Here is a 55,279-nt window from a genome sequence, read left to right as displayed (position 1 = left end):
CAGGATCGGCCCGAACTGCTCTTCGCGCACGATCTCGTCGTCTGCCTGCGCGTCCAGCACCAGGGCGGGCAGCACGAAGTAGCCGTTCTCCCACGTCTCGGGGTTCACCTTGCTGCCCAGCACGCGGACGTCGCGGCCCTGGGCGATGGTGCTCTCCAGCAGGTCCCGGATCTTCGTCAGCTGTCCTTCGTTGTTCACCGGCCCCATGCTGGAGCGTTCGTCCAGAGCATCACCGACCGTGATGCCGTTCACCCGCTCGACCAGCAGGCGACGGAACTCCTCGGCGTGCGTCCGGGGCACGTAGATCCGCTTGACCGCGAAACACACCTGCCCGGCGCGACGGAACGCCGACTCGACGATTCGCTCGACACTGACCTGGAGGTCGGCGTCATCCAGCACGATCGCGGGGTCGTTCCCCCCGAGCTCGAAATGGACGCCTTTGAGCGAATCGGCGGCCTGGCGCATGATGTGGCGCGCGGTCTCGCCACCGCCCGTGAAGGACACCTTGCGGACGTCGCGGTGTCCGGTGAGAGTACTGCCCACCTCGCCTCCGCCGTTGACCACGTTGACCACCCCGGGCGGCAGGATCGACGCGGCGATTCTGCCGATCGTGGTGACCCCGAGCGGAGCGAACGGCGAGGGCTTCAGCACTATGGAGTTCCCCGCCGCCAGCGCCGGCGCGATCTTGTTGGCGGTCAGGATCAGCGGCGCATTCCACGGGACGATGCACGCCACGACGCCGTAGGGCACTTTCTGGATGCGCACGAACTGCCCTGGCGCGTCCGACGGGTGATCCTGCGGGGCAAGCTTGTCCGCCAGGCCTTCGCCCACCTCGCGGAAGGCATTGGCCGCACCGATCAGTTCGCGGCGGATGATCGCGCGGACACTGCCGTTCTCGCGCGCCACCAGGGTCGCCAGCTCCTCCGCGTGTGCGTCGATCTCGTCTCCGACCCGGGCAAGCAGCGCAATGCGCTCCGCCACCGCCGTGGCTGCCCACGCGGCGGACGCGCCCACCGCTGCCGCGACCGCGTCATCAACCTGATCGACCGTCCCGTCCACGACCGTGCCGACGATCTCGTCACGCCTCCCGGGATTGCGCACCTCGATCAGACGTTCGCCGGGCACGTCCCGGCCGTCGATGACCTGATCCAGATGAGTGACCCGGATCGCGTCGGACACTGTTGATCCCATTGTCGTGTTCCTGTTCTTCAGTCGATCGGAGCTGAGGCGTGCGTTCATGCACCGTGCGGCATGACCAGCGAGAGCAGGTGGCTGCGGAGTGCGAGGAACTGGTCGCTGGAGCGCGTCTCGACCTGCGAGCGGTGTTCCCCCAGAGGGACATCCACGACCTCTTTGACGACGCTCGGGTTCTTGGAGAGCACGACGATCCGGTCGCTGAGGTAGATCGCCTCGTCGATGTCGTGCGTGACGAGGACCAGCGTGATCCCCAGTTCGCGACGAACCTTGAGGATGAGATCCTCCAGGTCGAAGCGCGTCTGCGCGTCGACGGACGCGAATGGCTCGTCCATGAGCAGCAGCTCCGGGCGGTAGGACAGCGCGCGGGCGATCGCCACGCGCTGCTGCATTCCGCCGGACAGTTCCCATGGGTACTTCTTCTCGACATGGCCCAGGCCGACACTGGCCAATGCCTCGCTGACGCGGACCGCTCGCTCCGCTTTCGGCATCCCGCGGGCCGCGAGGGGGAGCGCAACGTTCCTTCCGTTCGTGTACCACGGGTACAGCGAGCGGCTGTAGTCCTGGAAGACGAGTCCGAGCTGGTCGGGCACGTTCGTCAGCCGCTGTCCCTCGAAGGTGACGGTGCCGGCGCTGGGGGCGGCGAGTCCGGAGATGCAGCGCAGAAGCGTGGTCTTGCCGGCCCCGCTCGGCCCGACGATGCAGACGAACTCGCCCTTGTTCACTTCGAAGGACACGTCGTCGATGGCCATGTTGGCCTGCTCGGTGCCTTCGTTGTAGATCTTGCGCAGATGGTCGACCGAGAGCACGGTCTCGGTCGTGGTGAGGGTGGTCATGAGGACTCCTTATGATCCGCCGAGCGCGCGCGACCGGTAATACCAGCGCAGCGAGAGCCGCTCGATGAGCACGAACAGGTAATTGAGCAGCGTGCCGATCAACGCGAGCACGATGATTCCGGTCCACATCTTCTTGATGGCGAACTCCGCCTGGGATTGCAGGATGAAGTAGCCGATGCCGGATCGCGCCGCGACCATTTCGCTGACCACCATCAGGATGATGCCGACGGTGAGGCTCGCCCGCAGTCCGGCGGCGATCTGCGGTGCCGCACCCGGCAGCACCAGCCAGCGATAGGTGCGCCATCCGCCGAGCCGCAGCGCCTTGGCCGTGTCGAACTTCACGATGTCGATGCCGCGCATGCCGTCGAGCGTGTTCAGCAGGGTCGGCCAGATGGACCCCAGGGCGATCAACGCGACCTGCCGCATATCGCCGATACCGAAGATCGCGATCATCGCGGGCAGCAGCGCGGGTGCCGGCAGCACGTACAGGAAGTAGATGATCGGGTTGACCGCGATGCGCAGGTACTTCAGGCGCCAGAGCAGCGATCCTCCCACGATGCCGATCAGGACGCCGATCACGTAGCCGAACAGAAGGTTCCGCAGGCTGGAGACCGCGTTGGTCCACGCACCGAAGACCACCCATTGGTTCCACGTCTCGACCAGGATGTCAGGGAGCGGCGGGAAGAACGGCGACCGGCTCGTCGCGGAGAAGATCCACCAGAGCGCGATCAGGAGCAGGGGCAGCCAGAGCGCCGTGACGATGCGGAAGAGGCGGCCGAGATGCCTGGACGCTTTCGCAGGTCGGCGACGCGTGGTGGGCACGACGCTCGTGGTGAGCCGAGTCATGCGCTCGCCACCTTGTTCGATGCCCGGATGTTGCGCTGAGACTCGTGCCAATGCATGACTTTGCGCTCCATGAGGAAGAAGGCGCCGGTCAGCGCGATGCCCAGCAGACCGGCGACGATGATGTAGGCGTACATCGTGGGGTACGCGCTGGTGCCGGTGTTCTGGGCCAGCAGGATGTTGCGTCCGATGCCCTCAGCGCCACCGACGATCTCGGCGACGACGGCCAGGATGAGCGCCTGGGCGGACGCGATGCGCATACCGGTCACGAGATATGGTGACGCGCTCGGGATGACGACGGTGAAGAACCGGCGCACACCGCCCAAGCCGAGCGCCTTGGAGGTGTCCAGCACGATCGGATCCATCGAACGGACTCCGTAGATGACCTGGATGACGAAGGGCCAGAACGCGGCGAAGCAGATCAGGAAGATCTTCATCTGCAGGCTGGAGCCGGCCACGAGGATGACGATCGGCAGGATGGCGATCGCCGGGATCGCCTTGAAGATCTCGATGACCGGCGCCGCGCTGCGTTGCGCGAACTCGTTGAAAGCGAGCGCCGTGCCGACGATGAGACCGAGCGTGATCGTGATGACCATCCCGATCACCCACCCGATCAGGGTCGCACCGACGGCGCTCCACAGCCGCGCCGATGTGAGCTCCGTCCACAGGGCGGCGAGTGAGTCCGTCATCGTGGGGAACTCGGTGGGGCTGACCACGCCGGTCACCGTCACCAGCTGCCAGAACAGGAGCACGATGAGGACGGTCAGCGAAGGCAGGACCCATGCGACCCAACTGCGTGCTGTCGTGCTCATCGTGCTCCTCATGTTCTGGTCAGCTCGGGGATGTCGGTGCCGGCTCAGCCCTTTTCGAGAGCGCCCGGCCACACCAGGGTGGACACGTCAAGCGTTTCGATGGCCGACTTCGCCGCGGCATCCTCGCTGTACTTGAGGAGGAACTCCCTGGCCGTCTCGAAAGCCTTCAGGTTGACCTGCGGAACGCCGCCGATGTTCCAGCGCGCCGCGGCGGCCTGCTCGGGAGTGAGGCCGAGACCGGGGATCAGAGCCTTGCGCGCCGCATCCGGGTCCGCGGTGGCCGCTTCGATGGATTCCACCATGGCGTCGGAGAAGGCCTTGACGGTATTCGGGTTCTGATCGATGAACGCCTGCGACGTGTTGAAGAATGTCGTGGCCGTGTCCTGGAACATCACCCGGTTGTTGTACTCGAGGGGCACCCCGCCGGCCTTCATCGCGTCCTCCGCGAACGGCCACTGCATCACGGCGGCGTCGACGTCGCCGTTCTCCAGCGCCGCGGCCATCTGCCCGAACGGGAGCTGTACCAGCTCGATCGACTTGGGGTCGATCCCCGCCTCGTCGGCGAGCGCCCACGCGGTCAGCGTGTTGTGCGACGACAAACCGACGGTCGCCAGCTTCTTGCCCTCCATCCCGGCGAAATCGGTGATCCCCGACGCCGCCGAGGCGATCGTCACGGTGCCCTCGTCGTCCGGCCGGACCTGGCCTTCGATCGTGGATATGGTGCGGATCGGAATGCCGTTCGCGTTCGCCGTGAGCACGTGCACCACGGTGGCGAAACCGAGATCGTAGGTGCCGCTCGCGATGCCGGACACGATAGCGGCGACGTCGGTCTGGGGGACGATCTCCAGTTCGAGCCCGTGGTCTTCGAAGATGCCCGACTCCATGCCGTAGTACATCGGCGCGAACTGGGACGACGGGTTGATCGCGATCGTCAGGCTGGCCTTCTCGGGTGCACCGTCGCCGCTGTCCTCGGACTGACCGCCCGGTGCCGGGGCCGGGGAGGATGAGCAGGCGGCGAGGAGGGTGGCAGCGAGCGCGACCGCGGTGAGACCGCCGAGCCGACGTGTGGTGAGGAACTTCATTGTGGCCTCGTTTCTGATGGGGTGTGAGTGGAACGGATGTTGCAGGTCCTGGAGCTGCGCATCACAGGCCCAGGAGCTTGGTGACGTTGCCGTGGTAGATCGCTTCGCGATCGGCATCCGAGAGAATGTCCATCTCCTGCAGATTCCCGATCGTCGCCCGGATGTAGCCGGGCCCCTTCTCGGGGTCGAAGGGCGAGTCGGAACCGAACAGGGTGTGATCGACGCCGAAGAACTTTATCGCCGTCCGCATCGCGTCGCCCGCCCCGAAGTAGGCGGTGTCGACGTAGAAGTTCTTGAAGTAGTCGATGGGCCGCTTGGTCAACGGGTACCCGGTGACGTCCTCGACCTGGTCGGCGGGCGTGCGTGCGCCGAGCTGGTCCCATCCCGGTCCGACCCGACCCGCGAAATGCGGGATCATGGCGCCGCCGTGGTGGATCAGGAACTTGATCTCCGGCAGACGCTCGAAGATGCCGGCGAAGACGAGCCGCGACATGAACGCCGACAGGTCGTACTCCCATCCCAGGGTCCACCAGATCTCGAACTTCGACCGCTCCTCGGTCTTGTAGTCCGACCAACTGGAGTCGCGGCACGGGTGCACCTGGATCATCTTGTTGCCGCGCTTGGCGACCGCCTCGTAGAAGGGGAAGAACCGCTCCTGGTCCATCGGACCACCGTGGTGATGCGTGTAGATCTGCACCCCGACGGCACCCAGATCGTCGAACGCGCGCTCCGCCTCGGCGATCGCCGCGTCGACGTCGTCCAACGACACGGCCGCGCAGAACCCCGCGAAGCGGTCCGGATGGTCGCGGACGATCTCCGCCATGCCGTCATTGGCGACTCGAGCGAGTTCGACTGTCCGCTCGACAGGTCCGAGGTCCTCGAGGGGCGGCGCAGCGGTGTTGATGATCTGCCGGTAGTCCGAGCCGAACTCGTCCATCACCCGGAATCGCACGTCCAGGTCCACGAGCGCGGGGATGTTGCTGACCCGTTTCTGGATGTTGCGGGCGACCGGGCTGTCATCGATCGCGAACAGACGCTTGGCATACTCGCGCGGCAGCAGGTGGCAGAAGGCATCGGTCTTCATCGGCAGAGTTCCCTTCGGAGACCGCCTCGGCGCGGCCTCGCTGTGTCCACGAGCAAACCGGCCACCGCCCCGGAGGGGAACAGGATATGCCGCGCTATTCTGCTCTGCAGAATCACCGGCACAGCTCGGGGGCCACCCGTCGTCGGGACCGCCTAGAGATCCGCCCGGATCCGCGCGGCGCACTCGCGCAACTCGATGACGACCTCGCGCACGCGCGCGACCGGAAGCCGGTCGCTGGGGGCCGACATCGCCACTGCAGCGATCGTGCGTCCCAGGCGGTCGCGCAGCGGGACGGCGACCGCGCTCAGCCCCGTCACACTCTCCCCCCGGTTCACGGCGTAGCCCCGCATCATCACGATCGGCAGCTCCTCGAGCAGTTGGGTGAAGGTCTTCGTGCGCGGCGTGAGCTTCTTCAACCTGCCCGGGTACAGTTCCCGCAGCGCTTCGCGGGACAGCTCGGCCAGCAGCACCTTGCCCCCGGAGACCGCATAGGCCGGCAGCAGGGTTCCGGTCAGGACATGGGTGCGCACCCGCTGGTCGCTTTCGAAGCCGGCCACGAAGCGGATCGACTGGCCCTCGAGGACCATCAGGTTCACCGTCTCCCCCAGTCGGCCGGCCAGAGCCTTGACGTGCTCCTCCCCCGCCGCTCGAAGATCCAGCGCACTCGTGCTGTGCACCCCCAGTTCGATCAGAGTCGAGCCGGCGCGGTATCCCTTCGTGACCCGGTCCTGGGTCAGAAAACCGCTCGCCGCCAGCGTGGTCATCAGTCGGTGCGCCGTGGACGGGGCGATCCCCAGCTCGCGCGCCGTGTCCGTCACGCGCAGCTCCGGGCGTCGCCGCAGAAGCAGCAGGATATTCAGCGCGTGATCGACCGATTCCACGCGGTACCGTGGCCGATCGCCATCACCGATCATCGCGGCGGGCCCCCTGCCCTGCTCGTTTAGCGCAGACCGAGCTCGCCGGCCAGCGATGTCAGGGCGGCCATCGGCTCGTCCTGGGCGGGCAGCATCTGAACACAGACGTGGTCGGCTCCGGCATCCAGGTGGGAATGCACGGCTGCCGCAAGAACCGCCGGGGCGCCGTGGGGCACGAGGGCGTCGACCGCTTCGTCGGTCGCCCCGTCATCCAGGTCCGCCGCAGTGAATCCGTGGCTCTCCAGGGTGCGGCGGTAGTTCGACAGCGAGAGATAGCGGGACAGGAACGTGCGCGCCGCCGCGCGGGCCGCCTCGACATCGGTGTTCGCGATGAGTCGCTGCTCGGGTGCGACCAGGGCGTCGGGTCCGACGATCCCGCGCGCGAACCGCGTGTGCGTCGCGGTCGTCATGTAGGGATGGGTGCCGGCGGAGCGGGCCGCCGCGAGCTCCAGCGTCCGGGGCCCCAGTGCCGAGATCACGCGCCGGTCGACGGGCACGCCTTCCGCGTCGAGGGTGTCCAGGTACGCCACCAGCGCCGCATAGGGCTTCTGGTACCGGTCCCCGAGTGCCTCGCGGTGACCGATACCGATCCCCAGCGTGAACCTGCCCGGGTGCGCTTTCTCGAGCCGGTGGAAGGATGCCGCGACCTCGACGGCGGGCGACTTCCAGATGTTGACGATGCCCGTGGCGATCCTGAGGTGGCCGGTCGCGTCGAGCAGCGTTTCCGCCAAGGCGAGGTCCGCATCCGGAGAGCCGCCGATCCACACCGTGCCGTAGCCGAGCCGCTCGATGGCGGCGGCCAGCTCCGGCGTGAGCAGCGGGCCGCTACGCCAGACTCCGACTCGACCGTACGTTCGTTCCGTGGGCGAAGACGTTGTCATGAGGACTCCAGGGTCAGAAGGCGGAGACCCGGGAGTGGGCCCCGCTCGACCGTACCAACCGGTCGGCCCCCGCTCTCATCACTCCGAGGGAGCCTGCTCGTCCTCTTCGGGTTCGAAGGTGGACGGTTCCCCCGTGACGCCGACGCCCACGCCGTCGGGTGAGTTGGGGATGGTTCCATCCTCACCGAGACCGTCCGGCTTGCGGGTGGCCTCGTTGTCTTCGGCGTTCGAGGCGTTCTCGAGATCGCGGTCCATGTCATCGTCTCCCTCTGTCGGGCAGAGAAGCCCTGGATCTCAACCGTACGCAGGAGGCGCGGGTTTCTGTGAGCGGTTGACAAGCGAAGTGACGGATGCTGGTCGGCAGGTCCCGCGCGGCACGCAGGTCGCTCGCTCCGGCGCGCCGCCCGCGCTGGGCACCTACACCGAGGGCGCGGGGTGCCCGTATGTGAAGAAGCTCGACGACTCGATCTCGAGGTGCTCCGCCGCCTCATCGCGATCGCGTGGTCACGCGCCGACGACCCGGAACCGGCCGCGTAACCGCACCCAGCCCAGCCCGCTCCGTCCCGCGCCGCCGGCCGCCCCTGCCCCGCCGCGCCGCACCCGACCGGGCCCGCCCACTGGCCCGCCCCGCCAGGCCCGGCCCGGCCCTGCGCGGGCGCGCCGCTCCTGCTCGCCCGTCACGAATCGCGGCGAGCCCCGGCGTGTCGTGACAGGCGAGCGGACGACGCGGACGACGCGAATGGAGCGGACGGAGCGGACGCCGCGGACGAAGGGGACGGTGCGGTCGGCGGGCTTCCGGTCATCGTCGGTCCAGGCTCGCGTGCAGCCGCCTGACGACGACGTCGTCGACGCCGATCTCGATCAGGTAGGCGCGCAGGCCGCCCCGTTCCTCCTCCACGATCCGCAGCGCGTCCCGCAGCGCGGAGGCCGGGGACCCGGCGAGCACCTCGAACAGCTGGTCGGTGAACGACACCCCGAACCGGCGGGCCTTGCGCACCATCTGGTCCGTCCAGGCACCGGCGAGATTGGATGCGCTCGATTCGAAATCCGCCGTCACGGTATCGGCGTCCACGCCGAGCGCGAGGAGGATCAGCGCGATGACGATCCCGGTGCGGTCCTTGCCGGCGGTGCAGTGGACGACCACCGGTCCGTCGGCGTCGGCGATCGCCCGGATGGCGGCACCGACCTGCGCGCCCTCCTGGAGGAGGATCGTCCGATACACCGCGGCGAGGGTGATCGTCGCCGGATCGATCCGGCCGCCGACTCCCCGGATCGGGATGGAGAGATACTCCGCCCCGACACCGCGGAGGCGGTCCCTGCCGGTCAGCCGCCGGTCGAGCCGTGATCTCAGGTCGATGACCCGGCTGATCCGCATGCCCGCAAGCTGACGGCGTCCGGCCGCGGTGAGCCGGTGCAGCGCATCCGAGCGGTAGAGCCGGCCCTCACGCAGCAGACCCGGCGACACTTGGCGGAAGTTGAACGTCCCGTCGACGCTCAGCCGCGTCGGCCTCGGCATCCGATCGGGGATCACACCTGCACCCTATCCGGCCGCCTGCGGGATGCGACCGCAGCCGGCCGCGGCGGCTAGCGGATCCTGCGCCGGTAGATCGCCATCGCGGCGAGGTACGCGACGATCAGGATGCCGAGGCACCACGCGATCGCCACCCAGATGCCTGCGCCGACCGGCTGTCCGGCGAAGATGTCCCGGATGGCGTCGACGATGGGCGTGACCGGCTGGTTCTCAGCGAACCATGCGACCGGAGCAGGCATCGTGTCGGTGGGGACGAAGGCCGAGCTGATGAACGGCAGGAAGATCAGCGGATACGAGAATGCGCTCGCGCCGTCCACGGTCTTGGCGGAGAGCCCCGCGATCACCGCGATCCAGGTGAGCGCCAGGGTGAACAGGATCAGGATTCCGGCGACCGCGAGCCAGCCCAGCACGCTCGTTCCGGTGCGGAACCCGAGCAGGAGAGCGACGCCGACGACGATCGCCAGCGAGACGAGGTTGGCCACCAGCGACGTCAGCACGTGAGCCCACAGCGAACTGGATCGTGCGACCGGCATGGACTGGAAGCGCTCGAAGATGCCGCCCTGCAGGTCCAGGAACAGACGATAGGCCGTGTATGCGATCCCCGAGGCGATCGTGATCAGCAGGATGCCGGGCAGCATGTAGTCGATGTACGAGGACGATCCGGTGTCTATCGCGCCGCCGAAGACGAAGACGAACAGCAGCATGAGGGCCACCGGGGTGACCGCGGTCGTGACGATCGTGTCGGGGCTGCGCAGGATGTGGCGCAGCGACCGCCCCGTCAGGACGGTGGTGTCGCCGATGAAGTGGCTGGTGGTCATGATGGCTCCTTCCCGATCGAGCCCGGACCACGGACTGCGTCGGCTCCGACGCCGGCTCCGTCCGGGGCTGTCAAGGTGAGGAATACCTCCTCGAGGCTCGGCTGCTTCTCGACGTACTCGACCTTCGCCGGCGGCAGCAGTCGCTTCAGCTCAGCGAGCGTGCCGTTCACCAGAATCCGTCCCTCGTGCAGGATCGCGATGCGATCGGCGAGCTGCTCGGCCTCGTCGAGGTACTGCGTGGTCAGCAGGACGGTGGTTCCCCTGCGGGCGAGCTGCCGCACCGTCTGCCAGACCTCGATGCGCGCCTGGGGGTCCAGTCCCGTGGTGGGCTCGTCGAGGAAGATGACCTTCGGGTCTCCGATGAGACTCATCGCGATATCGAGTCGGCGCCGCATGCCCCCCGAGTACGTCGCGGCTTTCCGGCTGCCGGCGTCGGCCAGCGAGAATCGCGTGAGCAGGTCATCGGCGATCCTGCCGGGTGTCTTCAGGTGTCGTAACCGCGCGACGAGGATGAGGTTCTCGCGTCCGGTCAGAACCTCATCGACGGCCGCGAACTGCCCGGTGAGGCTGATCGACTCCCGCACGCTCTGAGGTCGCGTCGCGACATCGAACCCGTTCACGTGTGCGGAGCCCGCGTCCGCAGCGAGCAGGGTGGACAGAATGCGCACGATCGTCGTCTTGCCTGCGCCGTTCGAGCCGAGGAGGGCGAAGATGGCACCGGGCTGCACGTCGAAGTCGACGCCGCGCAGCACGTGCACGTCCTTGAACGACTTCTGCAGACCCGTCACCCGGATCGCAGGTTCCTGGGTCATTTCCGTTGCGCTCCCTCCGCATCATCGATCGCCTTGGTCAGGCGGCCGCGTTCCTTGTCGAGCCATTGCTTGCCTGCGTACGCCTGCGCGAAGGCCTCGGCGAATTCGACCGGGTCGTCGCCCACGATGTCCCGCACCGGCGTGCCGTCGACGGCCGCGCGCTCCCACAGGTCCGCGAGATCGCCGAGCATCATCACGAGCGTGTCGCCGTCGGTGATGCCGCCGGCGACCAACAGGTAGCGGTGCATCGCCTTGGCCGCCGCGGCATACGGCTCAGCGAGGCCCTCGATCCGGGCTTTGTCCTGCCGGTATTTCTTCTTCTGCTCCAGTGAGCCGGTCAAGGTCTCGATCCACTTGGCGACCATGTCATTTCTCTCCTTCGTGGAGCTGTTCGATCCGTCCTGCGAGGAAGCTCCATGTCCTCCAGAACTCGTCCAGCTGGCGGCGCCCGTGCGCGTTGATCGAGTACACCTTGCGCGGGGGTCCCTTTTCGGAGGGGACCTTCTCGACGTCCACGAATCCGCGTTGCTCGATGCGAACGAGCAACGCGTAGATCGTTCCTTCGACCAGCTCCGTGAAGCCCTGCTCGCGAAGCCGCGCCGTGATCTCGTATCCGTACGCGGGGCGCACCGCCAGGATGGCGAGCACGATGCCTTCGAGGGTGCCTTTGAGCATCTCCGTCATCTGGCTGCCCATCGCGGACCGTCCCATCTACTCTGTGTCGCTGGGTACCAGTAGACAGTAACACTGACTACCGGTAGATAGCAACACTTATTACCGGCGGTGGTGAGCCGGATCGGATTGCGGCGTTGCCGATCCCCGCGACGGCGCACCGTATCGCGACCACTCTTCGAAGGGCTGCGACGGCCGCGCCCCGGTCGGGGCTGCGCGATGCTCGCACCCAGCTCCGCACCCCACCCACGCGCTCGCTCCGGCTAGCGTCCGGCACGCCGGCGCGCACCCCGTCCCGCGGCATCCGTGCGCCGGGCGGACGTGCGCCGACCTGCACCGCACCGCCCGACCGAGGATCCTCGCTGCGGCGGGCTAGGCGAAAGTGAGCACCGGCTTGACGACCGCGCCGGACTCGCTGTCGTGGAACGCCTGAGCGATCTGCCCGAACGGGTAGGACCGGATGAGCTTGTCGAACGGGAACTCCCCCGCCAGGTAGAGCTCGATCAGCTCGGGGATGAACAGCTGCGGGATCGCCCCGCCCTCCACGACCGCCGTGACCCGAATGGCGCGGGCCACCGCGAGCGCGAGGTTGACCGGAGCGTTCGCCTCCGGGTTGGCCGCCGCGAGCAGGATCGCGTGACCACGGTGCCCCAGCGACTGGAACATCGCATCCACGACACCCGCGTTGCCCGTCGTGTCGATGGCGTAGTCGACCCCGGACCCGCTGATCCTCGCCAGAGTGTCGACGGTGTCCTCGGAGCGAGGATTGACGGTGTGCGTGGCCCCCAGCTCGCGCGCCAGTTCGAGCCGCTCATCCACCATGTCGACCGCGACGATGGTTCGCACACGAGCGACCCGCGCCGCCATCAGCGCGGACATGCCGACCGCCCCGGCGCCGAACACGACGAGCGTGCTGTCCGTTCTGGGCTGGAGCACGTTCAGCACGGTGCCGGCCCCGGTCTGCACCCCACAGCCGAGGGGCGCGAGGATCTCCAGCGGTACGTCCGCGCGGACCTTCACGACGCCGCGCGCCGGCACGTTCGCGTGGGTGGCGAACGCGGACTGACCGAAGAAGTGCGAATTGACCGGTTCCCCTGCCTCATCCGTCAGAGACGTGGTCTGATCGGGGCGCCCTCCGGCGAAGTTCTGGTCGTACGAGTCCGCGCAGAAGGAGGGGCGGCCGCTCAGGCAGTCCACGCAGACGCCGCAGCTGGCGACCGTGAGTACGACGTGATCGCCCGGTGCGAGATGCGTGATGCCGTCGCCGACGCGCTCGATCACCCCCGCACCCTCATGACCCAGGACGATGGGGAACGTCGTGGGGATCCACCCGTCCCGGACAGCCATGTCGGTGTGGCAGACGCCCGTCGCGACCATGCGCACCTGCACCTCACCGGCTCGCGGATCATCCAGAGTCAGCTGCTCGAGCTCGAACTCGTCATGAAGCCCGCGCGTGACGGCTGCGGTGATCGATGAGGACAACGGGGTCCATCCTTTCGTTTGGGCAGCCCGACGCCGCGAGTGAGTTCCGGTGACACTCGTGCCAACACTGGACGAAGCCGCTCTCCATCCTGCCCCGGTCTTCGTCGGCGGGGCAAGAAGAAGGGAGTCAGTCCCTGATGAACCTCAGCAGATCCTCATCGAGCTCCTTCTGATACTCGCCCCAGATGCCGTGCGAGGCGCCCTCATACTCCTTGAGCGTTCCGTCTCGGACCAGCGTGATGGCTTTTCGGGCGGCGTCGTGGATCGGAACGATCTGGTCCTCTGTGCCGTGCGCGATGAAGATGGGCACGGCGAGCATCTTCAGGTCCTCGGTCAGATCGGTTTCCGAGAACGCCTTCACACACTCGTACGCCGCCGTGAGACCAGCCATCTGGCTCTGCCGCCAGAAGTCGTACACGAGTCCCTTGGATTCGGTCACACCGGGCCGGTTGAATCCGTAGAACGGCAGAGCCAGCTCGAACCAGAATTGGGATCGATCGGCGAGGATGCTGGCGCGGATCTGGTCGAACGCCTCGATGGGGGTGCCTTCGGGATTGGCTTCCGACTTGACCATGATCGGCGGAATCGCCCCTGCGGTGAACACCTTGCGCACTCGCCCGTCGGCGTACTTCGCGGCGAACCGGACCGCCTCACCGCCACCGGTGGAATGACCGACGGCGACGGCGTCCTGCAGGTCCAGCGCCGTCGCCAGCTCGCCGAGGTCGCGCGCGTAGGTCTCGATGTCGTTGCCGGTGGAGGTCTGCATGGACCGGCCGTGCCCCCGCCGATCGTGTGCGATCGCGCGGAACCCGGCGTCGGTGACGACCTTGAGCTCGAGCTGCCAGGCATCCGAGCTCAACGGCCAGCCGTGGCTGAAGATGACCGGGCGTCCGCTGCCCTGGTCGGTGTAGTAGATCTGCGTCCCGTCGGACGTGGTGAAGTACGGCATTGTCGTTTCCTTTCTGGGGTCTTTCGATGGATGAGCGGTGGTGGCGAATCGTCGGTCACCCCACCGCGACCGCGTCGGCTGCTTCGGCGATGAGGTCGCTCATGCCCACACTTTCGCGGTTCCCTCCCCGCCCGACAATGGCGGTGCCACCACACCTCGGCGCGGGCAAACCCCACAGTTTTCGCCGCCCGATCCCGACCAGAACGACCACCGATCGCCGCCGTCTCATATGATGCGCGGGTGGGGACCCCGATCAGCGTGGTTGTCGGCGAAGATCAGCCGCTGGTGCGCGAAGGCATCGTGCGCATCCTCGAGCACTCCGGGTTCGAGGTTGTGGGTACTGCCGTCGATGCGCCCGAACTGATCGGCCTGGCCCGGGCACTGCGGCCGGCGGTGGTCCTCACCGACATTCAGATGCCCCCCGATTTCAGCGACGACGGTCTTCGCGCGGCGCTCGAACTGCGGCGGTCCGATCCGGGCATCGGGGTGGTCCTGTTGACCCAATTCCTGGACGGGCAATATGCCGAAGACCTGCTCTCGGAGCGCGCGGACGGCGTCGGGTACCTGCTGAAGGAGAAGCTGGCGAGCCCTGATCTGCTGACGGATGCGTTGCGACGCGTGGCGGCCGGCGGCACCGCGCTGGATCCCGATGTCGTGGCCAGCCTGGTCAACCGGCGACGCGCGGGGCAACCGTTGGACAAGCTGACTCCGCGTGAACGAGACGTTCTCGCCCTCATGGCGCAGGGGCATTCCAACGCACGGATCGCCGAACTGCTGTTCGTGACCGTGGCCGGTGTCGAGCGCCACATCACGGGCATCTTCGCCAAGCTCGATCTTCCGCAGAATGCTCCCACGCAGCACCGGAGGGTGCTTGCCGTGCTCAGGTTCCTGCGGAGCTGAACACACCGGACAGGTCGACGGCGACCCGCCGGAACCCGGCATCGTCGTCGACGATCAGAACGCGGGGTGGCGGCGGCTCAGCACGCCCTCCGCGGGGGGACGGACGATGGGCGAACCCCACAGTCCTCACCCCGTGGGCAACCGGATGACAACCGCCGTTCCGGCTCCCCGCGGAGAGTCGATCCGAACCGAGCCGCCGATCGCCGCGACGCGATCGACCACGCCGACCAGGCCGGTGCCCTCCGAATCGAACGTCGCGCCACCGACACCGTCATCGCGGACCTGGAGTACGAGATCTTCGCCCTCCTCGGCCAGAGCGACCGTGATGCGTGATGCGTGAGCGTGCTTGACCGCATTGGTCAGCAGTTCCGACACGACGAAGTAGCCGCAGCTTTCCACGAGGGCATCGAAGCGCCGCACCAGCGCATCCTCGATGTGGACCGGGACCTCGCTCCTGGCCGCGACTGCAGACAGGGCCGCGCTCAGTCCCCGGCTCGTCAGGATCGCCGGATGGATGCCCGCCGCCAGCGATCTGAGCTCATCGATCGCGGCCTGAGCGTCGGCGGCCGCGCGCTCGATCAGCCCGCGCTGGCCGTCCAGGCCGGCGGGCAGGTTCTCGAGCGCAAGGCGCAGGCCGATCAGCAGGCTGACGAGCCGCTGCTGCGCGCCGTCGTGCAGATCCCGGACCAGCCGGCGCCGGACCGCGAATGTGGCGTCCAGGATACGGCGCTGCGCCTCCCGAGCGTGGACCTCGCGAATCACGGAGGCGTCGCGCTCGCGAGCTGCATGCTCGTTCTCCCGCCGTTCTGTCGTATCGCTGAACGCCAGCACGGCCCCGCGTCCTGACGGGAGGTCGATGGGCGCGGACCACCAGGCGATCGGGAACATCGTCCCGTCCCTGCGCGTGAACCATTCCTCGTCACCGTGGACGGTGGTGCCGCGTTCCCGGGGAACCAGCATCGGGCAGTCCGCCGCCCGGTAGGCGGAACCGTCCCGATGCTGGTAGTGGACCGTCTCGTGACTCTGTCGGCCGAGGAGTTCCTCGGCCTCCGCATAGCCCAGTACAGCGACGGCGGCCGGGTTGGCGAACAAGATGTATCCGTCGTGGTCCACGACCCACACCGGTTGGGGCACGTCTGCGAGCACCTTCGCGAGGAATTGCTGAGCTCCAGACTCCACGGGGGCACGCTAACAGCGAATGAGCCGGCCGGGAACGGATTCGCGGGTGCGGATCGCGACGCGGGAATCGTCAGGACGGCACGCTCGAGGTTGGATGCCGCGGGACGCGCCGTTCCCGCTCGATCGCTTCGCGGACGGCGGGTGCGACGTCCTGACCGAATCGCTGCAGAAGCACGGGGTCGTCGCCGCCGATGATGAACGCGCTGATTCCGTCGGCGAGCGCAAGTTCGGTCAGCTGGTCGGTCCACTCGCGCGCAGTGCCCTGCAACAGTCCTCGGCCGGCGGGCGACATCCCGACCCGCATGAAGTTCATCAGGCGCCGCACGTCCCGCGGGGATCTGCCGGCCCGAAGCGCGCTGTCGTCGATCCGCGCGTTGCCGGCCGCGATCCCGGCGCGCCCACCGTCGACGTACTCGATGGTCGGAAGCCAGCCGTCCGCGACCGCGCCGGTCAGCGTCAGCATGCGCAGCTTGTATGCCCCGACCCAGACGGGGATGGGGTGGGCCGGCCGGGGGCCGCGCTGGCCGTTCACGACGGGATAGTACGCACCGTCGCGGGTGAGCGGCTCGTCCATGTTCGCCCACGAGTCGCGGATGAGACCGATCGCCTCGCGCAGCGCGTCGACACCCTGCCCGGGTGTCAGCGTGCGCCCGCCCATCCGCGCAATCCCATCCCAGAACGCCCCCGCGCCGATCCCCAGTGCGAAGCGACCCTTGGAGAGCACGTCCAGGGTCGCGGCGGCGCGGGCCAATTCCAGCGGCGGCCGCAGCGGAAGGCTTGCCACGTTGGCGGCGAGGTGGATGCGGCGGGTCCGTGAAGCCACGAAGGCGAGCAGCGTCGAGGTGTCGAGGAACGACTGCTGGTAGGGGTGGTCCTGGAACGTCGCAAGGTCCAGACCCGCCTGCTCCGCGGCGATCGCCATGTCGACGGCGTGGTTCGCCGGCTGCGAGGTCGGCGTGATGAACGCACCGAAGCGGAGATCGTGCCCGTAGTCGGTCATGCTGCACTCCCTGACGCCGCGTCCGCGGCGACGGACGGGGCGTCCTCGGCGGCCGGCGCGATGTTGAAGTTGTCACGGAAGAGATTCGTCGGGTCGTACCTGCGCTTGAGGGAGCGAAGGCGATCCAGGACGGGAGGAGGGAACGCCTCGTCGAGCCGCTCCGGGCTGCGATCGGTCTCGAAGCTCAGATACAGGCCGTCGAAGTGGTGACCCAGCTCGCGCCATCGTGCCGACAGCCGGTCATCGCTGGAACTCATCGCCGCGACCTGAAAGGCCGGTGACCGGTGCGAGAAGGCGGTCTCGTGCGGGGAGACGTCGGCGATCGCCCCCCCATGGTGCGCAGCTCGAAGAAGTAGACCAGACCGCTGCGCAGCAACTCGGCCGCGTCGCGCGCGAACTCGCCGGTGAGCGAGGGAAGGAACGCCGACCGCGAGACGGGCTCGCCGAATCCATGCTGGCCCTCCGGCCCGACCTCGGCCGCATTGCCCATCACGCCGGCGTAGGGGGTCATGACCACGTGCTGCCGCACGAGCATCCCCAGCTCGGTGAACGGCATGAGCCGATCCACGACGACGTCCGGGTCGGGGTCGTCCACGACGCCGTACAGGGATATGACGAACTGATCCGCTTCACGCGGCCGGCCGGTGACCAGGAAGACCGTCGTATCGCGGGGCGCGTCGGCGGCGATCTGCCCGAAGCGCCGCAGGGACGCCTCCAGGTCGTCGGTGACCAGGCTGAGCTGGGCCCACCCGACCTCGCCGACCTCGGATGCTTCGAACTCGAATGCCGTGGCGATGCCGAAGTTCGCGCCGGCGCCGCGGACTGCCCAGAACAGATCGCTGTTCTCGGTCTCGGTGGCGCGGACCGGCGTGCCGTCGGCCAGCACGAGCTCCACTGCCCGGAGGCGGTCGATGGTGAGGCCGTGCTTGCGCGAGAGCAGCCCGATCCCGCCCGCTGTCGCGAGCCCGCCGACTCCCACGCCGCCGTAATCCCCGGACCCCAGCGCCCAGCCGTGCGGCGAGAGCGTCTGCGCCACGCGCTGCCACGTCGCGCCCGGTCCGAGGCGCACCCGCCGGGTCCGGCGATCGATGATCTGGATCGCGTCCAGTCCCCCGACGTCGATGATCAGGCCGCCACGGTTCGTCGAGCGGCCGCTGATGCCGTGACCGGCGCTGCGGATGCCGAGCGCGACGCCGGTGTGCTCGCGCGCGAACGCGACCGCGTCGACCACTTCGGCCACTGTCTGAGGACGCAGAACCAGGCCCGGAGCCCCACCGCGCAGGTAGGTCGATGAGACACTGGCGTAGGCGTCGTCGCCGGGCTCCACAGCCGTCGGAGCCAAAGACGCCGGGACGGCGTCGTAGTCGATTCCGGGCACGCGGGCCGCCAAGGACTCCGCGGACCGGGGGGCCGGTGGCGAAGGAACGTCGCGCAGCTGTTCGGCGAGAGCGACCGCTCTATCGAGATCGGCCGCGTTCTCGACGGGGAGGATCGGGATGCCGCGTACGGCCAGTGCCCTCAGTCCAGCCGCGTCCGGTCGCGGTGGCGCGACCACCCAGGCGGTGGCGCTGCTCAGCACGCGCCCCGGCGCCAGCGACTCCAGACTCTGTTCGGCCTTGGTGGTCACGGATCTGAGCTCCGTCACCGCGAACGCCGGTGTGCTCGCTCCGAATGCGGCACCGGGGGCGGCGGCGGGCACGATGCCCACGCGCAGTCGTTCGGTGCGCGCGGCGATCCACGCCGCGATCGTCCAGGGACTCCATGGCTCGCCCGCGTCTTCGTGGCGCGCTGATCGGCGCACCACGGCGACGCCGACCCCGCGTCGATCGGCCTCCAGCGCCAACTCCATCAGATCGTCGGGATGCCGCCGACCCGCCTCCAGCAGAATGCCCAGTTCCATGAGAACCCCTCACCGCAATGCATCGATTGCAGTACAAACCGTATGCTCTACATATTATTCCCATCGCGAGGAGTCGAGATGAGTGGGGCAGGCGCCGCCACGCCACGCCCGGTCGTGGGGATTCTGGGGTTCGGCAAGCTGGGCATGGTGTTGGCGCGATCGGCCGAGCACGCTGGGCACCGCGTCCTCGCCGCAGCATCCGGTGATCCCATCCGCCTCCGGATGATGCGGGACGCTCTGACACCCGGCGTCGAGATCGGCTGGGCGCAGGAGGTCGCCGAGCGTGCGGACATCGTGATCCTGGCGCTGCCGTTCTCCGCGTACCGCGAACTGCCGGCGACGGCGGTGGCGGGCAAGGTCGTCGTGGACGCGACCAACCACTGGCCCGAGGTCGACGGACCCAGGGAGCTCTACGCCACAGCCGCCGACTCGACGAGCGAAGTCCTGCAGCGGGAACTGCCCGCCTCGATCATCGTCAAAGCCTTCAACCACATCGGCTACCACGACCTGGAACCGCCGCGCTGGCCGGTGGGCGACCCGCGCCGGACGGCGATCGCCATCGCCGGCGATGACCGACAGGCGACGGCGGCGGTGGCGGTGCTGGTTCAGGCGATGGGGTTCGCACCGCTCGAGGTCGGCCGCCTTGCCGGCGGGAGAGTGCTCGAACCCGGGTCACGAGCCTTCGGAGCATCCCTCCCCGAGCGGGATCTCCGCCGCCTCCTGGCGATGCCTCCCGGGCCGGCAGGATGACCCACGCCGCGCGCCAGCCGGTCTTCCCCCCGGCGATCGCACCGGCTCAGCGGACGGTCGCGCCCTCTCCGGCGGGTTCTGCAAGAACGTCGCGGACCGCCAGGCACGGATCGAGCTGAGGCTGGGCGGAGTGGATCGACATGGCGAGATTCCCCGCCTGCCGCAGGAATTCCGCGCGCACGCTGTCGTCGACACTGTCGAAGACGGCGTCCTCGGCTGTGCGCACCTCACGCTCCGCCCGCTCCAGCGCCATCCTGCCGTCGTCGGTGATCACGATCCGCCGGACCCGGCGGTCGGAGGGGTCGACCCGGCGCTCGACGAGGCCCGCGTCGACGAGCGCGTCGATGACATACGGCATCACCGTCTTGTCGATGCTGAGGTGGCGGGCCAGCCCACTCTGCGTCGGAGGATCGTTGTGGCCCACCACGGAGAGAATCTGGAACCCGCGCAGGCCGTGCGGTATGCCGTCCACGGCGGCTGCCACGTGCTGATGCCAGTCGCGCAGGATCACGCCGAGCACCCACCCGAGGTCGGCGCCGGGAGTCGCCGCGGCCAGCGCAGTCGCGTCCGTCATGGCACGATCGTACGCCACCGATTGCCGGTCATATCGTTTGCGCAGCATCCGATCAGCTCCCGCTGCGCTCATTCCCGATCCGGAGGGTTCCGCTTCTGCCTGCGGACCCGAATCAGGGCCGCAGCACGACTTTGATGCAGCCGTCTTCCTTCTTCTGGAAGATCTCGTACAGCGCGGGGGCCTCCTCCAGCGGCCGCTCGTGCGTGGTCAGATCCATGACTCCCAGCGGGTCGGCCGGGTCCTCCACGAGCGGGACCAGATCATCCATCCACCTCTTCACGTTGCACTGTCCCATCCGCAGGGTGACCTGCTTGTCGAACATCGTCTTCATGGGGAGGATGTCCGCTTCGCCCGCGTAGACGCCGCTGATCGAGACCGTTCCGCCGCGCCGGACGACATCGATCGACGCGTGCAGCGCCGCCAGCCGGTCCACGCCCGCGTTCTCCATCAGCACTCGCGCCGCCGGATCCGGGAGCAGCCCGATCGCGTCCTGCGCGATCTTGACGCCGGTGTTGCCGTGCGCTTCCATTCCCACGGCGTCGACCACCGAGTCCACGCCGCGGCCGTCGGTCAGATCGCGCAGCTCCTGGACCGTGTCGTCGGTCAGCTCGAACACCTCGGCGCCGTGACGCGCCGCCATCTCGCGTCGGTCCGCTTCGGGGTCCACGGCGAGCACGCGGTATCCGAGGTACACACCGACGCGAGCCACGAACTGCCCGACCGGGCCGAGGCCCATCACGGCAAGGGTGCCACCGGCGGGCACGTCGGCGTACTGCACGCCCTGCCAGGCGGTGGGCAGGATGTCGCTGAGGAACAGGTAGCGCTGGTCGGGCAGCTCGCTGCCGATGGGAATGTGGTTGTAATCGGCCAGCGGCACCCGCAGGTACTCCGCCTGCCCTCCCGGTATCTGGCCGTAGAGCTTCGTGTACCCGAAGAGCGCGGCGCCGCTCCCGTATTTCCTGACCTGGGTGGTCTCGCACTGCGACTGGAGGCCGTGCGTGCACATGAAGCACAGCCCGCACGAGATGTTGAAGGGGACCACGACACGGTCACCCACCGCCAGGCGCGTGATCTCACTGCCGACGGCGACGACCTCTCCCATGGACTCATGGCCGAGGATGTCGCCGGGATCGATGAACGGCCCGAACAGCTCGTAGAGATGAAGGTCGGATCCGCAGATGGCGGTTGACGTGATCTTGACGATCGCATCGGTCCCGTATTCGATCCGCGGATCTTCGACATCGTCGACGCTGACCTTGCGCTTGCCCTGCCAGGTGAGTGCTCGCATGATCGCCTTTCCGGGTGTACTCGGGCGAGTCGGACCCACCGTCCACGTTGACGCTCGATCCGGCTTGGCGCGACCCCTTGCCTTTCCGCGGAGCCGAGGCGAGAATCGCGGGCGCGGGCGTCGGGCCTCATCGGCCGGGGCGTGGCGGATCGGTCTCCCGCCCGGTCACCACCAGGATCTGCCGCGGAGCAGATCCCCGAAGTCCTCGGGCGAACCTCGTCCGGTATCGCGGGAGCCGAGATAGCTCTCCACGACGGCTCGTCCGAGATCGTCGAGCTCGGGCGCGACCACCTGTCCGCCCACCCGACGCGCGAGAGCGTCGATGAACCGCGCGAGGCCGGGGTCATCCCCCAGTCGGAAGAACGTCGTCTGAGCGCCGAGGCGTCGCGCCATGTCCAGTTCGCGCACGGTGAGGGCCACCGTGCGCTGTCCGGGCGGGTAGCCGAAGTGCACCGAGCCGTTCGGGTCCAGGTGCGACGTCGGCTCACCGTCGGTGACGATGAGCAGCACGGGCTGGGCGGTGGGGTTGCGCCGGAAGTGCCGCTGGGCCAGAAGCAGCGCATGGTGAAGGTTCGTGCCCTTGTCCCAGACCGCGTCCTTCGCGGTCAGCTGTTCGATGTCGATCACCTCCGCCTCCCGGGCGAAGGCGATCAGCTGCAGGCTGTCGCCGCGGAAGCGGCTGGAGATGAGCTGGTGCAGGGCCAGCGCGGTGCGCTTCATCGGCACCCATCGTCCGTCCATCGCCATGGAGAACGAGGTGTCCACGAGCAGCGCGACGGCAGCCTGCGTACGTCCCTCCGTTTCGACCACCTCGACGTCGCGCGTCTCCAGCCGCACTCCGGTCGACGCGTCCCCGCCGTCGGTGACCGTCCGCAGCACGGCGTTGGACACCGTGCGCGGGATGTCCCACGGCTCGGTGTCGCCGAACGCCCATTCCCGGGTGGAGCCGGTGCGGTCGCCGGCCGCGCCGACATTGCGCGTCTCGCGAGCCCCGCTCCGTCCAGACTGACGGGTGGCGATGTCGCGCAACAGGGCACGGCCGAGCTGACGCATGGCGCGCGGTGTGAGGCGCAGCGCTCCATCCGAGGCGCGACGCAGCATCCCGGATTCGTTCAGCTCCCGTTCCAGGTCGCGCAGGGCGCGCGCGCTGACGGCGGCATCCTCACCGACGAGGCGGGCGAGCGCGTCCACGTCGATGTCGTCCATGCGGGCGCCGGGGTAAGACTGGCCCAGTTGATCCGACAGGGAATCCAGATCGGCGAGCTCCTGCATGATCCCGGTGGCTTCGCCGAGGCCGGCGGCCTCATCGCCCGAGAAGGATGCCGAACCGTCCCAATCCTGGCTGGGCCTGAGGGAACGCAGATTCTCGTCCAGGCGCGCCAGCGACTGCATGAGATCCGGCGACCCGAACGCCTGGGCGGCCAGGTCCATCAGTTCTTCACGCTGCTCCGGAGTCATCGAGTTGAGCATCCGCTGCGCGGCGGCCGACCGCTCCGCGAGGCCATCCATCAACTCGTCCAGGTTCTGCGGGTTCTCCGGAAAGTACTCGCCGTGCTTGCGCATGAACTCGTCGAAGTCCTCTGCGGTGTCGTCCCCGAGCCGGCGCTTTTCGAGCAGGTCGTTGAGGTCGCCGAGCATCCGGCGGATCGCTTCGCGGTCGGCGTCGGTGGCGCTCTGCAGGGCGTCCTTCATGCCCGCGAACCGCTGGTCCAGCAGTTCGCGGCCGAGCAGCTCTTTGATCCGCTCGTAGTCGGAGCGCGCGGCGGGACTGCGCCACTGGTAGTCGGACAGTTCGTTCACCGCCGCCGCGGTGCTGGGCGGCAGGTTCTCCAGCCGCATCTCGGCGAAGGATCGGGCGTCATCGTCCATCTCGACGTCGCGGACGAGGTGCTTGCGCTCTTCGAGCACGGCGTGGTCCAGGAGCTGTCGCACTTCGTCCAGTGTTCCGTCCAGCCGATGGCGGCGCACCAATTCTGCGCGGCGCTCGCGAGCGCGCCGGGCCAGGTCGTCAAGACCCTGCTGGTCGCGGCTGCCGCGGCGCAGGTACTCGCGCATCGCGCGTTCGGCCGACGTGCCGGACATCACATCGTGCCCGATCGCCTCGAGTGCCTCCTGCACGGGGACCGGCGGGGCAAGCGGGTCCGGCCCGCCGGAGTAGCGTCCGTACCGGTTGGTCTGCGCCGGCGCGCGGTGGAATCCGCGCCCCATCAGCGTCGGCCCCCGTGCTCACCCATACACGCTCTCCCCCGCCGCGCTGTCCTTGCTGATGCGCCGCTCCAGGTAGAGCGCCTCGAGCAGCAGCTCCAGAGCGCCCGCCCGCTCGCCCGGGGTCCGCGCGTCGAGTCGCTCGGCCACCTCGTCGTACAGATCGGACTCGCCGAGGACCGGCATCGCGGCGAGGACATCGGCGGCGGGGACCTGCTCACCCGTCATCACCGTGGCCCCGTCGTGCAGCGCGTCCACCAACCCTGCCGCGTCGATGCCCCGCAGGTGCGTGCGAGCAGTCTCTGCGATCGCGGTGCGCAGCAGATGCTCGAGGATGGGACGCTCGCGGCCTTCCTCACCCGTCTCGAACTCGATCTTTCCCCCCAGCACGTCCACGGCGGTCTCGAGGTCCACCGGTCGCGCCACCCCGACCTCCTCGTGCTGACGCGTGGCGCGGTGCAGAGCTGCGGCCGCGATCGTCTCGGCCCCGGCGATGGCGAAGCGCGCCGACACACCCGCCCGCTGGTCCACGGCATCCGAATCCCGAAGATTGCGGGTGAAGCGCGCCAGCACCTCGAGCAGGTGGGCGGGAACCGTGGCGACCAGGTCGGCCTCTTGGCGGATGACGGCCACCTCCTCCTCGATGGTCTGCGGATAGTGCGTGCGGATCTCCGCGCCGAACCGGTCCTGCAGCGGCGTGATGATCCGTCCTCGGTTGGTGTAGTCCTCGGGGTTGGCCGTGGCGACGACCAGGACGTCCAGGTCGAGCCGAAGCAGGTAGCCGCGGATCTGGATGTCGCGTTCCTCCATCACATTCAGCAGCGACACCTGGATGCGCTCGGCAAGATCGGGCAATTCGTTGATCGCGACGATTCCACGGTGGCTGCGTGGGATCAGACCGTAGTGGATGGTCTCGGGGTCTCCGAGCGAGCGGCCCTCGGCCACTTTGATCGGGTCGACGTCACCGATCAGATCGGCCACCGACGTGTCCGGAGTGGCGAGCTTCTCGACGTATCGCTCGGAGCGATGCCGCCAGGTCACCGGCAGGTCGTCGCCCAGTTCGGCTGCGCGTCGAACCGAGGCGGGCGTGACCGGATGGAACGGGTGCTCACCCAGTTCGGACCCGGCGATCACCGGCGACCACTCGTCCAGCAGTCCGGAGAGGCTGCGCAGCAGCCGGGTCTTGCCCTGACCGCGCTCGCCCAGCAGGACCACGTCATGTCCGGCCAACAGCGCGCGCTCCAGTTGGGGGATCACCGTGGAGTCGAACCCGTGGATGCCGGGCCACGGGTCGCGCCCGTCGGCCAGCGCTGAGAGGAGGTTCTCACGCAGCTCCACGCGCAGCGGCCGATAGGTGTGCCCCGACGCGCGCAGCTGTCCCGTCGTGGTGATCGCTGATGGCGATGTTGTCATGACGAGAGAGTAAATCTCTTGCACGGGGGTGAGGGCCGGATGGCGGATTTTCTCAGGACGAGAGGTTCCGCGGCTCCTGCGACCCCTATCGCACCGTCGCGATTGTGGATACCTTGAGGGGCCGATCCTCTCGGCGCAACGGACAGGTGATCCAGGCACTGCAGCCCGTCTTCGCAGCGGCGGTTACGGTGATGCCCACCCAGCCGGGCAGCGAATGAGGACAGGGAGATGACGGACGTGGACCAGAGCCGCCGGCCGGTGAGGTTCCTCGCGACGCTCGCCACGGCATCCGTCGTTGTGCTGATACTGGCCGCGTGCTCGGATGCAGCCCCGCCGCCGGCGTCGCCACGCCCGAGCGGCGGTGACATCGTGTCGACCGAGTCGGTCGATATCGGAGGCGGCCGCACCATGATCCTGGAGTGCGCCGGCACAGGCTCGCCCACCGTCGTGTTCATCTCCGGGACGCGGGGCGCCGCCGATGAATGGGACACGCTCCTCGCAGACGCAGACCCCGCTGCGGTGTCCACCTTCGACGATGTCTCCCGCACCACGCGGGCGTGCTCCTACGACCGGCCGGGAACGACCCGGGCATCGGGCGAACTCTCACCCTCGACCGTTGTCGCCCAGCCGACCACCGCTCGCCAGGGCGCCGAGGATCTCCTGACGATGATGGATGCCGCCGGCGAACCCGGACCGTACGTGGTCGTCGCGCTGTCCTGGGGCGGTCTGATCGCACAGGAGCTGGCGCGCACGCATCCTTCCGACGTCGCCGGGCTCGTCCTGCTGGACTCGGCCAGCGCGTACCTCGCTCAGACGTTCTCCGCCGACCAGTGGGCGCGGTGGATGGCGGTGATCACGGCGAGCGCGGACTCGCTCGGGTCGGAGGTGCCGGCCTACGAGATGAGCATCTCAGAGTTGCAGGCTGACGCCGCCTTGCCGACCGTTCCCGTCGTCGTCATCTCCTCGGATCACCCCTGGGACCTGCAGCTCACTCCCGGTGAATCCACGTGGCCGGGCTGGGTCGCAGCCCAAGCCGAGCTCGCGCGATCGCTGGGCGCTGTGCACATCACCGACTCCGACAGCGGGCACGGTATCCCGGTCGAGCAGCCGGCGCTCGTCACGGCCGCGATTCGGGTGGTCCTGGACACCGTCAGAGACGTGCGAACGATCCGCTGACCCGTCTGCCCGACGCCCAGGAACGATCGCTCGCTCCCGGCCGTCGATCTTCTCCATCCCCCCGGCACAGACGCCTCGGCGGCATCTGATCCATCGAGATCCAGCGTCCGGACCCTCTTGCCGCGCATCGCAACATCCAATATATTACATCCCACCTACCGGCATCCGTCGGCGGACCCTAAGAGCGCGCGGGCGGCCCGTCGCGCACGGATTGGACACATCATGAGCACTGATCAAGACATCAAGAACGTCGTGCTGGTGCACGGCGCCTTCGCCGACGGGTCAGGATGGCGAGGCGTATACGACAACCTGACGGCTCGGGGCTACCGGGTCACCATCGTGCAGAACCCGCTCACCTCACTGGAGGACGACGTCGCGGCGACCACCCGAGTGCTGAACCTCCAGGACGGGCCGACGATCCTCGTCGGGCATTCCTGGGGCGGCACTGTCATCACCGAGGCAGGGGTGCATCCGAACGTCGCCGGACTGGTCTACGTCTCGGCGCTCGCTCCGGACGCAGGCGAGACCACCTCCCAGCAGTACGAGGGTTTCGCCCCGACGCCGGACTTCGTCATCGATGTCGGCGACGACGGATTCGGCTTCCTCAATCACGAGAAGTTCAAGCTGGGGTTCGCGGCGGACGCCGGCGACGCGGATGCGGCGTTCCTTCGGGACTCGCAGGTCCCCATCAACATGTCGGCTTTCGGTGTCCCGGTCAAGGACGCCGCCTGGCGGGAGAAGCCGAGCTGGGCGGTCATCGCCGAGGAGGACAAATCCTTCGATCAGGCGATGCTGCAGCACATGGCCGAACGCATGGGGGCGGAGATCACGAACGTACCGGGGGCCAGCCACGACGTCTTCATCACCCAGCAGGGCATCGTCTCGGACGTGATCGACACCGCCGCACACGACGCCGCTCGCGTGCGCGCCGCCTGAAGCACCGGCGCGGGCCCGCCGTGCGCGGGCTCGCCCGTCGTCGGGGCCATCGCCGCCTCGCCGGGCAGAACCTGACAGATCCGGGAACGGAAGCGTCGCCGAGCGCATACCCCCCGACGCCTGACGTCCGGCAGTGGAGCCACCGCGAGAAGGTTGACAGGTGACTCGAGAGTCACCTATTGTCGCGGCATGGACACCGAGTCCGTGATCCACGCAATCGCAGATCCGTCCCGTCGCCGGATCCTCGACGCGCTGCGGTCGCGCGACGGCCGGAGCGTCGGCGAACTCACCGAAGCACTTGCGCCCCTCGGCCGGCACGCCGTGCTCAAGCACGTCGGCGTGCTCGAAACGGCCGGACTCATCGTGTCGCGAAAAGAGGGACGCGTGCGCCGTTGCCACCTCAACCCCGTGCCCATCGTCCAGCTCGCGGAGCGCTGGATCGATGACTTCGGAGCGCGCGCATCCGCTGGGCTGCTCGCGCTCAAGAACGATCTCGAGAAAGGAACGAACTGATGACCGACGATCGCATCTACGAGGTGCTGGTGTCCGCCGAGCCCACCGCGGCATGGCGTGCTCTCACGGACCCGGGCACGGTGAAGAGGTACTACTTCGGCACGTCGCCGCGCACCACCTGGCAGGTCGGCTCGCCGATCGAGTTCGTGGACGAAGAAGGCGACCCCCAGATCGTCGGCGAGGTGCTGGAGTACGAGCCACCTCGGCGTCTGGCGCACACCTTCGTCGCCACCTGGTACGGCGCATCGGACGATCAGGGCTCGCTGCACTGGGAGATCGAACCGACCGACTCCGGATGCCGGATCACCCTGGTGCATCGCGGTGCACGTGGCCAGACCCGCGAAGGCTCGGAAACCGCGGACGGTTCGCGGCAGATCATCGAAGGGCTCAAGCAGCTGCTCGAGCAGGATGCCGCCGCCTAGCCGGGCCGCGGCATCCGTCGGTCACCCCTGACGCCAGTCGTCAGAGACGATGTGGGAGCCGGCCTGGGGACCCATCTGCAGCATGCCACCGTCCACGGCGTACGAGGCTCCGGTGACGTAGGAGGCTCCGGCGGAGGCGAGGAATGCCACGACCGCGGCAACTTCGCGGGCGTCGCCGGGACGCCCCAGCGGCACGCCCGGGCGGGAGACCGCGTGCGGGTTCTCGTCTTCCTGGTCGGTCATGGGCGTTGCGATCTCGCCGGGGGCGACCGAGTTGGCGGTGATCCGTTCATGGCCTAGTTCCAGGGCGATCGTCTTCATCAGGCCACCGAGACCGTGCTTGGCCGCGTCATATGCGGCGGAACCGACACGCGGCTGATGCTCGTGGACGCTGGTGATCGCGATCAGCCTGCCCCCTTGGCCGCCGAGCATGTGACGAGCGGCACGCTGGAGGCAGACGAAAGCAGCCTCGAGGTCAACACTCACCGTATGGCGCCACTCTTCGAGAGTCATCTCCAGAAACGGCGCATTGTCGCCGGTGCCGGCGTTGTTCACGAAGACATCCAGGCCTCCGAGCTCAGCTGCGAGCTCGTCGATCACGTCCGCGCAGTCCGGGACCTCGGTGGCATCGAAACGCCGAACGACCGCCGTGCGGTTGAGCGCTTCCACCTCGCGCGCGGTGTCCCGCGCGCCGTCTTCATCGGAGTGCCAGGTGATGCCGATGTCCATTCCGGCCGCGGCGAGCGCGATCGCCGTCGCCTTGCCGATACCGGAGTCGGAGCCTGTCACGATCGCGCGGGTGGGGTGGAATGTCATGCAGTGAGGATCGCTCCCTGCCATCACGAGTGGAACGGGGTTGACAGCGCCTCCGACACTCACCCGGCGCGTTGTCAGCGGCGCCGGGGCAAAGGCTATTCGTCCGGGTCTTCTCCCTCAGCCTGGGAGGGGTGACCGTCGGCCGGCAGCGGATCGTGCTCGTCGGGACGATCCGGGTCCTCCCCCTCTGCCTGGCTCGGCTTGCCCGTGGGGCCATCGATTGAGTGATCGCGGGAGCTCATGACACGAGCCTGAGCGCAGGGCGGAGGCGGCGCGAGGGGCTTGACTTTCTGTGAGGGGCCGAGGTCAGCGGTCCCGGAGTCCTGCGCCGACGTAGCGCTGGTAATCGAGCGCCGCGGACGTGCGCAACGTCTCGCGAACCTCGGCGGCAGCCGACTGAAGCGCCGCGACCCAGCCCAGAGCGGTGGAGCCATCCGTTGCTCGAGGAAAGCCGCTGGCGCGCAGGACGATGCCCGAGTTGCGGGGCGCACCTCCCGCGGGTTCGAAGACGGGAACCGTGATGGAGGTCAGCTCGATCGCGGTCTCCTCCGGCGCGATCGACTGAATGAAGAGGGGTCGGCTGGCAGCCAGGATGCCGCGGACCGCACGGTCCCGCGCCGGCGACAGCTCACTGCGCGCATACTCCTGCAGCGCCAGTGAGAGCGCATCGTCCTGAGCCGCGTAGCCCTCGGTGCGCTTGACCGTATAGCCCTGCGCCCGGACCTTCTCGGCGGAGCGCCGATAGGAATCGCTGACCTGCCGGTCCGGCGGCCACAGCCGGGACACCCAGGCGTCGATCGCGGCATCGTCCCACGCGATGGCCGCTTCACCCAGCGGCGGCACGATCGGTATCCGGGATCCGAGTCGCTCCTCCTCCGCTTCGAAGGATGCGGACCGCGCGAACGCGCTGGCTCCGATGGTCTGTTCGGACGCTGAGATCTTCACCATCGCCACGACATGGCACTCGAGCTCTTCGGCCAGCCGGTCCAGTTGCGGCCGCGCTGCTTCGGCGATCCGTCCGGCGGTGATGAGCGACCCGTCGAGGTGTGCGGACAGGCCTGTCGGCGAGAAGCCGCCGTACCCGCCCTGGAAGAACAGCAGCGGCGCGACGGGCCTGGTCACCTCGAGATCGTCGACGTGGACCAGCGTGATCCAATGGTCCCCGGCTTCGACCTCTTGAGCGATTCTGCCCTGGATCGTGGCAACCGCTCCGTCGAGAACCGGTGCACCGTTCGCCGCCGGCGACCAGGCGACCCTCGCGAAGCGATCCGGGTCCTTGCCGGCCAGCGTGCGGGTCTGTGCGACCTGCTCATGGGCGAGGATCGAGATCGCGATGCGATCGGCCCGTCGGAGCGTCGGATACGTGGAAGATGCCTTTTGCGGCATGAACGACACCAGCGGGGGCTCGAGGGAGACCGAGTTGAAGGACCCGATGATCATGCCGACCGGTGCGCCGTCGACGATGCCCGCCACCCAGATGACCCCGGTGGGGTAATGACCCATCACGTCCCGGAACATCCCGGCATCGACGGCGGATTCGAGCGGTTCGGCGATCATCGGTCTTCTTCCTGAGCGAAGTCGAGCGCGGTCTGGGCGAGCAGGATGGCGCCGTCCAGCACCGCACGATCGGCGTTCTGTGTCACGGCGGCGTCGGCGAACTGCGCCTGATGGTTGACGGCATCCGTGTCGATGCCGATGTAGGGATGAATGGCGCGGACGAGCTGGGAGACGTTCCCCATGTCCGTCGAGGCGGTGTTCATGCCTGAGGTGCCGCGGTCGAACGTACGCCCGAGAGCGCGCGCATTGCGGTCGAAGGCTGCCGCCATCGGCTCATCGTTGCGGAACTCCGCATACCGCGGGCTGGTCTCGCGGACCTCGAGCTCGCATCCGGTCGCCAGTGCGCCGGCGCGGAAGCAGTCCAGCACCCGCTCGACCAGCGGGCCGAGCTCCTCGAGCGTCCGCCCTCGGACGTACCAGTTGCCGACCGAGCTCTCCGGGATGGCGTTCGCCGCCGTCCCGGCCTCGGTGACGATGCCGTGTACTCGGGTCGCGTCCGGCAGCTGCTGCCGCAGCAGGCCGATGGCGACCTGAGCGACGATGAATGCGTCGGCGGCGTTGCGCCCCCGCTCCGGATACGCCGCGGCATGGCTGCCGCGGCCCCGGTACGCGATCCTGAGGTGGGCGACCGCGTACGGTCGCGCGTACAAGAAGTTCGTCGGACCGGGATGGATCATCAACCCGAAGTCGACGTCATCGAACACGCCGGCGTCCTTCATCAGGATCTTCCCGCCGCCGCCTTCCTCGGCCGGGGTGCCGATGACGGACACACGCAGGTGTGGTGCGACAGCGGCCAGCGCCGCCGCAGCACCGCACGCCGCGGCGGCGATGATGTTGTGACCGCAGGCATGACCGAGGCCGACGAGGGCGTCGTACTCGGCCATGAATGCGATGTGCGGCCCGTCACCGGGGCGGCTCGCCACGAACGCCGTCGGCAGTCCGGCCTGACCGGCCTCGACAGCGAATCCCTCGCCCGCCAGCCACCGCTGCAGGAGAGCGGATGATTCGTGCTCGACCCATGCGGGTTCGGCAAGGGCGTGAACCGTGTGGCTGAGAGCGATGAGGCTTTCGCCGCGAGCACCGATCTCCTGGGTCACGGCCGTCTTGGCATCGACCACCGCGCTCATGCGTCTCCCGGCACGCCGTAGGACGGGGCGGCCGTCGGGTCGACTGCGCGCAGTCGGTAATCGGCCTTCTGCGGCAGCCACAGCGTCAGGAGCCGGGCGAGCTCGGCGATCGGCTGGTCGTGTTCATCCACTCGCAGGTCGGTGACCCGCCACGCAACGTCATCGATGACCGACAGCCCGGCCGAGCGCACCGGTCCTGCTTCGCCACCGGCGGCGAGGCCCGCCTCGAGCCCCGCCAGCAGCCGCTCCTCGAATCGGGGCGCACGGCTGGATGCGTAACCCTCGACCACCGCCGCCGGCACGTCCGTGTTCGCGAGGAGGTTCCCGGCGGACACGCAGGCGTCGCCCTCGGCTGCCGCGTGCACGCCGAGCACGGCCGCGCCGTGGAACACCGCCACGCCTCCGTCGCGGTCGATCGCGGCGAGCTGCCGGTAGGCCGGGAACCGCTCACCGGCGAGGAGCAGGGCGATGGTCTTCTTCGCATCATGGCCGTCCTGAAGCAGCGCGAGTCCACGGATCCCGAGCTCAGGATTGGTCACGTTCTGAGACGCCACCGCGCCCGCGCCGGCGGCCAGATGTGCACAGCGGGCCGCGACGGCCGGACTGGAGGATGCCACCACCATGCCGAACGCGCCTGTGGCCGGATCGCGGGCGATCAGGGAGATCGTCATGCCGAGGTCCCTTCGATGGCGCGGGCGAAGGCTCCGGTGCGCCCGTCGACATGACGGTTCGTGGGGCGGAGGAGGCCCAACCGATCGCGGAGCGTGCCATCGGTCTGCTCGGTGCGCACGAGGCCGCGGCGCTGCAGTTCGGGCACCAAGAGCTCGACCAGGTCATCCAGGCCGCCGGGCAGCCACTGCACGTTGAACATGAATCCGTCGGATCCTCCGGCCTCGACCCAGGCCTGCAACTCGTCGGCGACCTGCACCACGTCGCCGACGATGACCGTCGTCTGTCGGGTGTAGCGCCGTGCGACCTCGCGCAGGGTGTGTCCCTGCCCGATGAGCTCCACGATCTCCTGGAAGTAGATCTGATGGTTGTTGGAGGATGCCGGTACCCGGTCGGCGGGTATCGGCTCGTCGAGCGGAAGGTCGTGCAGCGTGGTTTCGAGGTCGTTGGAGAGGAAGGTGACCAGCGCCTCGATCGGGATGATGCTCTGCAGCAGCTCCTGCTTGGCGCGGGCCTCTTCCTCGGTGCGGCCGACGATGACCTGCACGCCGGAGAGCACTTTGAGCTCGTCGGCGCGGCGACCGAACTTCGCCATGCGGCCCTTCAGGTCGGTGTAGAACTCCTGCGCTGCGGCCAGAGACTTGCCGGTGCCGAAGACCACCTCAGCGGTCTCCGCGGCGAGCTCTTTGCCGGTCGCCGAGGCGCCCGCCTGGATGATGACCGGGTAGCCCTGCGGCGACCGGGCGATGTTCAGACCGCCCTTGACGGTGAAGTACTTGCCCCGGTGGTCGACGAGGTGGAACTTCGCGGGGTCGAAGTTGCGCGCGGCGGCCTTGTCGTAGACGAAGGCATCGTCCTCCCAGGTGTCCCAATACGCGGTGACGATGTCGAACACCTCCTTGGCGAGGACGTAGCGCTCGTCGTGCGGGGCCATCTTGTCGAGGCCGAAGTTCTGCGCGACGTCGTCATTCGCCGTCGTGACGACGTTCCAGGCAGCCCGACCGTGGGAGATCCAGTCGAGCGAAGCGAACTGGCGCGCGATGTTGAACGGTTCGTAGAAGCTGGTGGACACTGTGGCGCCGAGGCCGATGTGCTCGGTGGCCATCGCTATGGCGGAGAGGGCGGTGATCGGTTCGAGCGAATTCTGATACGCGGGCGTCTGCGTCCACTGCTCGAGGTGCCGGTGCTGCGCGCCCGGACGGTCGGCCAGGAAGAAGAGGTCGAAGAAGCCGCGTTCGGCCGTCCGGGCGAGCGAGACGTACGTTTCGATGCTGTCCGGGGCTGACGGGTCCACGTCGGGGTGCATCCACGACGATGTGGCCGTGCCGGGCGGGACGATCAGAGCGCTGAGGACGATGTGCTGGCTCATGCTGTTCGGTTCCAATCGTCAGACGGTCTGGGCAGCGCTGGGCTCGGCGAGCACGGCGGTGGCTTCGATCTCGACGAGCCATTCCGGCCGGGCGAGCGCCGAGACGACCAGTCCGGTCGAGACCGGGAAGACTCCTCTCAGCCAGCTCCCCATCGTGCGGTACACCGTCTCGCGGTAGCGGATGTCCACCAGGTAGACGACCACCTTCACGATGTCCTCGAGCGACCCGCCGGCTTCTTCGACGAGCATCTTGATGTTCGCCATCGCCTTCTCGGTCTGCGCCTCCACATCCCCGATGCCGACGCTCTCCCGGCTGTCGAGGTCCTGGCCGATCTGGCCGCGGATGTAGATGACACCATTCGCGACGACCGCCTGACACAGGTCGTTGTCGAGGTTCTGCTCTGGGTAGGTGTCCTTGGTGTTGAACGGACGGATGCGAGTGTGGTGCGTCATGCTTCCGGGCGGCTTTCTGCTGGCGGGTTGGGGGGTCCGCACTCAGGTTCCACTTTCCGAACGGCCGCAGCAATCGCCCGGAACTGCACGTCCACGTCAGATTTTGTGATGTAACGGGCGAGAAACATCACGGCAATGCCATCCAGCGATGCTGACGTCATGAAGATGCCGGAACCCCGCGATGTGTCCCTCGCGCAGCTGATCTACTTCACGCGCTGTGCCGAGTACTCGAGCATGGCGGACGCGGCCGCCGCCCTGTACGTTGCGCCGTCGGCGATCTCCAACTCGATCGCGAATCTCGAGAAGCGACTCGGCACCCCCCTGTTCATCCGACGGCGCGCGAAGGGGCTGATGCTGACCTCCGCCGGCCAGGCGTTCCTGGCGAGGACCCGGCAGATCCTCTTCGACCTGGACGACGCCATTTCCGCGGTGGATCCCGATCAGCTCACCGGCGACCTGCGCGTCGGCATCTTCCCGACGCTCGCTCCGTTCTACCTTCCGGAGATCGCCGAACGGCTCGCGAGCCAGTTCCCCGGTATCGCTCCGCAGTTCGTGGAGCTCAGCGCAGGCGAGCTGGAGCCCGCTCTGAGAGACAACGTGGTCGAAGTGGCATTGACGTACGATCTCGGGCTCGGTCCCGGCATCCATCGGGAAAGACTCAAGCAGGCGCCGCTGTACGCGGCGTTCAGTGCGGACCACCCGCTGGCTCAGCGGGAACGGGTCTACATCTTCGAGCTGGCCGAAGAGCCGATGGTGCTGCTGGATTGGCAGTACACCCGCGAGTACTTCACTCAGATCTTCGCAAATCGCGGGCTCGTGCCGAACATCCGGCATCGTTTCTCGAGCTTCGAGACGGTGCGCGCGATGGTCGCCCGCAGTCGCATGTTCACACTGCTCAACCAACGCCCCGCGCACGATCTCACCTACGACGGCGGCCGCCTGGTGGCGGTGGAGGTCGATGAGGATTCCGGCCTCGCGATCGTCCTGGCCAGCGCGCAGCCCATCACCTCCTTGACGCGCCGGCCCCGTGCATTCGTCGACGCGTGCCGGTCCATCGTCGGAGCGTCGATGACCGGCTCGCATCCGGATTACGAGAATGTGACGGCGTGATTTCGTCTCCGAAATCGACGGACTGCATCAGTTCAGGACAATTGCTTCCCCTCCACCGCGCCGCACAGCATTAGGGACCAACCGATCCGACAGGCGGGTTCGGTCCAGGCGTTGAGAGAACGGATGCAATGAGCACCGAAGAAACCGAAGTCGTCATCGTGGGCGCCGGCCAAGCGGGCATCGCCATGAGCGAGCATCTGACTGCGTCGGGCATCCCCCACATCGTGTTCGAGAAGGAGCGCATCGCCGAGAAGTGGCGCTCGGGCCGCTGGGACTCTCTGGTGGCGAACGGTCCCGCGTGGCATGACCGTTTCCCGGGTCGCGCCTTCGAGGCGGACCCGGACTGCTTCATCTCGAAGGAAGAGGTGGCGGACTACTTCGTCGCCTACGCCGCGTGGATCGGATCGCCGGTCCGCACCGGCGTGGAGGTGACCCGTGTGCACAAGAACACGGACCGTCCGGGCTTCACCGTCGAGACGTCGGAGGGCCGCATTCAGGCTCGATTCGTCGTCTCCGCGACCGGCGCGTTCCAGCGGCCCCGGATCCCGGCCGTGCTGCCCGCCGTCGCCGGAGTGACCCAGTTGCACTCCGCCGACTACAAGAACCCCGCACAGCTGCCCGCCGGCTCGGTCCTCGTCGTCGGGGCGGGTTCCTCCGGCGTGCAGATCGCCGCCGAGCTGCAGGCGGCCGGCCGACCGGTGTACCTCTCCGTCGGCGCGCATGATCGCCCGCCGCGACGTTATCGGGGGCGGGACAACGTGTGGTGGCTCGGAGTGCTCGGCAAGTGGGACATGGCAACGCCTCCCCTCGGCGCCGAACACGTCACGATCGCGGTCAGCGGCGCCGACGGCGGACGCACCGTCGATTTCCGGGACCTCGCCGCCGCGGGGATCACGCTGGTGGGCCGCACCGAGTCCTACCGGAACGGTGTCGTGCGCTTCAGTGCGGGGCTCAGGGCTGACATCGAAAACGGTGATGCGGACTATCTGTCGCTGCTGCGCGAGGCGGACGACTACATCGCGCGCAACGGGCTCGAGCTCCCCGAGGAACCGGAGGCGCATGTGCTCGGACCGCTGCCGCGCGCGGTCCTGGACCCGGTCCGCGAACTCGACCTCGCCGCGGCATCCGTCCGCTCCATCGTGTGGGCCACCGGCTATGCGCAGGAGTTCGGCTGGCTGCAGGTGGACACGTTCGATGATCGCGGGCGTCCCCAGCACGCTCGCGGTGTCGCCCGCGAACCAGGCGTCTACTTCCTCGGTCTGCCGTGGCTTTCCCGACGCGGGTCCAGCTTCATCTGGGGTGTCTGGCACGACGCCAAGTACGTCGCCGACCAGATACAGATCCAGCGCGGATATGCCGCCTACCGCTCTCCATTCGCCGCCAGCTCCACCGACCCCCGAAAGGCCCACGTATGAAGCTCCAGACCCGAGCTGTCGTTTCGACCCTCGCCGTCGCCGCGACCGCGGCGATGATCACCTCCTGCGCCGCTGCTGCGCCCACCGACGAAGCCCCCGAGATCACCACCCTCACCGTCGGCATGTCCTGGCCCTACGAGCCTTGGCAGGTCGGCGACGGCACGACCGTGAAAGACGGAATCGAGCCGGAGCTGCTCGCCGCGATCGGCGAGAAGCTCGACATCACCTTCGACATCCAGAACGTCGACTTCACCGGAATCGTCACCGGCACCCAGTCGGGCAAGTACGACCTGGCCGTCTCCGGCCTGGGCGTCTACGGCGACCGGCTGAAAGCGCTGAACTTCATCCCCGACGCCAAGACCGGATACACGATGGTCATCAACGCCGAGGATGAGGATCTCTACACCACCATCGGCGACCTGTGTGGCGTCGAAGTCGCCGTGCTCAACGCCACCAAGTCGTACAACGACATCGAGCTGGCCAACGCCACGACCGAAGACGACGGCAGCAACTGGTACGGCGTCTGCAAGGACGAGCCGATCACCTTCCAGGCATACGACGACCAGGCGGGGCAGGATCTCGCATTCTCGACCGGCAAAGTCGACGTGGGGCTGCTGACCGAGCAGGTGGCCGCCAGCTACGTGGAGAAGTCGGGCGGCGACTACCTCGTCGTCGAGCCGTACAGCTACGTGCCGTTCGGCATCGGCATCCCGAAGGAGGAGACCGAGCTCGCTGAGATGCTGCTCAAGGCGTTCAAGGAGGTCGTGGCGGACGGCACCTACCTGAAGATCCTCGAGAAATACGGCCAGGCGAACTCGGCGCTCACCGCCGACGAAATCGTCCTGCTGACCGACTGACCGCCGCTAGAGATGAGGACGACCGTGACTCAGCAGGCACCCCCCGCGCCGGCGATGACCCCGGAGCCGTCGCCGACCGCGGCGCCGACGGTCATCGCTCGGAAGCATCCCGGCCGCTGGATCGCGGTCGTCCTCATCCTCGTCGCCGCGGTGGAGATCATCCGCTGGGCCGCGACGAACCCCGGCTTCGAGTGGCCGGTATTCCGCGACTACCTCTTCGACGGCGCCGTCCTGCGCGGCGTCTGGAACACCATCCTGCTCACGGTGCTGGCCGAAGTGATCTCGCTGTCCCTGGGAACGCTGCTGGCTGTGATGAGGATGAGCCACAACCGCATCATCTCGGGCGCCGCGTTCGTGTACACCTGGTTCTTCCGGGGCGTGCCACTGCCGGTGCTGCTCATCTTCATCTTCTTCTCCGCCTCGGTGCTGCCGAGTCTGGGCTGGGGTGATTACAGCATCGACATGAACGACGTGTTCGCTTCGCCGCTGCTTGCCGCCGTCATCGCCTTCGGGCTCAACGACGCCGCCTACACGAGCGAGATCGTGCGCTCGGGGCTTCTGTCGGTCCCACCGGGACAGCGCGAGGCCGCCTATGCGATCGGCATGAGCCCGGCGAGGGCGATGCGACGCATCGTGCTGCCGCAGGCCCTGCGCATCATCATCCCCCCGGTCGGCAACGCCGTCATCTCGATGCTCAAGCTCACGTCGATCGCAATGGTGATCGGATTCAGCGAGCTGATGAACACGGTGCGCGGTATCTACTCGAGCGAGTTCAACACCATCCCCATGCTCGTCGTGGCGACGTTCTGGTACCTCGTCCTCACCACGGTGCTGTCCATCGGCCAGTACTTCGTCGAGCGTCATTTCGGAAAGGGCCACGAACGTCGATGAACACCGAATCCGACGACAGCCGCTTCGCTCCGCCCGCCGACGTCATGGTCCGCGCGGTGGAGATCCACAAGTCCTTCGGCCGGGTCGATGTGCTCAAGGGCGCCTCACTGGACGTGAAACGCGGTGAGGTCGCGTGCATCATCGGCCCGTCCGGATCCGGCAAGTCCACTCTCCTGAGATGCATGAACCACCTCGAGTCGTTCCAGCGCGGCGACATGTGGGTCGCCGGCCGAGAGATCGGATACACCCGCCGCGGCGACAAGCTCTTCGAGCAGCACCCACGGCAGATCGCCGCTGCTCGCCGCAACGTGGGCATGGTCTTCCAGCACTTCAATCTGTTCGGTCACATGACGGCGCTCCAGAACGTCGCAGAGGGGCCCATCCAGGTGCTAGGCGTCTCCAAGAAGAAGGCCACCGAACAGGCTGCGGAACTGCTGGACCGTGTCGGTCTGGCATCACGCAAGGACCATTACCCCCGCGGCCTCTCAGGCGGCCAGCAGCAGCGCGTCGCCATCGCCCGCGCGCTCGCCATGCAGCCCGAGGTGGTTCTGTTCGACGAGCCCACGTCGGCGCTCGACCCGGAACTGGTGGGCGAGGTCCTCGACGTCATGAAAGACCTGGCAACCGGCGGGATGACCATGGTCGTCGTCACGCACGAGATGGGCTTCGCCCGAGAGGTGGGCAGTTCGCTGCACTTCATGAGTGACGGTCGCCTCGTCGAGTCCGGTGTGCCCGCCGAGGTGCTCTCCAATCCGCAGCACGAGCGCACCCAGGCCTTCTTGTCGAAGGTGCTCTGAGAAGGGCGCGGCTGGCATACGTCGTTCCAGGCGGGGAGCTGCCGCGAAGCCGAAGGCCGGTGTCGCTGACGATATGCGCACCTGACATGACGCGATAGCAAACGCGCATTCGGCCCCGAAGTGGGACCGGTCGGCGGCGAGGATCGCACCATGATCTCACTTGACAAGCCCACTGTCGTCCTCGTCCACGGAGCCTGGGCCGATGGCTCGAGTTTCTCCGCGGTCACCGCCCATCTGCAGCACCACGGCCTCACCGTGCTCCACGCACCCAACCCCCTCCGCGGTGTTCCGAACGATACAAAGGCGGTTGCGGACTTCGTCGCGCAGGCGACGACCGGCCCGGTCGTTTTGGTCGGCCATTCCTACGGCGGCGTGGTGATCACCGGTGCCGCAACTTCCCTGCCGCGCGTGAGCGCCCTTGTCTATGTCGACGCATTCGCGCCAGCCGACGGCGAAAGCGCCAGCAGCCTGACGAATGAGCTGCCGGGGTCACTGCTGAACGTCGCCGATCCGACGACCGTCTTCGACTTCGTTCTCCCCTCGCCCGACGCAGCTCAGGGCGAGTACGACAGCTACATCAAGCGCGACAAGTTCCACGCGATGTTCGCAGCCGGCATCCCTGCCCGCGAGGCGGCGGTGTTGGCCGCCAGCCAGAGCCCGGCGGCGCTGGCCGCCCTCGCCACCCCTTTCTCCGGTGAGCCCGCATGGCGGACCCTTCCGAGCTACTTCTTCATCGGCACCGAGGATCGCGTGCTTCCCTCCGCCCAGCAGACGGCGATGGCCGCGCGCTCGGGTGGAGTCGTCACCGAGGAGAAGGCGCCGCATCTCGCGATGGTGACGCACTCGCGGCACGTCGCGAAGGTGATCATCGACGCCGCCGCGGCGATCTGAACCTGGCCTCGCGCAGGGCACCCAGGAGATGTCACGTCCATGAGGCTGGGAATCATCGGTGCGGGGAATCTGGCGCAAGCGATCGCCTCGCGGGTCATCGCGGCCGGTCACAGCGTCGTGCTGAGCAATAGTCGGGGACCGGAGAGCATGCGCGCCATCATCCATCGGCTCGGGCACGGCGCCGTGGCGGGCACGGCTTTGGACGCTGCTGAGCACGACACCGTGATCCTTGCCGTTCCCGGAGAGGACGTGTCGCGGGCGTTGGCTGGCGTCGGTGACTGGGGCGGGCGGACGCTGGTCGATTCGACCAATCATCTGCGGGTGCCTCCCCTGCTTCCAGGGGTCCTGTCCACCAGTGAGAGCATCGCCGAGCTCGCCCCCGCCGCCCATGTCGTGAAGGCGCTGAACACGCTTCCGGCGGCTGTGCTGGCCTCGGATCCTTCCCCCGCTCCTCAACTGCGAAGGGTGCTCTTCGTGTGCGGCGACGACGTGCCGTCCAAGGAAGCGTTCCGCGCATTTCTGGAGGACCTTCGCTACGCCACCGTGGACCTGGGTGGGCTTGCAGAGGGATCCAGGCTCCAGCAGGTGCCAGGCGGCACGCTGGCGGCCCTTAACCTCCTGCGGATCATGTGAAGAATCCGCCAGGAGTCCGAAGCGGGGCAGCGTCCCCGCCCGATCACAAAGGAACACAGATGAATACTGACGAATACGGCCAGCGGCGCTCGCGAACCCGACGCCGGAAGCCGTTGATGATCATTGCGGCCCTCGCAACCACCGCCGCGCTCGCACTCACCGCACCAGCGATCGCGTCGGCTTCCTCCGCCGACCACGCGCCCACCGCGGTTGCGGCCGGGAAGCCCGCGGCGAAACCCACCATCGTGCTGGTGCACGGCGCCTGGGCCGGAGCATCCAGCTTCGACCCGGTGACCACGCTTCTGCAGGCGCAGGGGTACACCGTCGTCAACGCGCCCAACCCGCTGCGCGGTGTGGAGGACGACATTTCGAGCGTCGTGTCCTACGTGTCGACGGTGCACCCTGAACCGGTGATCCTGGTCGGACATTCCTACGGTGGCGTCGTCATCACCGGCGCAGCCGGCAGGCTGCCGAACGTCAAGGCACTGGTCTACATCGATGCCTACGCGCCAGACGATGGGGAGAGCGCGCTCGCGCTCACGATCCAGAACCCAGGGTCTGCCATCAACCCGGCGGCTGACTTCGACGCCGTGGACTACCCCCACGCGCCGATGGTGGAGGACCCCCCGCACCCAGATCACGACGCTTATATCAAGGCCGACCGCTTCAAGGCGCTGTTCGCCGCGAGCCTTCCCACTGTGGTCACGAGGGTGCTCGCAGCCGATCAGTCGCCCATCGCGCTGAGCGCCCTCGGCACACCGTTCCCCGGTGTTCCGGGGTGGAAGAGCATCCCCAGCTGGTACTTCGTCGGCACCGACGATCAGGTCATTCCGCCGGCGACGCAGCGATTCATGGCGCAGCGGGCGGGGAGCAAGATCGTCGAGGGCAAGTCCCCTCATCTCGCGATGTACGGAGCGCCTCTCAAGGTGTCGCAGCTCATCGTCAGCGCCGCCAAGGCCGTCGGGTGATGCTCTGGGGGAACCGGCCGCACCGCGGGCGGTTCCCCCAGCGCGTCGACCGGATTAGGGTGTGGGCCATCCGAATGCAGTACCGACATCAAGGATGAAGCGCGCATGGACCTACGCGGTTTGGAAGCAGTGATCGCGGTAGAGGAGCATGGTTCGTTCTCTGCGGCGGCCCAGGCGCTGTTCATCTCCCAACCGGCTCTGACCCGCCGGGTCGCACTGCTGGAGAGAGAGCTGGACGCGCGCTTATTCCTCCGCACCCAACGCGGCGTCTTGCTGACCGACGCTGGACGCGCCCTGATCGGACCGGCGCGACGTGCACTGCGCGAAACGAGTTCGATTCGCGATGCGCTGACGTCAGTCCGCGACGGTCTGCACGGTTCGCTGTCGATCGTGGGGACCGCAAGCCTCAGCCGCGGAATTCTCGGCTTCCTCATCTCGCAATTCCACGAGATCCTCCCCGACGTGGAGATCCGCGTGGTGCCCTCGGACAGTTCCTCAGCCGCGACCGCCGCTGTCGAGTCCGGGGAAAACGACATCGCGGTCGTGGAGCTCCCCCTGCACTCAACGCTGAAGGTCGTTCCCGTACTCGATGAGGAGTTCTACGCAGTATTCGCCGGTGGTGGCATCACCGGGACGGTGGACACTTCGATCCCGCTCGCGACCAAACCGATGCTCGACGGCCGCACGATGCTTCACCGGCCGCTCAGGGAATACCCGAAGCAACGCGGAAACGAACTCTGGATGCAGGTGGGGGCGAACCCCTCCGGCCACCTGGATATCGCCGAGTGCGACCTGCAGCTGGCGGTGAGCCGGTTCGGCAGAGCAGTCGCAGTCGTTCCCCGCACTCTCGCCCTGGAAGCGCGGGCGACTGGACTCGACGTCGCAGCACCGCCACAGCCCATCCGGCGGACGGTCGGCTTGGCCTCCCTCCGATCGAACACATCCCCGCCGGTCACCGCGCTCCTCGACCTGGCCCGGCGCATTCGCCCGAACGCATCCGACCCCATCGCGCTGACTTCGCGGCCGACTCGCCGGCAGCGTTCGGTCTCCTGAGTGACGAGTACCCCACAGCGACGAAAACTGCTCCTCACGGCGAACATGACGTAGGGTCATGGATGTCTGCGGTTCGGTCCGCAGACATGGTGAGCCGGGAAGTCTGGTCGGCACGTTCGTTCGTGACGCCGACCAGAGGAAATGCCATGACTGCAGAGATCATCGTTCGAGGCGACCAGCTTCCTGTCCTCGTTCCGCTGGCCGTCGCCCAAGCCGCTGGATCGGTGTTACCGACGGCGATGGTGTGGAGCGTTGACCTCGCCGCCGAATCATCACGCCGTTCCGCGCAGAAGCGGCTCCGCCGGATATGCGCTGAGCTCGGCGATTACGCCGCCGCCCAACCACGCCTGAATCACCTGTTCGTCGTCTACACGCACGGGGGCGCGCTGCGTGAGGGGACCTGCTTGTCCACGGCTGGTCAGGCCGCCACGCGACTGCATGCGACCATTGAGCGAAGCCGCGGCCGATCCCTGGATGTCATCGCTTTGGACGTCACCGGCTGGGAAGACGGCGAGTTGCTCCGCGATCGGATCATCGAAGCCGCTGAAACTCCGGCCGGCACCGCAGCCGAGATCGCGCTCGGGTGGCACGACATCACGCAGGACTCGATCCGGGTGGCGGCCGCCAAGCAGTACTACTGAGCGCACGTTCGGCGCGACGGCATTCGAAGCGGGTGGCGTAGGCGGACACCAGCGCAGGGCGCAACCTTCGCGATAGCGACCTCCCTTCGCCCCGCGGCATCCGTCAGTGATCGACGATTCTCATCTGCTTCTCAGCAGCTGGTCCAGCACGTGGTCGGCCAGGGCGCGCTGCTGCGCCGGGATGTTGGTGAGCATGATCAGCGCCTTCCACAACGCCCAGCCCTGCCCGCGCGTCCAGGTCGCGTCGTCCACCGCCAGTTCCCGCCGGAACACGGCGCGCGCTTCACCGGTGAAGAAGGTCCACAGGATGACTGTGTCGCACGCCGGATCACCCACCGCCGCGCATCCGAAATCGATCACCGCGCCCAGGTGGCCGTCGCGCATGAGCAGGTTGTTGAGGGACACGTCGCCGTGCACCCAGCCCGGCTCGCCGGTGGATCGCGCGTCCAGGGCATCGCGCCAGAGCGCCTGCGCGTCCGCGCGTTGCGCACCCTGGAGGCGGGCGAACAGATCTCCCATCTCGTCGTCCCAGTGCTGAAGGGGACCACCGCGGAAGGCGCTGTGCTGCCCCGGCCTGGGTGCTCCCGTCGTGTCGGCGTGCCGGAGCGCGACCAGGAACTCGGCCAGCGCGGCGGCCAGTCCCACTGGATCGTCGATGCTCACGCGCGCGGCGGGCTCACCGGCCAGCCAGCTGTAGATCGACCAGGGAGCGGGAAAGTCCCGGCTCGGGCGGCCCGAGCCGTGCACGAGGGGGATCGGCAGCGGTACCGCCGGAGCAAGACGCGGCAGCCACTGCTGCTCCTTCTGCACCTGTGCCACATAGCCGGGTGCGCTGGGCAACCGCACCACCAGGTCCCCGCCGAGCCGGAACATGCGGTGGTCGTTGCCGCCGCGCTCGACGAACGTGAGCGAAAGCTGCGCCCACTGCGGGAACTGCTCGCGCACCAGCATCCTGACGAGCTTCTCGTCGATGCGGGCAGCGTCGACGGCCGAGGGCTCGGATGCCATCCGGTCACTGTACCGAAGCCACCCGGCGGCGGCGCGTGCCGACCCCCACCCGGCGGCACTGCTGTCGTGGGTGCGGCGTAGGGTCGGGTTCGTGGCGGACCTCGACGACCTGCGACGCATCGCATCCGCACTTCCCGGCTCCGAGGAGCGCGACACGACCGGGGGCACGGCATGGTTCGTGCGCGGCAAGCTCTACGCGTGGGAGTGCCACCCATGGCCCAGCATCCCGCCGGACATTCGTGCCGTGATCTCCGCCGAACTGGTGGTCGGAGTGAAAGTGGCCGATCGGCTGGACGCGCTCGCCCTGGTCGAGATGGCTCCCGAGGTGTTCCTGCGCACGACCACGACGTGGGGCGAGCCGAAGGTGGCGTTCCGAATGCGCGGCATCGACCCGGATCATCTCACCGAACTGGTGACCGAGGCCTGGCGGGTGCAGGCGCCGAAGTATCTCCGGGCGGAACGGGACGACACGGCACCGGTCAGCCGACCAGACCCCCCAGCAGAAGCGACACCACCATCGCCACGATCACCGAGTTGAACGTGAACGCGAACAGGACGTTCGTGCGCACCAGCGACCAGGCGGGGCGCGTGCGGATTGTCGCCGAGACGGTCGCCGCCATCGTGGAGACCAGCACCGCCAGCGTCAGATAATCACCGAACCGGGCGTGCCCGTCCACCGCGACGTCGACGTGCTGCACCTGGGGGTCACCCGCCTCCAGCCGCAGATACTGCAGCGCGAACGAGTACACCATCAGCGCCCACGAGGCGGCCACGCACAGCAGGCCCAGCGCGACGTACAGCAGGTCGCTGCGGTACGCGGGATTCTGGGCGATGATGACGGTCACGAGCACCGCGACGAGGGCGGCCGTCAGTGTCCAACTGGACGCGCCGCCGTAGCCCAGGAGCGTCGACCACCAGTGACGCCGGGACTCGCTCTCCCGCTGTGCACGGACGCCCAGTTCCCACGAGCTGTGCGCCGCGTACGCAGCATGGGTCCAGACGAGGTAGATCGCCGCGAACGACGGCCAGCTGAACAGATAGACGCTGATGCCCAGGGAGATCAGGTCCATGCGGGCCAGCTCACCGTTGATCGCGGCGATGGCCAGCGCGCCCCCCACGCCGATGAGCGCTGACAGCAGGGAGCTCCAGTTCGCTCGCGCCGTGTCGCTGAGGTGTCGGGTGCTGACCATTGAACTGAGTCTAGAGTCGCGGTCTGGCCCGGGTCCTAGACGGGTTTCATCTCGTAACCCACTCATGAGTGGGGTCAGGAAGACCGTCAGCTGATCCGCGTGGGTGCGGATGCCGATCTCCGGACGACTTTCCCGCGTTCTGCGAGCGCATCCTCCAGGAGTTCGCGAAGGGGCCAGGAACCGGAGACACCTGCGACTTCGTCTCATACCTCAAACGACGTCAGCGCACGCTGTTCACCCTGCAGAAGAACGGATTCAACCGCCATATAGACGACGACGACGACCACCCCCAGCACGTATGCAGCCGGGCCCGGCACCGCACCGAGCACCATATGGCGCGGCCTGGCGCGGCGGAAGCCGAACGCCGCAAGACCACGGATGCGGATCAGCACCGCAACGGCGAGAGCCACCAGACCCATCACTCCCGATGCGAGCAGGCCGACGACTCCAGCGACGGCGGGATCCGCGACCGTGGGCAGCAACCAGACAACCAGGAGGATCATGAGGCCGTAGACCGCACCCCCCCTGACAGGATCTCCTGGCCTACCCGGCGCAGTGGGCGCTGCGAGGCTCGTTGAAGACGCCCTACTCCGCGCATTCACGACACGTCCGTCCTCTCGAGCGCCGCGGTCACTTCTCGAGCGCCGGGGTCACTTCGCGAGGAAGGCGGTCAGCGCGCTGTTGACTTCGTCCGCGTGCGTCCACAGCAGTCCGTGCGGAGCCCCCTCGATCTCCACATAGTCGGCAGCCGGCACTGCCAGGCGGAAGCGGCGGGCAGTCGCGTCGATCGGGAGGATGCCGTCCTTCGTGCCGTGCAGGATGAGCGTGGGCTTACCCGCCGCACGCACGGCCTCGACGTCGCCGCGGAAGTCCTCGATCCACGACGAGACGACCGCGTGGGCGGCAACCGGCGCGCTGCCGGCGGCGACGTTCCAGCTCGCGGTCACGGCCTGCTCGCTGATGAGTGAGCCGAGGTTTTCGTCGAGGTTGTAGAAGTTGTCGAAGAAGTCGCTGAACCAGGCGAAGCGGTCAGCCTGGGCAGCGGCCTCGATGCCGTCGAAGACCTCCTGAGGCACACCCTCGGGGTTGTCGTCGCGCTGGACGAGGAAGGGTTGCAGCGAGGCGAGGAAGGCGAGCTTGGCGACGCGCTCGTGTCCATAGCGGCCGACGTAGCGGGCGAGCTCCCCGGTGCCCATCGAGAATCCGACCAGCACGACGTCGCGCAGGTCGAGCGTCTCGAGCACGGTGTTGAGGTCAGCCGCAAAAGTGTCGTAATCGTAGCCGGTGGTCACCTTGGACGACCCGCCGAAGCCGCGGCGGTCGTACGTGATGACACGGTAGCCCTGGGCGAGCAGTCGGCGGGCCTGACGTTCCCAGCTGTGCCCGTTGAGCGGATAGCCGTGGATCAGGACGACTGGTCGGCCTGCTCCCTGGTCTTCGTAGTACAACTCGATGGGGGCGCTGTTCTCGCTTCCGACGGTGATGTAGCCCATGATGCGGGTCCTTTCGATTCCGGGGCGGCGGCGGGGCAGCCGACACGAGTCAGCAGACACTGTGTTGCCGGAACCGGGTCAAGCGCTCCCGGCCTCTCGACGCCGTATCGGCTCGTCAGACATGCCAGGCCGGCACCACGCGCCACGCCTGCGAGGCCTGGCCTGCCGCTGCCACCCTCGGGTTCGCCGACTACCTGATCAAGCTCGCGTTGCCCCCGGCGGAGACGCGGTGCACCCTGTGATCGAGGACGCGGAAGCGGTGTGGCGTTCCGCATACTCACCGCATCGCTTGACCCTGTGCCCGGCACAGGGCGTTGAATGAGGTCCGATTCTCACGCGCGGACGCACCGCAGACATGTCCGCCGAATGAAAAGGGACCGCCTCATGGGATGGAGCACACGGGAGGTCGCGGATCTCGCCGGCACCACCGTCAACGCCGTGCGCCATTACCACCGCGTCGGGATCCTCGACGTGCCAGACCGGATGTCGAACGGTTACAAGCAGTATCAGGTGGGCCACCTTGTGCGGCTGCTGCAGATTCGGCGCCTCCGGGCGCTCGGAGTACCGCTCGAACAGATCGCGCATGTCGGCGGACGCGGTGACGCATCGCCAGAGGCGCTCGCGGAGATCGTCGCCGACCTGTCCCTGAGCATCGAACGGCTGCAGCGTGCCCGAGCGGAGATCGCGGCGATCCTTCAAAGATCGTCCGCGACCGACGTCCCGAGCCGATCGCAGGGTCGACACGTGCACACTGACAGATGAATCGCTCCGAACCTGGGGTTCAGGGGAGCCGCATCTCCCTGAGTTGGCGCCGAGAGGTGACGCCGAGCTTGCGGAAGATGTTGCGCAGGTCAGCCTCGATCGTCCGAGGACTCAGGAAGAGCTGCACACCGACCTCCCGGGATGTCGCGCCCGTCGCGACCAGTCGAGCGATCTGCAATTCGTGGTCAGTGAGCGCGGTCGCCGGCGAAGCGGTGCGCGTTCGCCGATACTCGCCTGTCGCGCGCAACTCCCGGGCGGCGCGTTCGGCGAACGCCTCGGCGCCCATAGTCGACGGCAACTCGTGCGCGACCCGCAGCTGTCCCCGGGCATCTTGGCGCCGCCCTTCCCGGCGGAACCACTCCCCGTACGCGAGGTGCGGGCGGGCGCGATTGCCCGTCATCCCCGACGCCCGAATTCGAGCGATCGCCTCGAGGTACTGCTCTTCGGCAGTGGATCCTGAGGTCCTCGCTATGCCCCCAGACACTCCGCTTTCCTAGAGGAATTGGCGCCAGTTCGCGCGTGCGAGATCGAGGAGTTCGTCGCCTCGACCCGACATGACGGTGCGGATCGCGTACAGCGCGAAGCCCCTGACCTGCGCGGCTTCGATCGCCGGCGGCATGGACAGCTCCTGGCGTTCGGTGACGACATCCAGCAGTGCGGGTCCGTCGTGCTCCAGCACCTGGCGGACGGCGTCCGGCAGGTCCTTGCTGTTCTCGACGCGGCGGGCGAAGATGCCCATGGCCTCAGCGATCGCGGCGAAACTCGGGTTCGTGAGCTCGGTGCCGTAGGTCACGAACCCAGCGGCCTTCATCTCCAGCTCTACGAAGTTCAGCGACGAATTGTTCACCACGATGGTCTTGACCGGGAGGTGGTTCTGCGTAAGTGTCAGCAGCTCGCCCAGCATCATCGCCAGGCCGCCGTCGCCCGCGAGGGCGATCACTTGGCGGTCAGGATGTGACACCTGGGCACCGATGCCGTGCAACAGGGCGTTCGCCATGGATCCGTGCGTGAACGATCCAATCAGGCGCCGGTTCTCGGTCATCGAGAAGTAGCGGGCGGCCCACACCGTGGGAGAGCCGACGTCCGCGGTGAAGATCGCATCATCCGCCGCCTGCTCGTTCAACAGTCTGGCGAGGTACTGCGGGTGGATCGGCCGGCCCGCCTTGGTCGGGGTGGCGAGGTCATCGAGCTTCGCCCTCGTCTTGCGGTAGTGGGCGGTCGCGTCGTCGAGGTGTTCTCGGTCGCTCTTCTCAGCGAGCCGCGGCAGCAGGGCTTCGGCCGTCGCGCGGACGTCACCGACGAGTCCGAGATCGAGGGGATGCCGCTTCCCCAGCTGCGCGCCCCGGATGTCGACCTGGATCGTCGTCGCTTGCTCCGGGTAGAACTGCTCGTAGGGGAAGTCGCTACCCAGCACCAGAAGGGTGTCGGCCGACTCCATGGCCCGGTATCCGGATGCGAACCCGAGAAGACCCGTCATACCGACATCGAAGGGATTGTCGTATTCGATGAACTCCTTACCGCGCAGTGCGTGCACGATCGGCGCGCAGAGCCGGTCGGCCAGGGCGATGACCTCGTCGTGCGCTCCCTCAACGCCGGCACCGGCGAGGATCGTGATCTTCTTCGCGGCGTTCAGCAGTGTGGCCGCGCGCTCGAGCTCGCCGCCGCTCGGCACGATCACCGGACGAGTGCGCTCGATGACCACCGCGCGATCGTCCGCGACCTCCGACAGGGCGATGTCACCAGGGATGACCAGCACCGCGACTCCGCGCAGCTCGATCGCCGCACGCATCGCGATCTCGAGCAGGCGCGGCATCTGCTTCGGATCGGCGACGTACTCGACGTAGACGCTGCACTCGCGGAAAAGCTCCTGCGGGTGCGTCTCTTGGAAGTACCCGGTGCCGATCTCGCTCGTCGGGATATGAGCGGCGACGGCGAGCACCGGCACCCGCGAGCGGTTGGCGTCATAGAGACCATTGATCAGGTGCAGGTTCCCGGGCCCGCACGAGCCCGCCACCACGGCGAGGTCTCCTGTGAGCGCTGCATCCGCCGCGGCCGCGAAGGCCGCAGACTCCTCGTGCCTCACGTGCACCCAACGGACGCTGCCGTCCTTACGAAGTGCGTCGGTGAACCCGTTTAGGGAGTCACCCGGAAGACCGTAGACGTGGTCGATACCGTTGGCGCGGAGAGTCTTGACGATGTTCGTTGCGACAGTGGCCATGGGCAGTTGATCCTCTGGGTGAGTGTGGTGCAGCTGTACGAACCGAGCAAAAACCGTGTGCCAGCCACCAGGTCAAGCGCAAGCGTGCGTTTGGATCCCAGGACATCAGTCGGGCGAGCGATACTGAACCGAGCCCGTCGACATCAAACTCTCCGGAAGGATCGCGCTGCCGCCACAATCGCTTAGCTTGTGCGTACTCGACGGCAGTTCAAGATTGCAGCTGCGGATCCCGGGCAGGGGTGGCCATCGTGACTCCGTCTGGACCAATTTCTTGACCTTGATGCCAGCCACGGCCGTATCGATCGCGGTCGCGCGCGTCAGCCCGACCATGCCGGCCTTCGCCGCGTGGTACGCAACGTCGCCGCCGTATGCGTCGACAGGTCCTGACACCGATGACACGTTCACGATTCGCCCGCAGCCCGCAGCCCGCAGCCCGCAGCCCTGTGAACGCTGTCGCGCCGGGGTGGACCGCCACGGCATCCGCATCCGAACACGAACGTGTCATGGGCGCGGCCACTCCGGTCGGCCGATCCGGCTCCCCAGACGAGGTCTTCACCGCGAAGTGAAGTGTGCCCGGCATGTCTGCCTCTTCCTGAAACTGTTCGTGTGCCGCGGGATCCGCAGATGAGGCGCCCAGGTGCAGTGTCGACGCACGGGCGCGGCGCCCGCTTGAGTCAATCGACTCCATCTACGCGCGGCGGCCACGGCACTGCTCCGATGACTGGCCATGACGGGCGTCCCTGGGAGGTGCGCTGTGCCGCCAAGCAAGGAAGGTTCCCTCAGCATCCCCGTACATCCAGGCGGCCAGCGGGACCGGTCCATGAGGTTGGTTCCGGTTTCGGTCGAGTGAGAGGGAGAACCTCGCAGACGATCGCGCTCCGTGGTGTCTGCGGACCAGGGTCATTTCCCTCGCCCCGCACGGTCGCCCAGTATGGTGGTTCGCGGAAGCAGGATTTCAGCTTCCCTGTCGCGTCTTCCTGTGGGGTATGCCCTGCAGCGCTGTCGCCTTGGAGGTTGGATTGGGCAAACCCGAGCACGCAGCGCCGAGACATCGCCGGCGTCGCTGGCCCTGGATTGTCGGTGCTTCGGTCGCGATCGCCGCGCTCGCCTCCGCAGTGGTCATCCCCCTCCTCAGCGCGCAGGCGCTCTTGGTCCCGCACCACGACATGACGACGGCGGCAGGCGAGGTGATCTCGGTCACCGATGGCGAGGTCACCCTTTCCAAGACCGACGCCGGCCAGCGGGTTGGCACGTATGGGCTCGTGTGGGACACCGCGGCGGGCCCGCAGTCCGGGTCCGCGATCGTCGGTCCGGTTTCCGCCTCGACCGGCACCACGGTCACCCGGCCGATCTCGGGGATTGTCGGTGATCTGCCGGTAGGCACAACGGTGCTTCTCAACCCGAACGTGTGGAACACCGATCCCGCCGCGGCACTGGGCATCCCGTTTACGACCGTCGACATCGAAGGCGAGCTTGGTGTGATGCCCGCGTGGCAGGTCGACGGGACCGGATCGACCTGGGTGCTGTTCGTCCATGGGATCGACGGTCTCCGTCAGAGCGCGCTGCGGCCGCTGTCGACGATCGTGGATGCCGACCTGCCCGCGTTGATCATCAGCTACCGGAACGACGCGGGGTCACCGCCCAGCCCGAACGGGCTCTTCGCGCTCGGTGAGACGGAGTGGCGCGACCTGGAAGCCGCCGCGCAGTATGCGGTCGGGCAGGGAGCGAGGCAGTTCGTGCTGTACGGGGACTCGATGGGCGGCAGCATCGTGACTCAGTTCATGCACCAGTCCGAGTACGCGGACCAAGTCGTCGGCATGGTGCTCGACGCGCCCGTCCTCAACTGGTCCGGAGTGCTTCAGCACCAGGCCGACCGCCTCCACCTCGGGGCCTTCAGCGGCCTTGTGCAGCTTGCGGTGAGCCGGCGGGGCGGCATCGACCTCGGGGTGCTCAACGAACTGGACCAGACGGAGACCTTCGAACGGCTCCCGATCCTGCTCTTCCAAGGACTCGCAGATCCGCTCGTGCCGCCGAGCGAGAGCCAGCAGTTCGCGGACTCTCTCCCCGACGCGCAGTACGTCCCGGTGCCGGACGCGGGCCACATCCAAAGTTGGAATGTCGACCCGCAGTCTTACGAATCAAAACTGACCGCATTCCTCCAGAAGTTCACCCCCGCGGCAAAGTGAAGGCGCCCAACCGTTCCATAGGGCAGCCACCCCGCTGGGATATCACCTCACCGCGCGGCGCGACCGTGACCGAGCCGTGGCCGACTCCGGCAGCACGATCGATCCTGTTGAGCATGCGGCATTTCTACCGTTGATGACCGGGTCCAGTAGCCCTGGTTGAGTGAGCCCTGAGTCAACCCCCTCGGCTGATGCCAGCGATCGACGCCTCCCCTGGGCAAAGTGAAAGCCCCGCGATCCCTGTGTTTTCACGGGTTCGCGGGGCTTCGACGCTGGCGGTGACGGTGGGATTTGAACCCAAAGAGGTTGAATCCTGCTCGTTCCCGATCGGTCGGATACCGCGGAATCACGCCGTTCTGGGCCGGGTGGAAGCTTGGCCCGACTCGGTTCATTCGGCCCCGAGCGCCGTCGCTTGTGGGCAGGATGTGGGCACGCCCTATTAGCCGCCGGAGAGCAAGATCGAGTGCTCGCTGCGACGCCGCCGGCCTCGAGTTCTCCCAGTTCTACGCCCCCAGCATCGCCGGCGTCACCAACGGCCCGTGAGCGGAGGCGGAGGGATTTGAACGTCGTCAGTAGAGACCGTGTTCTCACAACAAGGTCAAGTCCCTACGGGATCCTTCAGCCAGAATGTGGCACCGACGGTTGAAGGGTCGTCCTGCGCGGTTTACCACTGGTCAGATCTGCGTTTCGGCTTCTTGTCGTTTGATTTCCCGGCGCAAGGGAACCTTCGCGATCAGCGCCGCGACGAAGAGGCCGAGCGCCACGTATTGCAGCGCCTCAACGCGGACGAAGAATCCGACGATGCTCGGGGGGAGAATTTTAAAGAGACCGAAGTCGAAGAAGTACAACCCGATGTAGGCAAAGAAGATGATTGCGGACAGCAGCATGGCGGCGCTTAGCGCCACGTCGAGGAGCTTCATGATCTCTCCCCGATCGCGTCCAGTCCCGGTCGGCTGCGGGTGAGTATCGCCACGACGGATCGGACGATCTCGCCCACCGGCCTCACGAGATCCTGAAGGTTGCCTAAGAGTTCCTTACGCGGGTTCACGGCTGGGTTCCTTTGCTGTGTAGGTCGTCACATCGAGAAGCTCTCGACTTCTGCCCCAGTAGAGGCCCTGTTCCCAGAACAATGTCAAGCCCCAGATGAACAACAACATCCTGGTGACCAGGTCAACCCCAAGAACTCAGTTCGAGCCTCGCGCTCTCCGCCAGTCGCGCTCTTTCTGCCTGCCGACGACGGGTCCGCACGGTTCGGCTCGGACGCGGGGGCGTCGATGACATCGCACTCGACCCGATCGAGCGGTCAACTGAGGCCCCCATGCGCGAGCTGACGTTGTGCTCCCGAGGCAGGCCGACAGACGATGGATAGCGTTCAGCCGTACAAGACTCGTCAAGGCAAGCGGTATCTAGTGTCCCCGTCACCCTCCAGTGGGCGAGATTCCCACCGTAGGTCGGAGCCAGTCCCGACCCGAGATCCGCGTCTTTCCGCGGTGGACGACCGTTCGAACCTCATCGAAACGGTCCGCAGGAGAGCGAAGCGTGAACAACCCAGGAACGAAATCTGTTCACAAATCTGTTCACAAACGCAGATCAGCGCTACTCGAAAGTAGCGCTGATCAGGTATTTTCGTGGCGGTGACGGTGGGATTTGAACCCAAAGAGGTTGAATCCTGCTCGTTCCCGATCGGTCGGATACCGCGGAATCACGCCGTTCTGGGCCGGGTGGAAGCTTGGCCCGACTCGGTTCATTCGGCCCCGAGCGCCGTCGCTTGTGGGCAGGATGTGGGCACGCCCTATTAGCCGCCGGAGAGCAAGATCGAGTGCTCGCTGCGACGCCGCCGGCCTCGAGTTCTCCCAGTTCTACGCCCCCAGCATCGCCGGCGTCACCAACGGCCCGTGAGCGGAGGCGGAGGGATTTGAACGTCGTCAGTAGAGACCGTGTTCTCACAACAAGGTCAAGTCCCTACGGGATCCTTCAGCCAGAATGTGGCACCGACGGTTGAAGGGTCGTCCTGCGCGGTTTACCACTGGTCAGATCTGCGTTTCGGCTTCTTGTCGTTTGATTTCCCGGCGCAAGGGAACCTTCGCGATCAGCGCCGCGACGAAGAGGCCGAGCGCCACGTATTGCAGCGCCTCAACGCGGACGAAGAATCCGACGATGCTCGGGGGGAGAATTTTAAAGAGACCGAAGTCGAAGAAGTACAACCCGATGTAGGCAAAGAAGATGATTGCGGACAGCAGCATGGCGGCGCTTAGCGCCACGTCGAGGAGCTTCATGATCTCTCCCCGATCGCGTCCAGTCCCGGTCGGCTGCGGGTGAGTATCGCCACGACGGATCGGACGATCTCGCCCACCGGCCTCACGAGATCCTGAAGGTTGCCTAAGAGTTCCTTACGCGGGTTCACGGCTGGGTTCCTTTGCTGTGTAGGTCGTCACATCGAGAAGCTCTCGACTTCTGCCCCAGTAGAGGCCCTGTTCCCAGAACAATGTCAAGCCCCAGATGAACAACAACATCCTGGTGACCAGGTCAACCCCAAGAACTCAGTTCGAGCCTCGCGCTCTCCGCCAGTCGCGCTCTTTCTGCCTGCCGACGACGGGTCCGCACGGTTCGGCTCGGACGCGGGGGCGTCGATGACATCGCACTCGACCCGATCGAGCGGTCAACTGAGGCCCCCATGCGCGAGCTGACGTTGTGCTCCCGAGGCAGGCCGACAGACGATGGATAGCGTTCAGCCGTACAAGACTCGTCAAGGCAAGCGGTATCTAGTGTCCCCGTCACCCTCCAGTGGGCGAGATTCCCACCGTAGGTCGGAGCCAGTCCCGACCCGAGATCCGCGTCTTTCCGCGGTGGACGACCGTTCGAACCTCATCGAAACGGTCCGCAGGAGAGCGAAGCGTGAACAACCCAGGAACGAAATCTGTTCACAAATCTGTTCACAAACGCAGATCAGCGCTACTCGAAAGTAGCGCTGATCAGGTATTTTCGTGGCGGTGACGGTGGGATTTGAACCCA

General features: G+C 67.4%; 59 protein-coding genes (1 of these 59 cut by a window edge). 19 read left to right on the top strand and 40 right to left on the bottom strand.

The window, feature by feature from the left end; translation table 11 throughout:
• From NQ152_RS12355 to NQ152_RS12280, 16 genes are all read right to left on the bottom strand, one after another.
• Positions 1–1,191 carry the 5' portion of an aldehyde dehydrogenase family protein gene (locus NQ152_RS12355; RefSeq protein ID WP_257524195.1) on the bottom strand. It extends 300 nt beyond the left edge of the window, so only the first 1,191 of its 1,491 coding nucleotides appear in the window; the start codon lies at positions 1,189–1,191; its stop codon lies off the left edge, out of view.
• Positions 1,192–1,235: 44 nt separating this feature from the next.
• On the bottom strand, positions 1,236–2,030 hold the full coding sequence (locus NQ152_RS12350; RefSeq protein WP_257524194.1) for an ABC transporter ATP-binding protein: 795 nt from the start codon (positions 2,028–2,030) through the stop codon (positions 1,236–1,238).
• A gap of 9 nt (positions 2,031–2,039) precedes the next feature.
• Positions 2,040–2,876 (bottom strand): ABC transporter permease, encoded by an 837-nt coding sequence (locus NQ152_RS12345; protein ID WP_257524193.1) that lies wholly within the window; start codon positions 2,874–2,876, stop codon positions 2,040–2,042.
• Positions 2,873–3,685 carry an ABC transporter permease gene (locus NQ152_RS12340; protein ID WP_257524190.1) on the bottom strand — a complete coding sequence of 271 codons (813 nt, stop codon included), beginning with the start codon at positions 3,683–3,685 and terminating at the stop codon, positions 2,873–2,875. Before NQ152_RS12340 ends, NQ152_RS12345 begins: the two co-directional genes overlap by 4 nt.
• Positions 3,686–3,729: 44 nt before the next feature.
• Positions 3,730–4,767, bottom strand: a complete 1,038-nt coding sequence (locus NQ152_RS12335; protein WP_257524189.1) for an ABC transporter substrate-binding protein — start codon at positions 4,765–4,767, stop codon at positions 3,730–3,732.
• 61 nt (positions 4,768–4,828) lie between these two features.
• Complete coding sequence (locus tag NQ152_RS12330; RefSeq protein ID WP_257524188.1) at positions 4,829–5,851, bottom strand: amidohydrolase family protein; 1,023 nt, start codon at positions 5,849–5,851, stop codon at positions 4,829–4,831.
• 152 nt (positions 5,852–6,003) lie between these two features.
• Positions 6,004–6,732, bottom strand: a complete 729-nt coding sequence (locus NQ152_RS12325) for an IclR family transcriptional regulator (protein ID WP_257524187.1) — start codon at positions 6,730–6,732, stop codon at positions 6,004–6,006.
• A 59-nt stretch (positions 6,733–6,791) separates the two neighbouring features.
• Positions 6,792–7,646, bottom strand: a complete 855-nt coding sequence (locus NQ152_RS12320) for a TIGR03620 family F420-dependent LLM class oxidoreductase (protein WP_257524186.1) — start codon at positions 7,644–7,646, stop codon at positions 6,792–6,794.
• 78 nt (positions 7,647–7,724) lie between these two features.
• Positions 7,725–7,901, bottom strand: coding sequence for a hypothetical protein (locus tag NQ152_RS12315; protein ID WP_257524185.1), 177 nt, complete (start codon positions 7,899–7,901; stop codon positions 7,725–7,727).
• Between the two features lie 544 nt (positions 7,902–8,445).
• Positions 8,446–9,177, bottom strand: a complete 732-nt coding sequence (locus NQ152_RS12310; RefSeq protein WP_257524184.1) for a tyrosine-protein phosphatase — start codon at positions 9,175–9,177, stop codon at positions 8,446–8,448.
• A 53-nt stretch (positions 9,178–9,230) separates the two neighbouring features.
• Positions 9,231–9,995, bottom strand: a complete 765-nt coding sequence (locus tag NQ152_RS12305; RefSeq protein ID WP_257524183.1) for an ABC transporter permease — start codon at positions 9,993–9,995, stop codon at positions 9,231–9,233.
• A complete protein-coding gene (locus tag NQ152_RS12300; RefSeq protein WP_257524182.1) occupies positions 9,992–10,807 on the bottom strand; it encodes an ABC transporter ATP-binding protein in 816 nt (271 codons plus the stop codon). The genes NQ152_RS12305 and NQ152_RS12300 overlap by 4 nt, the downstream gene beginning before the upstream one ends.
• Positions 10,804–11,172 (bottom strand): DUF1048 domain-containing protein, encoded by a 369-nt coding sequence (locus NQ152_RS12295; protein ID WP_257524181.1) that lies wholly within the window; start codon positions 11,170–11,172, stop codon positions 10,804–10,806. The genes NQ152_RS12300 and NQ152_RS12295 overlap by 4 nt, the downstream gene beginning before the upstream one ends.
• 1 nt (position 11,173) lies before the next feature.
• Positions 11,174–11,503, bottom strand: coding sequence for a PadR family transcriptional regulator (locus NQ152_RS12290; protein WP_257503214.1), 330 nt, complete (start codon positions 11,501–11,503; stop codon positions 11,174–11,176).
• Positions 11,504–11,851: 348 nt separating this feature from the next.
• Positions 11,852–12,961 carry an NAD(P)-dependent alcohol dehydrogenase gene (locus tag NQ152_RS12285; protein ID WP_257524180.1) on the bottom strand — a complete coding sequence of 370 codons (1,110 nt, stop codon included), beginning with the start codon at positions 12,959–12,961 and terminating at the stop codon, positions 11,852–11,854.
• A gap of 127 nt (positions 12,962–13,088) precedes the next feature.
• Positions 13,089–13,910, bottom strand: a complete 822-nt coding sequence (locus NQ152_RS12280) for an alpha/beta fold hydrolase (RefSeq protein WP_257524179.1) — start codon at positions 13,908–13,910, stop codon at positions 13,089–13,091.
• Between the two features lie 240 nt (positions 13,911–14,150).
• Here NQ152_RS12280 and NQ152_RS17275 point away from each other — a divergent pair, with 240 nt between their 5' ends.
• Positions 14,151–14,810, top strand: coding sequence for a response regulator transcription factor (locus tag NQ152_RS17275; protein WP_257503211.1), 660 nt, complete (start codon positions 14,151–14,153; stop codon positions 14,808–14,810).
• Positions 14,811–14,936: 126 nt separating this feature from the next.
• On the opposite strand, the gene NQ152_RS17270 is transcribed toward NQ152_RS17275, so the two are convergent.
• The 4 genes from NQ152_RS17270 to NQ152_RS12255 form a co-directional block, all read right to left on the bottom strand.
• Positions 14,937–15,989, bottom strand: coding sequence for a PAS domain S-box protein (locus NQ152_RS17270; protein WP_257503210.1), 1,053 nt, complete (start codon positions 15,987–15,989; stop codon positions 14,937–14,939).
• Between the two features lie 70 nt (positions 15,990–16,059).
• Positions 16,060–16,989 carry an LLM class flavin-dependent oxidoreductase gene (locus tag NQ152_RS12265; RefSeq protein ID WP_257524178.1) on the bottom strand — a complete coding sequence of 310 codons (930 nt, stop codon included), beginning with the start codon at positions 16,987–16,989 and terminating at the stop codon, positions 16,060–16,062.
• On the bottom strand, positions 16,986–17,246 hold the full coding sequence (locus tag NQ152_RS12260) for a BBE domain-containing protein (RefSeq protein WP_257524177.1): 261 nt from the start codon (positions 17,244–17,246) through the stop codon (positions 16,986–16,988). Before NQ152_RS12260 ends, NQ152_RS12265 begins: the two co-directional genes overlap by 4 nt.
• Positions 17,243–18,889 carry an FAD-binding oxidoreductase gene (locus NQ152_RS12255; RefSeq protein ID WP_257524176.1) on the bottom strand — a complete coding sequence of 549 codons (1,647 nt, stop codon included), beginning with the start codon at positions 18,887–18,889 and terminating at the stop codon, positions 17,243–17,245. The genes NQ152_RS12260 and NQ152_RS12255 overlap by 4 nt, the downstream gene beginning before the upstream one ends.
• Positions 18,890–18,967: 78 nt before the next feature.
• Between NQ152_RS12255 and NQ152_RS12250 the strand changes: the two genes are divergently transcribed.
• Complete coding sequence (locus NQ152_RS12250) at positions 18,968–19,639, top strand: NADPH-dependent F420 reductase (protein WP_257524174.1); 672 nt, start codon at positions 18,968–18,970, stop codon at positions 19,637–19,639.
• 46 nt (positions 19,640–19,685) lie between these two features.
• Here the strand turns inward: NQ152_RS12250 and NQ152_RS12245 are convergent, their stop codons facing one another.
• The 4 genes from NQ152_RS12245 to NQ152_RS12230 form a co-directional block, all read right to left on the bottom strand.
• Entirely contained in the window at positions 19,686–20,213 is a 528-nt protein-coding gene (locus NQ152_RS12245) for a MarR family winged helix-turn-helix transcriptional regulator (protein ID WP_257524173.1), read from the bottom strand.
• A 112-nt stretch (positions 20,214–20,325) separates the two neighbouring features.
• Positions 20,326–21,501, bottom strand: a complete 1,176-nt coding sequence (locus tag NQ152_RS12240) for an alcohol dehydrogenase catalytic domain-containing protein (protein WP_257524172.1) — start codon at positions 21,499–21,501, stop codon at positions 20,326–20,328.
• A gap of 165 nt (positions 21,502–21,666) precedes the next feature.
• Positions 21,667–23,709, bottom strand: coding sequence for a VWA domain-containing protein (locus NQ152_RS12235; protein WP_257524171.1), 2,043 nt, complete (start codon positions 23,707–23,709; stop codon positions 21,667–21,669).
• Positions 23,710–23,727: 18 nt separating this feature from the next.
• A complete protein-coding gene (locus NQ152_RS12230) occupies positions 23,728–25,119 on the bottom strand; it encodes a sigma 54-interacting transcriptional regulator (protein WP_257524170.1) in 1,392 nt (463 codons plus the stop codon).
• A gap of 228 nt (positions 25,120–25,347) precedes the next feature.
• Between NQ152_RS12230 and NQ152_RS12225 the strand changes: the two genes are divergently transcribed.
• The 4 genes from NQ152_RS12225 to NQ152_RS12210 all read left to right on the top strand — a co-directional run bounded on the left by NQ152_RS12225 (position 25,348) and on the right by NQ152_RS12210 (position 28,166).
• Complete coding sequence (locus tag NQ152_RS12225; protein WP_257524169.1) at positions 25,348–26,295, top strand: alpha/beta fold hydrolase; 948 nt, start codon at positions 25,348–25,350, stop codon at positions 26,293–26,295.
• Positions 26,296–26,517: 222 nt separating this feature from the next.
• Positions 26,518–27,231, top strand: a complete 714-nt coding sequence (locus NQ152_RS12220; protein ID WP_257524168.1) for an alpha/beta fold hydrolase — start codon at positions 26,518–26,520, stop codon at positions 27,229–27,231.
• Positions 27,232–27,420: 189 nt separating this feature from the next.
• Positions 27,421–27,744 (top strand): helix-turn-helix transcriptional regulator, encoded by a 324-nt coding sequence (locus NQ152_RS12215; RefSeq protein WP_257524167.1) that lies wholly within the window; start codon positions 27,421–27,423, stop codon positions 27,742–27,744.
• On the top strand, positions 27,744–28,166 hold the full coding sequence (locus NQ152_RS12210; RefSeq protein WP_257524166.1) for an SRPBCC domain-containing protein: 423 nt from the start codon (positions 27,744–27,746) through the stop codon (positions 28,164–28,166). Before NQ152_RS12215 ends, NQ152_RS12210 begins: the two co-directional genes overlap by 1 nt.
• Before the next feature lie 21 nt (positions 28,167–28,187).
• Here NQ152_RS12210 and NQ152_RS12205 read toward each other — a convergent pair whose 3' ends face one another.
• From NQ152_RS12205 to NQ152_RS12175, 7 genes are all read right to left on the bottom strand, one after another.
• On the bottom strand, positions 28,188–28,982 hold the full coding sequence (locus NQ152_RS12205; RefSeq protein ID WP_257524165.1) for an SDR family oxidoreductase: 795 nt from the start codon (positions 28,980–28,982) through the stop codon (positions 28,188–28,190).
• A gap of 95 nt (positions 28,983–29,077) precedes the next feature.
• Positions 29,078–29,224 (bottom strand): hypothetical protein, encoded by a 147-nt coding sequence (locus tag NQ152_RS12200; protein WP_257503197.1) that lies wholly within the window; start codon positions 29,222–29,224, stop codon positions 29,078–29,080.
• Positions 29,225–29,288: 64 nt separating this feature from the next.
• Positions 29,289–30,539, bottom strand: coding sequence for a flavin reductase family protein (locus NQ152_RS12195; protein WP_257524164.1), 1,251 nt, complete (start codon positions 30,537–30,539; stop codon positions 29,289–29,291).
• Positions 30,536–31,666 carry a M20 family metallopeptidase gene (locus tag NQ152_RS12190; RefSeq protein WP_257524163.1) on the bottom strand — a complete coding sequence of 377 codons (1,131 nt, stop codon included), beginning with the start codon at positions 31,664–31,666 and terminating at the stop codon, positions 30,536–30,538. Before NQ152_RS12190 ends, NQ152_RS12195 begins: the two co-directional genes overlap by 4 nt.
• The gene (locus NQ152_RS12185; protein WP_257503194.1) at positions 31,663–32,337 is read right to left on the bottom strand and encodes a DUF1028 domain-containing protein; all 675 of its coding nucleotides are present in this window, start codon (positions 32,335–32,337) and stop codon (positions 31,663–31,665) included. The genes NQ152_RS12190 and NQ152_RS12185 overlap by 4 nt, the downstream gene beginning before the upstream one ends.
• Positions 32,334–33,704 (bottom strand): LLM class flavin-dependent oxidoreductase, encoded by a 1,371-nt coding sequence (locus tag NQ152_RS12180; protein WP_257524162.1) that lies wholly within the window; start codon positions 33,702–33,704, stop codon positions 32,334–32,336. The genes NQ152_RS12185 and NQ152_RS12180 overlap by 4 nt, the downstream gene beginning before the upstream one ends.
• An 18-nt stretch (positions 33,705–33,722) precedes the next feature.
• A complete protein-coding gene (locus NQ152_RS12175) occupies positions 33,723–34,157 on the bottom strand; it encodes a RidA family protein (RefSeq protein ID WP_257503192.1) in 435 nt (144 codons plus the stop codon).
• Between the two features lie 159 nt (positions 34,158–34,316).
• Here NQ152_RS12175 and NQ152_RS12170 point away from each other — a divergent pair, with 159 nt between their 5' ends.
• From NQ152_RS12170 to NQ152_RS12125, 10 genes are all read left to right on the top strand, one after another.
• Complete coding sequence (locus NQ152_RS12170; RefSeq protein ID WP_257503191.1) at positions 34,317–35,267, top strand: LysR substrate-binding domain-containing protein; 951 nt, start codon at positions 34,317–34,319, stop codon at positions 35,265–35,267.
• A 128-nt stretch (positions 35,268–35,395) separates the two neighbouring features.
• A complete protein-coding gene (locus tag NQ152_RS12165) occupies positions 35,396–36,682 on the top strand; it encodes an NAD(P)/FAD-dependent oxidoreductase (RefSeq protein WP_257503190.1) in 1,287 nt (428 codons plus the stop codon).
• Positions 36,679–37,539: a transporter substrate-binding domain-containing protein gene (locus NQ152_RS12160; protein WP_257524161.1), complete on the top strand. Its 861-nt coding sequence runs from the start codon at positions 36,679–36,681 to the stop codon at positions 37,537–37,539. The genes NQ152_RS12165 and NQ152_RS12160 overlap by 4 nt, the downstream gene beginning before the upstream one ends.
• 24 nt (positions 37,540–37,563) lie before the next feature.
• Positions 37,564–38,430: an amino acid ABC transporter permease gene (locus NQ152_RS12155; protein WP_257503188.1), complete on the top strand. Its 867-nt coding sequence runs from the start codon at positions 37,564–37,566 to the stop codon at positions 38,428–38,430.
• Positions 38,427–39,227: an amino acid ABC transporter ATP-binding protein gene (locus NQ152_RS12150; RefSeq protein WP_306815922.1), complete on the top strand. Its 801-nt coding sequence runs from the start codon at positions 38,427–38,429 to the stop codon at positions 39,225–39,227. The genes NQ152_RS12155 and NQ152_RS12150 overlap by 4 nt, the downstream gene beginning before the upstream one ends.
• 150 nt (positions 39,228–39,377) lie before the next feature.
• Positions 39,378–40,118: an alpha/beta fold hydrolase gene (locus tag NQ152_RS12145; protein ID WP_257524160.1), complete on the top strand. Its 741-nt coding sequence runs from the start codon at positions 39,378–39,380 to the stop codon at positions 40,116–40,118.
• Between the two features lie 39 nt (positions 40,119–40,157).
• Complete coding sequence (locus tag NQ152_RS12140; protein ID WP_257524159.1) at positions 40,158–40,751, top strand: NADPH-dependent F420 reductase; 594 nt, start codon at positions 40,158–40,160, stop codon at positions 40,749–40,751.
• A gap of 59 nt (positions 40,752–40,810) precedes the next feature.
• Positions 40,811–41,719: an alpha/beta fold hydrolase gene (locus tag NQ152_RS12135; protein WP_257524158.1), complete on the top strand. Its 909-nt coding sequence runs from the start codon at positions 40,811–40,813 to the stop codon at positions 41,717–41,719.
• Between the two features lie 105 nt (positions 41,720–41,824).
• The gene (locus NQ152_RS12130) at positions 41,825–42,772 is read left to right on the top strand and encodes a LysR family transcriptional regulator (RefSeq protein WP_257524157.1); all 948 of its coding nucleotides are present in this window, start codon (positions 41,825–41,827) and stop codon (positions 42,770–42,772) included.
• A gap of 146 nt (positions 42,773–42,918) precedes the next feature.
• Positions 42,919–43,413, top strand: coding sequence for a hypothetical protein (locus NQ152_RS12125; RefSeq protein WP_257524156.1), 495 nt, complete (start codon positions 42,919–42,921; stop codon positions 43,411–43,413).
• 120 nt (positions 43,414–43,533) lie between these two features.
• Here the strand turns inward: NQ152_RS12125 and NQ152_RS12120 are convergent, their stop codons facing one another.
• Positions 43,534–44,421 (bottom strand): aminoglycoside phosphotransferase family protein, encoded by an 888-nt coding sequence (locus NQ152_RS12120; RefSeq protein ID WP_257524155.1) that lies wholly within the window; start codon positions 44,419–44,421, stop codon positions 43,534–43,536.
• Between the two features lie 91 nt (positions 44,422–44,512).
• On the opposite strand from NQ152_RS12120, the gene NQ152_RS12115 reads away from it, so the two are divergent.
• The gene (locus NQ152_RS12115) at positions 44,513–44,959 is read left to right on the top strand and encodes an MmcQ/YjbR family DNA-binding protein (RefSeq protein WP_257503178.1); all 447 of its coding nucleotides are present in this window, start codon (positions 44,513–44,515) and stop codon (positions 44,957–44,959) included.
• On the opposite strand, the gene NQ152_RS12110 is transcribed toward NQ152_RS12115, so the two are convergent.
• From NQ152_RS12110 to NQ152_RS12100, 3 genes are all read right to left on the bottom strand, one after another.
• Positions 44,901–45,611 carry a DUF1345 domain-containing protein gene (locus tag NQ152_RS12110; RefSeq protein WP_257524154.1) on the bottom strand — a complete coding sequence of 237 codons (711 nt, stop codon included), beginning with the start codon at positions 45,609–45,611 and terminating at the stop codon, positions 44,901–44,903. The two genes, NQ152_RS12115 and NQ152_RS12110, sit on opposite strands and share 59 nt — an antisense overlap.
• 203 nt (positions 45,612–45,814) lie before the next feature.
• Entirely contained in the window at positions 45,815–46,114 is a 300-nt protein-coding gene (locus tag NQ152_RS12105) for a hypothetical protein (RefSeq protein WP_257524153.1), read from the bottom strand.
• 147 nt (positions 46,115–46,261) lie between these two features.
• Positions 46,262–47,104 carry an alpha/beta fold hydrolase gene (locus NQ152_RS12100; RefSeq protein WP_257504100.1) on the bottom strand — a complete coding sequence of 281 codons (843 nt, stop codon included), beginning with the start codon at positions 47,102–47,104 and terminating at the stop codon, positions 46,262–46,264.
• A gap of 384 nt (positions 47,105–47,488) precedes the next feature.
• Here NQ152_RS12100 and NQ152_RS12095 point away from each other — a divergent pair, with 384 nt between their 5' ends.
• On the top strand, positions 47,489–47,866 hold the full coding sequence (locus tag NQ152_RS12095) for a MerR family transcriptional regulator (protein WP_257504099.1): 378 nt from the start codon (positions 47,489–47,491) through the stop codon (positions 47,864–47,866).
• A 19-nt stretch (positions 47,867–47,885) separates the two neighbouring features.
• On the opposite strand, the gene NQ152_RS12090 is transcribed toward NQ152_RS12095, so the two are convergent.
• From NQ152_RS12090 to NQ152_RS12080, 3 genes are all read right to left on the bottom strand, one after another.
• The gene (locus NQ152_RS12090; protein WP_257524152.1) at positions 47,886–48,152 is read right to left on the bottom strand and encodes a response regulator transcription factor; all 267 of its coding nucleotides are present in this window, start codon (positions 48,150–48,152) and stop codon (positions 47,886–47,888) included.
• A 207-nt stretch (positions 48,153–48,359) separates the two neighbouring features.
• A complete protein-coding gene (gene poxB, locus NQ152_RS12085) occupies positions 48,360–50,084 on the bottom strand; it encodes a ubiquinone-dependent pyruvate dehydrogenase (RefSeq protein WP_257524151.1) in 1,725 nt (574 codons plus the stop codon).
• A gap of 105 nt (positions 50,085–50,189) precedes the next feature.
• On the bottom strand, positions 50,190–50,564 hold the full coding sequence (locus NQ152_RS12080; RefSeq protein WP_257524150.1) for an SDR family NAD(P)-dependent oxidoreductase: 375 nt from the start codon (positions 50,562–50,564) through the stop codon (positions 50,190–50,192).
• A 635-nt stretch (positions 50,565–51,199) separates the two neighbouring features.
• Between NQ152_RS12080 and NQ152_RS12075 the strand changes: the two genes are divergently transcribed.
• A complete protein-coding gene (locus NQ152_RS12075; protein ID WP_257524149.1) occupies positions 51,200–52,270 on the top strand; it encodes a lysophospholipase in 1,071 nt (356 codons plus the stop codon).
• A gap of 671 nt (positions 52,271–52,941) precedes the next feature.
• Here NQ152_RS12075 and NQ152_RS12070 read toward each other — a convergent pair.
• Both NQ152_RS12070 and NQ152_RS12065 read right to left on the bottom strand, forming a co-directional pair.
• A complete protein-coding gene (locus NQ152_RS12070) occupies positions 52,942–53,187 on the bottom strand; it encodes a hypothetical protein (protein ID WP_257524148.1) in 246 nt (81 codons plus the stop codon).
• Between the two features lie 1,110 nt (positions 53,188–54,297).
• Positions 54,298–54,543: a hypothetical protein gene (locus tag NQ152_RS12065; RefSeq protein WP_257524148.1), complete on the bottom strand. Its 246-nt coding sequence runs from the start codon at positions 54,541–54,543 to the stop codon at positions 54,298–54,300.
• Positions 54,544–55,279 lie beyond the last annotated feature (736 nt).

This window comes from Microbacterium sp. zg.B48 (genome assembly GCF_024623505.1).
GTDB lineage: Bacteria > Actinomycetota > Actinomycetes > Actinomycetales > Microbacteriaceae > Microbacterium.
This window is presented reverse-complemented; position numbering and strand designations above follow the sequence as displayed.

Coding starts and splice junctions, on each gene's coding strand:
- NQ152_RS12110 (WP_257524154.1), bottom strand. CDS start 45,611: ATGGTCAGCACCCGACACCTCAGCGACACGGCGCGAGCGAACTGGAGC.
- NQ152_RS12195 (WP_257524164.1), bottom strand. CDS start 30,539: ATGATCGCCGAACCGCTCGAATCCGCCGTCGATGCCGGGATGTTCCGG.
- NQ152_RS12120 (WP_257524155.1), bottom strand. CDS start 44,421: ATGGCATCCGAGCCCTCGGCCGTCGACGCTGCCCGCATCGACGAGAAG.
- NQ152_RS12165 (WP_257503190.1), top strand. CDS start 35,396: ATGAGCACCGAAGAAACCGAAGTCGTCATCGTGGGCGCCGGCCAAGCG.
- NQ152_RS12140 (WP_257524159.1), top strand. CDS start 40,158: ATGAGGCTGGGAATCATCGGTGCGGGGAATCTGGCGCAAGCGATCGCC.
- NQ152_RS12235 (WP_257524171.1), bottom strand. CDS start 23,709: ATGGGGCGCGGATTCCACCGCGCGCCGGCGCAGACCAACCGGTACGGA.
- poxB (WP_257524151.1), bottom strand. CDS start 50,084: ATGGCCACTGTCGCAACGAACATCGTCAAGACTCTCCGCGCCAACGGT.
- NQ152_RS12150 (WP_306815922.1), top strand. CDS start 38,427: ATGAACACCGAATCCGACGACAGCCGCTTCGCTCCGCCCGCCGACGTC.
- NQ152_RS12225 (WP_257524169.1), top strand. CDS start 25,348: ATGACGGACGTGGACCAGAGCCGCCGGCCGGTGAGGTTCCTCGCGACG.
- NQ152_RS12135 (WP_257524158.1), top strand. CDS start 40,811: ATGAATACTGACGAATACGGCCAGCGGCGCTCGCGAACCCGACGCCGG.
- NQ152_RS12240 (WP_257524172.1), bottom strand. CDS start 21,501: ATGCGAGCACTCACCTGGCAGGGCAAGCGCAAGGTCAGCGTCGACGAT.
- NQ152_RS12065 (WP_257524148.1), bottom strand. CDS start 54,543: ATGAAGCTCCTCGACGTGGCGCTAAGCGCCGCCATGCTGCTGTCCGCA.
- NQ152_RS12170 (WP_257503191.1), top strand. CDS start 34,317: ATGAAGATGCCGGAACCCCGCGATGTGTCCCTCGCGCAGCTGATCTAC.
- NQ152_RS12305 (WP_257524183.1), bottom strand. CDS start 9,995: ATGACCACCAGCCACTTCATCGGCGACACCACCGTCCTGACGGGGCGG.
- NQ152_RS12090 (WP_257524152.1), bottom strand. CDS start 48,152: ATGGGCGCCGAGGCGTTCGCCGAACGCGCCGCCCGGGAGTTGCGCGCG.
- NQ152_RS12190 (WP_257524163.1), bottom strand. CDS start 31,666: ATGAGCGCGGTGGTCGATGCCAAGACGGCCGTGACCCAGGAGATCGGT.
- NQ152_RS12250 (WP_257524174.1), top strand. CDS start 18,968: ATGAGTGGGGCAGGCGCCGCCACGCCACGCCCGGTCGTGGGGATTCTG.
- NQ152_RS12260 (WP_257524177.1), bottom strand. CDS start 17,246: ATGAGTTCCAGCGATGACCGGCTGTCGGCACGATGGCGCGAGCTGGGT.
- NQ152_RS12215 (WP_257524167.1), top strand. CDS start 27,421: ATGGACACCGAGTCCGTGATCCACGCAATCGCAGATCCGTCCCGTCGC.
- NQ152_RS12345 (WP_257524193.1), bottom strand. CDS start 2,876: ATGACTCGGCTCACCACGAGCGTCGTGCCCACCACGCGTCGCCGACCT.
- NQ152_RS12125 (WP_257524156.1), top strand. CDS start 42,919: ATGACTGCAGAGATCATCGTTCGAGGCGACCAGCTTCCTGTCCTCGTT.
- NQ152_RS12080 (WP_257524150.1), bottom strand. CDS start 50,564: ATGCCGTGGCGGTCCACCCCGGCGCGACAGCGTTCACAGGGCTGCGGG.
- NQ152_RS12070 (WP_257524148.1), bottom strand. CDS start 53,187: ATGAAGCTCCTCGACGTGGCGCTAAGCGCCGCCATGCTGCTGTCCGCA.
- NQ152_RS12265 (WP_257524178.1), bottom strand. CDS start 16,989: ATGACCGACTACGGGCACGATCTCCGCTTCGGTGCGTTCATCACGCCG.
- NQ152_RS12145 (WP_257524160.1), top strand. CDS start 39,378: ATGATCTCACTTGACAAGCCCACTGTCGTCCTCGTCCACGGAGCCTGG.
- NQ152_RS12350 (WP_257524194.1), bottom strand. CDS start 2,030: ATGACCACCCTCACCACGACCGAGACCGTGCTCTCGGTCGACCATCTG.
- NQ152_RS12210 (WP_257524166.1), top strand. CDS start 27,744: ATGACCGACGATCGCATCTACGAGGTGCTGGTGTCCGCCGAGCCCACC.
- NQ152_RS12230 (WP_257524170.1), bottom strand. CDS start 25,119: ATGACAACATCGCCATCAGCGATCACCACGACGGGACAGCTGCGCGCG.
- NQ152_RS12340 (WP_257524190.1), bottom strand. CDS start 3,685: ATGAGCACGACAGCACGCAGTTGGGTCGCATGGGTCCTGCCTTCGCTG.
- NQ152_RS12280 (WP_257524179.1), bottom strand. CDS start 13,910: ATGCCGTACTTCACCACGTCCGACGGGACGCAGATCTACTACACCGAC.
- NQ152_RS12295 (WP_257524181.1), bottom strand. CDS start 11,172: ATGGTCGCCAAGTGGATCGAGACCTTGACCGGCTCACTGGAGCAGAAG.
- NQ152_RS12185 (WP_257503194.1), bottom strand. CDS start 32,337: ATGACGATCTCCCTGATCGCCCGCGATCCGGCCACAGGCGCGTTCGGC.
- NQ152_RS12095 (WP_257504099.1), top strand. CDS start 47,489: ATGGGATGGAGCACACGGGAGGTCGCGGATCTCGCCGGCACCACCGTC.
- NQ152_RS12105 (WP_257524153.1), bottom strand. CDS start 46,114: ATGATCCTCCTGGTTGTCTGGTTGCTGCCCACGGTCGCGGATCCCGCC.
- NQ152_RS12335 (WP_257524189.1), bottom strand. CDS start 4,767: ATGAAGTTCCTCACCACACGTCGGCTCGGCGGTCTCACCGCGGTCGCG.
- NQ152_RS12205 (WP_257524165.1), bottom strand. CDS start 28,982: ATGACATTCCACCCCACCCGCGCGATCGTGACAGGCTCCGACTCCGGT.
- NQ152_RS12180 (WP_257524162.1), bottom strand. CDS start 33,704: ATGAGCCAGCACATCGTCCTCAGCGCTCTGATCGTCCCGCCCGGCACG.
- NQ152_RS12220 (WP_257524168.1), top strand. CDS start 26,518: ATGAGCACTGATCAAGACATCAAGAACGTCGTGCTGGTGCACGGCGCC.
- NQ152_RS12175 (WP_257503192.1), bottom strand. CDS start 34,157: ATGACGCACCACACTCGCATCCGTCCGTTCAACACCAAGGACACCTAC.
- NQ152_RS12255 (WP_257524176.1), bottom strand. CDS start 18,889: ATGGAACTGGGCATTCTGCTGGAGGCGGGTCGGCGGCATCCCGACGAT.
- NQ152_RS12200 (WP_257503197.1), bottom strand. CDS start 29,224: ATGAGCTCCCGCGATCACTCAATCGATGGCCCCACGGGCAAGCCGAGC.
- NQ152_RS12300 (WP_257524182.1), bottom strand. CDS start 10,807: ATGACCCAGGAACCTGCGATCCGGGTGACGGGTCTGCAGAAGTCGTTC.
- NQ152_RS12245 (WP_257524173.1), bottom strand. CDS start 20,213: ATGACGGACGCGACTGCGCTGGCCGCGGCGACTCCCGGCGCCGACCTC.
- NQ152_RS12330 (WP_257524188.1), bottom strand. CDS start 5,851: ATGAAGACCGATGCCTTCTGCCACCTGCTGCCGCGCGAGTATGCCAAG.
- NQ152_RS12315 (WP_257524185.1), bottom strand. CDS start 7,901: ATGGACCGCGATCTCGAGAACGCCTCGAACGCCGAAGACAACGAGGCC.
- NQ152_RS12160 (WP_257524161.1), top strand. CDS start 36,679: ATGAAGCTCCAGACCCGAGCTGTCGTTTCGACCCTCGCCGTCGCCGCG.
- NQ152_RS12290 (WP_257503214.1), bottom strand. CDS start 11,503: ATGGGCAGCCAGATGACGGAGATGCTCAAAGGCACCCTCGAAGGCATC.
- NQ152_RS12320 (WP_257524186.1), bottom strand. CDS start 7,646: ATGACAACGTCTTCGCCCACGGAACGAACGTACGGTCGAGTCGGAGTC.
- NQ152_RS12130 (WP_257524157.1), top strand. CDS start 41,825: ATGGACCTACGCGGTTTGGAAGCAGTGATCGCGGTAGAGGAGCATGGT.
- NQ152_RS12100 (WP_257504100.1), bottom strand. CDS start 47,104: ATGGGCTACATCACCGTCGGAAGCGAGAACAGCGCCCCCATCGAGTTG.